Here is a 55,970-nt window from a genome sequence, read left to right as displayed (position 1 = left end):
CTCGAGGTGCGCAACCAGGTGCTCGCGAAGATCTACAACCGCCGCGCGGTCGAGGTCGACGCCGTCGTCGAGGAGCTGCTCTCGTACGCCGACCGGCTGCGCCCGATGGTCGCCGACACCAGCCTGCTGCTCAACCGGGCGCTCGACGAGGGAAGGACGGTTCTCTTCGAGGGTGCCCAGGCGACCATGCTCGACGTCGACCACGGCACCTACCCGTTCGTCACCAGCAGCAACCCGGTGGCCGGGGGCGTGTGCGTCGGCGCGGGCGTCGGCCCGACGCGGATCGACCGCGTGATCGGCGTGATCAAGGCCTACACGACGCGGGTGGGGTCCGGTCCGTTCCCGACCGAGCTGTTCGACGAGGACGGCGCGAACCTCCAGCGGATCGGTGGCGAGATCGGCGTCTCCACCGGCCGGACCCGCCGGTGCGGCTGGTACGACGCCGTCGTCGCGCGTTACTCGGCCCGGGTCAACGGGCTCACGGAGTTCTTCCTCACCAAGCTCGACGTGCTCGACACCTGGGAGCGGATCCCGGTGTGCGTCGCGTACGAGGTCGACGGCGTCCGGCACGACGAGATGCCGATGACCCAGACGGAGTTCCACCACGCCACGCCGGTCTACGAGTACTTCGAGGGCTGGGGCGAGGACATCTCCGGCTGCCGCAGCTTCGAGGAGCTGCCGAAGAACGCACAGGCCTACGTGCAGGCTCTCGAGGAGATGTCCGGCGCGCCGTTCTGGGCGGTCGGCGTCGGGCCGGGTCGCGAGCAGACCGTGGTCGTCCGCGACCGCTGATCCGGTGCCCGAGGAGGCGCGCGCGGGTCGACACCCGCCGGCCCTAGGATCGGCCCGCGGGGCCCGCGACCAGGAGGCAGCGATGGCAGCAGACGGCACGGTCGATCCCGAGCGCGCGATCGACCGGATCAACGGGGTCTTCGGGCGCCACGACGGCAGCCGCACGCTGCACGCCAAGGGCGCGTTCTACGCGGGCACGTTCACCGCGACGCCGCAGGCGGCTGCGCTCTGTCGGGCCGGCCACCTGCAGGGCGACCCGGTGCCGGTGCGGGTCCGCTGGTCCAACGGCGGGGGCAATCCCCGCAACTCCGACAAGGGCACCGACGTGCGCGGCATGGCGGTGTCGTTCCGGCTGCTCGACGGCACCGCGACCGACCTCCTCGGCCAGACCGCTCCGCGCTTCCCGGTGCGCACCCCCGAGGCGTTCCTGGAGCTGGTCGAGGCTGCCGGCAACCCGCTGAAGCTGCCGCTGTTCCTGGCGCGGCACCCCGACGCGATCCCGGCGACGCTGGCCAACGCGCGTGCGAAGGCGATCGTCCCGCCGTACTCGTACGCCGAGGCGAGCTACTACCCGATCCACGCCTACCAGTGGATCGCCGCCGACGGCACGCAGACGTGGGTGCGCTACCGGTTCACCCCGCAGGGTGGTGGCGACCAGCGACCCGCGGGCCGGTTCGAGGGTCGTGACCGGCTGCGCGAGGAGATCCTGGCCCGTCTCGCCGAGCACCCCGTGCGGCACACCCTCGAGGTGCAGACCGCCGGACCCGGCGACGACCCGCACGACCCGATGTCGGTCTGGAAGGGTCCGTGGTTCGACGCCGGGACGATCGAGGTCACGGGGCCCGACCCCGACCGCGAGCAGGGCGGCGAGGTGGTCGTGTTCGACCCGACGCGCGTGGTCGACGGCATCGAGCTCTCCGACGACCCGATCCTGCGCTACCGGCCGGCGGCGTACTCCGCCTCGGTCAGCCGTCGCGTCGGGTGAATGCGACGAACAGGCTCTCGCAGGCGTCGACCAGCTCCTCGCGCGTGGTCTCCACCGCCCCGGTCAGCCAGGCGCCCACCAGCTCGGCCAGCCCGGCGATGAAGACCAGCCCGTGGATCCGGGCGCGCTCCTCGGGCCAGGCCTGGTCGCGGTAGAGAACGGCCGCCTCGTCGGCGACCAGCTGGGCGAACATCTGGATCAGCTCGTGGCGCCGGGGTCTCAGCACGGCGTTGGCCGCGGACTCGACCACGGCGACCCGTGCCTTGCCGGGGGACTCCTCGACCAGGTCGAAGAACGCGACCACCAGCGCGTGCACCCGGCCCTCCGGGGGCCCGTGGGTGGTCTGCAGCGTCGACACGACCAGCTCCGCGATCTCCGCGCACACGCTGTCGAGGGCAGCCAGCATCGCTTCGTCGAGCGAGGCGAAGCTCTCGTAGAAGTAGCGCTCCGTGAGCCCGGCAGCCGCGCAGATTCCGGTCATCGTGGTGTGCTCCGCTCCCTGCTCGGCGAGCACCTCGATCGCGGCCGCGACCAGGCGCTCCCGCCGCTCGGCGGCACGCTCCTGCGCGGTCTTGCCGCCGTAGCTGCGTGTGGGGGCGTCCATGCCCCCACCTTGACCGATCCGGGCGCCGGTACCAAACTGACAGGACGTCCTGTCAGATTGGAGCACCGTGACCGGGACCACCTCCCTGGCCGAAAGGCCCTTGCCCCCGCGGCGTCATGGGCTCCCCTACATCGGCGGCACGTTCGCGTACCTGCGTGACCCCCTGCGCATGATGCGCGAGCAGTACGACGACTTCGGGCCCGTCTCGGAGATGGACTTCGTCGGCCGCCGGTGGACCGTGCTCCTCGGCCCGGATGCGTGCGGGGAGGCGCTGCGCAACGCCGACAAGGCGTTCGCGAACGCCCCGGGCTGGGGCGCACTGGTGGGGCCGTTCTTCGACCGCGGGCTGATGCTGCTCGACTTCGAGGAGCACCACCGGCACCGGCGGCTGCTCCAGGAGGCGTTCACCCGCGACCGCCTGAGCGGGTACGCCGCGGCGCTCGCCCCCGCGGTCGCCGAGGGCGTCGCGCGCTGGCGGCCGCAGGCCGGGTTCCGTGCGTACCCCGCCCTCAAGGAGCTCACCCTCGACCTCGCGACCCAGGTCTTCATGGGCGGTCCGCACCTGGCGTCGCCCGACGAGCTCGACCGGGTCAACGCCGCGTTCGTGGACTGCGTCCAGGCCGCGACCGCGCTCGTCCGGCTGCCGCTGCCGGGCACGCGCTGGGGCCGCGGGCATCGCGGCCGCCGCGTGCTCGAGGACTTCCTCGGCCGGCACGTCGCCGGCAAGCGCGCCGGTGCCGGCGACGACCTGTTCTCGGTGCTCTGCCGGCTGAGCGACGAGGGAGAGGCGTTCACCGACGAGGACGTCGTGAACCACGTGGTCTTCCTGCTGATGGCGGCCCACGACACCTCCACCATCACCGTGTCGACGATGATGCAGCAGCTCGGTCAGCACCCGGAGTGGCAGCAACGGCTGCGGGAGCAGGCGATGTGCCTGCCCGAGGCGCCGACGCTCGACCAGCTGGACGCCGTCGCGGACCTCGATCTGGTGATGAAGGAGTGCCTGCGGCTGCTGCCCCCGGTGCCGGTGCTCGCCCGACAGGCGGTCAAGGACACCGAGGTGCTGGGCCACCGCGTCCCGGCGGGTCGCCTGACGGCGGTGATGGTGCACCTCGGTCACCACATGCCCGAGCTCTGGGACGAGCCCGAGCGGTTCGACCCCGAGCGGTTCGCCGATGAGCGGCGCGAGGACAAGGTCCACCGGCATGCGTGGATGCCGTTCGGCTCCGGCGTGCACAAGTGCCTGGGCATGTTCTTCGCCGGCGTCGAGGCCAAGCTGATCCTGCTCGAGCTGCTGCGGCGGTTCGAGTGGTCCGTCGACCCGGCGTACCGGGCGCCTCTGGACTACGCCTCCCTGCCCTTCCCCAAGGACGGCCAGCCGGTCGACCTGCGAGCGCGCGACAGGTCCTCTGCATGAGCGGGTACGCCGACCTCAACTCCCTGACCGTCGTGGTGACGGGGGGAGCGCGCGGCATCGGGCGCGCCACCGTGGAGCGGCTGGCCGAGCTCGGGGCCCGCGTCGCCGTCGGGGACGTCGACGCCGGGCTCGCGAGCGCCGCCGAGGACGACATCGCCGACCGCACCGGCGCGGTCGTGCTCGCCGCGGCCCTGGACGTCGCCGACCCGGCCTCCTGGGAGGCCTTCCTCGTCCAGACGGCGGTGCTCGGACCGGTCGAGGTCCTGGTCAACAACGCCGGCATCATGCCGCTTGGGCCCGTGCTCGAGGAGCCCGCCGACGTCGCCCGGGCGATCGTCGACGTGAACCTGCACGGCGTGATCAACGGGACCAAGGCAGTCGGGCCCGGCATGGTCGAGCGGGGCCGGGGCCACATCGTCAACGTCGCCTCCGCGGTGGGACGGGTGGCCGTGCCGCACGGCGCCACCTACTCCGCCTCGAAGTTCGCGGTCGTCGGGTTCAGCGAGGCCACCCGCGCCGAGCTGGCGCCGAGCGGGGTCGACGTCAGCATGGTGTTGCCGACCGTCGTGCGCACCGAGCTCGCCGCCGGCGTGCCGGCAGCGCGGGGCGTCCACCCGGTCAGCGCCGAGGACGTCGCCGAGGTGATCGTCGAGACGATCCGCCGCCCTCGCCCCGAGAGCTGGGTGCCCCGCTGGAGCAAGGGGGTGTCGCGAGCCGCCGACCTCATGCCGCTACGGGCCAAGGAGGCTCTCGGCCACCTCATGAAGGCCGACACGGTCCTGGCCGACGCCGACGAGGGTGCCCGGGCGGCGTACGAGGAACGGGTGCGGCGCCACCGCGGCTGAGCGACGGCGGCTGACTGGCGGATACTCCGGCACGTTCGGACGGACATCTCGGCCGGTTTGGATGCCGAACGTGCCGGACTGTCCCGGTCGATAGGATCCCGTCGCGTGAAGACCCTCGTGATCGGCACCGGTGGCCGCGAGCACGCCCTGGCCCTGGCGCTGTCGCGCGACCCGTCGGTCACCGAGGTGCACGCCGCGCCGGGCAACCCCGGCATGTCGGCAGTCGCCACGCTGCACCCGGTCGACCCGATGAGCGGCCAGGACGTCGCCGACCTGGCCGAGCGGCTCGCGGTGGACCTGGTCGTGGTCGGCCCCGAGGCGCCGCTGGTCGCGGGCGTCGCGGACGCGGTCCGCGACCGGGGCATCTCCTGCTTCGGTCCGTCCGCGGAGGCTGCGCAGCTCGAGGGCTCGAAGGCCTTCGCCAAGGACGTGATGGCCGGCGCCGACGTGCCGACGGCCCTCGCCCACGTCTGCGTGACCGAGGAGGAGGCCGCGGCCGCGCTGGACGCCTTCGGCCCGCCGTACGTCGTGAAGGACGACGGGCTGGCCGCGGGCAAGGGCGTGGTCGTCACCGACGACCGTGCCGCCGCGCTCGCGCACGCCGTGTCCTGCGAACGGGTGCTGGTCGAGGAGTACCTCGACGGGCCCGAGGTCTCGCTGTTCGCGATCACCGACGGCAGCACGGTCTACCCGCTGCTGCCCGCCCAGGACTTCAAGCGGATCTTCGACAACGACGAGGGTCCGAACACGGGCGGGATGGGCGCGTACACGCCACTGCCCTGGGCGCCCCACGGCCTCGTCGACGAGGTCCGCGAGCGCGTGCTCCAGCCGACGGTCGACGAGCTCGCCCGCCGCGGCGTGCGCTTCTCGGGCCTCCTGTACGCCGGCCTCGCGCTGACCGAGCGCGGCGTGCGGGTCGTCGAGTTCAACGCCCGCTTCGGTGACCCCGAGACCCAGGCACTGCTGGCCCTGCTCGACTCGCCGCTCGGGGTCCTGCTCAAGGCGGCGGCCGACGGGGTGCTCGACGACGTCGCGCCGCCGCGGTGGAAGCCGGGCGCTGCCGTCACCGTCGTGATGGCCAGCGCGGGCTACCCCGAGACCTCCCGCAGCGGCGACGTGATCCGGGGCATCGAAGGCGTCGACGCGCAGCCCGACATCGACGTGATCCACGCCGGCACGGCCCTCGACGACGACGGCCGGCTCGTCACCGCGGGCGGCCGGGTGCTGGCCGTCACCGCCGTCGGCGACGACATCGCCCACGCGCGGGTGCGCGCCTACCAGGGCGTCACCGCGATCTCGTTCGACGGTGCCCAGTGGCGCCACGACATCGCCTCGCGCGCGGCCGCGGACATCGTCAACGAGGACACGCCGGCCTGACCTCGCCTCAGTCGCCGGGTCGCGGCACCCGCGCCGCCAGGGTGGCCGGCGCCTGCAGGCAGTAGGAGTCGGTGAGCAGCTCGCCGAGCTCGGCCCAGTCGGTGTGCGCGTCCAGCAGCATGCCCACGACGTTGCGGCCCCACGACGCCCGGAAGTACGGCGGCCCGAGGTGCTCGAAGGCCATCACCTCGTCGGGCTCGGCGCGGAACGTGATCCGGAAGAGCTGGTCCTCGCCGCCGAAGACGTGCGCGACCGTGGCCCCGCCGACCCGCCAGCGCAGGCCCGTCCAGGCCGGCTCCTCGACGCACTCGGGGAAGGACCCGACCAGGGCGCGCAGCCGCTCGACGTACCGCAGAGGCACGTCGGGACGCTCGGGCATGCCCCGAATCTCGCACACTCCGCCGACATCGGCAGCAGCGGCCGCGCATGGGAGAATTGGCCCACCATGACCGTCCCCAACGTCCTCGCGACCCGGTACGCCGGCGCCGACCTCGCCGCCCTCTGGTCCCCCGAGCACAAGATCGTCCTCGAGCGACAGCTCTGGATCGCCGTCCTCAAGGCCCAGCACGACCTGGGCATCGACGTGCCCGACGGGGTCGTGGAGGCCTACGAGGCCGTCGTCGAGAAGGTCGACCTCGACTCGATCGCCGCGCGCGAGCGGGTGACCCGCCACGACGTGAAGGCGCGCATCGAGGAGTTCAGCGCGCTCGCGGGCCACGAGCACATCCACAAGGGCATGACCTCGCGCGACCTGACCGAGAACGTCGAGCAGCTCCAGGTCCGGCAGTCGCTGCAGGTCGTCCGGCAGCGCGTCGTCGCGACCCTGGCCCGCCTCGGTCGCCTGGCCACCGAGCACGAGTCGCTGGTGATGGCCGGCCGCTCGCACAACGTCGCGGCGCAGGCGACCACGCTCGGCAAGCGGTTCGCCACGGTCGCCGACGAGATGCTGGTCGCCCTCGAGCGGCTCGACGACCTGCTCGCCCGCTACCCCCTGCGTGGGATCAAGGGGCCGATGGGCACCTCCCAGGACATGCTCGACCTCCTCGACGGCGACGCCGGCAAGCTCGCCGACCTCGAGCAGCAGGTCGCGGCCCACCTCGGCTTCGACCGGGTGCTGACCAGCGTCGGCCAGGTCTACCCGCGCTCGCTCGACTTCGACGTGGTCTCGGCGCTCGTGCAGGTGGTGGCCGGTCCGTCGAACCTGGCCACCACGATCCGGCTGATGGCCGGCATCGAGCTGGTCACCGAGGGCTTCAAGGAGGGCCAGGTCGGCTCCTCGGCGATGCCGCACAAGATGAACACCCGCTCCTGCGAGCGGGTCAACGGCCTCGCCGTCGTGCTGCGCGGCCAGCTCTCCATGGTCGGCGAGCTGGCCGGCGACCAGTGGAACGAGGGCGACGTGTCCTGCTCCGTCGTACGCCGGGTCGCGCTGCCGGACGCCTTCTTCGCCTGCGACGGGCTGTTCCAGACCTTCCTCACCGTGCTCGACGAGTTCGGCGCGTTCCCGGCGGTGATCCAGCGCGAGCTCGACCGCTACCTGCCGTTCCTGACCACCACCAAGGTGCTGATGACCGCGGTGCGCAACGGGGTCGGGCGCGAGGAGGCCCACGAGGCGATCAAGGAGCACGCCGTCGGCGTCGCCCTGGAGATGCGGCAGGGGCTGGACCAGAACGACCTCTACGACCGGCTCGCGACCGACACGCGCCTCGGGCTCACGCGCGACCAGATCGCGGCGTTGGTCAAGGACCCGATCGAGTTCACCGGGGCCGCGGTCGCGCAGGTCCAGGCCGTCGTACGGCGGATCGAGGAGGTCGTGGCGACCGATCCCGCGGCCGCGGCGTACTCGCCCGGAGCGATCCTCTGAGCCGCGAGTGCGCGAGGGACGAGCGCACTCGCGACGCGAAGAGGTTGAGCAAGCCCGCGGCTGAGCTTGCGAAGCCGCGACGGCGGGTCGAAACCTAGCCCGTCGGCTTCACGTCCAGCACGACCTCGAACTCCAGCAGGTTGGCCCCGCTCGCCACCGGCTTGCCGTGTTCGCCGGCGTGCGCGGCCCGGGAGTCACCGTCGCGCCACGCCTCGTACGCCGCGTCGTCCGCCCAGTGCGTCACCACGAAGTAGCGGTCCTCCCCGGCCACCGGACGCAGCAGCTGGAAACCCAGGAAGCCCGGTGCCCCGTCGACGGTGCCCGCCCGCGCCGCGAACCTGCGCTCGAGCTCGGGCCCGGCCTCGGCCGGCACGGTGATGGCGTTGATCTTCACGACGGACATGCCGCCAGCCTAGGACCCGCCTGATTTCGGGATAGTCCGGCACGTTCGGACTGCTTCTTGTGACCAGAGTGGTGCCGAACGTGCCGGACTATCCGGATGATGGAGCCATGAGCAAGGCGGTCGAGGTGCGGATCACGGGGCTGGTGCAGGGGGTCTCGTTCCGCTTCCACACCCTGCAGCAGGCGCGCGCGCTCGGGGTGGCCGGCTGGGTGCGCAACGAGCCGGACGGGTCGGTGACGGGGCACTTCGAGGGGTCTGCCGACGCGGTCGAGGAGCTGGTGGCCTGGTGCCGCCGCGGGCCGGCGTACGCGCAGGTCGAGGACGTCGCGGTGAGCCCGGCCGATTCGACCGGCGCCACGAGCTTCACCGCCGGGTGACGGCGGTCACAACGGACCATTGACAGAACAGAACACGTTCTAGTTCTCTGGCGGCGTGACCACCGACGCCGCGGATCCCGAGTTCCGTCTCCAGCGCAGCAGCCGTGACCCCGAGGCGATGGGGCGCACGCTCTCCTCCTGGCTGGCCGGGCAGCTGCCCGCCGGCGCCGAGCCCGAGGTCGTGCTGAGCGGCTCGTCCGACGCCAACGGGATGTCGAGCGAGACGATCCTCGCCGACGTGAGCTGGACCGAGGACGGCGAGCGGCGCTCGGGGGAGTTCGTGGTGCGGATCGCGCCGGACGCCCAGGACGTGCCCGTGTTCCCGTCGTACGCGCTCGGCCACCAGCACGACGCGATCCGGCTGGTCGGCGAGCTGAGCGACGTGCCGGTCCCGGAGCCGCGTTGGCTCGAGCCGACCGGCGAGGTGCTCGGGTCGCCGTTCTTCTTCATGGAGCGGATCGACGGGATCGTGCCGCCCGACGTGATGCCCTACACCTTCGGCGGGAACTGGTTCTTCGACGCCGCGCCGGAGGACCGGCGCCGGCTGCAGGACGCCACGGTGGCGGTGATCGCGGGGCTGCACGAGATCCCGGACGCCGCGCGCACGTTCGCCTTCCTCGATCCACGCAGTCTCGACGGCGAGCAGTACGCCGGCCCCACGCCGCTGCGTCGGCACTTCGAGAGGACGCGGACCTGGTACGAGTGGGCCGCCGCCGAGCTCGACCGGTCGCCGCTGGTCGAGCGGGCGCTGTCCTGGCTCGACGAGCACTGGCCGGCGGCCGACGTCCCCGACAACGTCGTGCTGTCCTGGGGCGACGCCCGGATCGGCAACGTGCTCTACCGCGACTTCGCGCCGGTCGCGGTGCTCGACTGGGAGATGGCCGGCCTCGGGCCGCGCGAGCTCGACCTCGGGTGGCTGGTGTTCGCCCACCAGGTCTTCCAGACCCTGGCGGAGACCTTCGAGCTGCCCGGTCTCCCCGACGTGCTCCGGGCCGAGGACGTGCGCCGCACCTACGCCGAGATCACCGGGGTCGAGGTGGGCGACCTGCGCTGGTTCGAGATCTACTCCGGCGTGCTGTGGGCGATCGTGTTCATGCGCACGGGCACGCGGCAGGCCCACTTCGGCGAGATCGAGCTGCCCGAGGACGTGGAGAGCCTGTTCCACCACGCGCCCCTGTTCAAGCGCCTCCTCGAGGACGTGGGCGCATGAGGGCCCGCGGCCTGATCGGCCCGCTCGACGAGTACCCCGTCCACCAGGCACCGCTGCCGGCCGCGCGCCCGGGCAGCAGCGACCGCAACTTCTACGACCGCTGCTACTTCAACGCGATGCAGGTCGACCACGAGGGCGACGCCGGTGACCTGATGCTGGTCACCGGGCTCGGCTACTACCCCAACCTCGGCGTGAAGGACGCCTACGCCGTCGTACGCCGCGGCGACGAGCAGACGGCCGTGCACCTCTCGGACGCGATCGACGACGATCGGCTGCACCAGCGCGTCGGCGGCTACCGGATCGAGGTCGTCGAGCCGCTGCAGCAGGTGCGCCTGGTGCTCGAGGAGACCGAGGGGATCGCCTTCGACCTCACCTGGGAGGGCTCCTTCGAGGTCGTGCAGGAGCAGCCGCACCTGATGCTCAACGGCGTCCGCCCGACCCTCGACGCGCAGCGGTTCGCCCAGCTCGGCTCGTGGGCCGGCACGCTCGTCGTCGACGGCGAGGAGACCGCGATCACGCCCGACCGGTGGATGGGCAGCCGCGACCGTTCGTGGGGCATCCGGCCCGTCGGCGAGGCGGAGCCGGGCGGCCGCCCGCAGGACCCGCCGATGGAGGGGTTCTGGTGGCTCTACGTGCCGCTCCGCTTCGAGGAGTACGCCGTGGTGGTGATCGCCCAGGAGGACGCCGACGGCTTCCGGACCCTCAACGACGCCACCCGGATCTGGCGCGACGGTCGCGTCGAGCAGCTCGGGTGGCCGCAGGTCGACATCGACTACGCCCCGGGCAGCCGGACCCCGACCCGGGCGCGGCTGACCTGCACCGGGTGGGGTGGCAAGCCGGTCGTGATCGACGTCGAGCCGCGCACCGCGGTCACCCTGCACGTCGGCGGCGGCTACGGCGGCGACCCGGAGTGGACCCACGGCCAGTGGAAGGGCGAGGCCTTCGCCGAGCGGGTCACCCACCGGCTCAGCGACCCCGACGTGGCCGGACGGATCCCGTTCGGCGTGACCGACCACGCCGCCCGGGCGACCTGCGACGGCGCCCTGGGCTACGGCCTCTTCGAGCACGCGAGCATGGGCCGTCACGACCCGAGCGGCTTCGTCGACTGGGGCAACGACCGGCACTGACGAGGCCCGGCTTGGATGGTTGAGGTGTGGTTGCGCAGCAACCGCCTCGAAACCCTGCGGCTCAGACCAGCGCGCGTCCGTCGTGCGTCGCGAGGTGACGGGCCACCGTGCCCAGGTCGGCCCGCCAGACCTCCTCGGGCGGCGGCGGGAGGAGGTCGTCCCACTCCATCGCCATCGACCCGACGATGCCGGGCAGGCGCTCGGGGCGGGCGACGAACCAGACGTGCAGGTGGGAGACGCCGTCGCCCACACGGAAGACGTGGACGCGTCCGACGTACGGCAGGTTGCTCATGATCCGGGTCAGCCAGACGGTCAGCCGGCCGTACTCGGCAGCGAGGTCGTCGTCGAGGTCGGTGAAGTCGAGGTGCTCGCGCGGCTCCAGGAACAGCACCAGCGGCATCCCCGAGCGGTGGAAGGGCCGCACGCTCCAGCGGTCGTTCTCCCAGATCCGTGTCTCGCCGCCGGCGCCCGCGCAGGTCGGGCACGGGTCGCCGCCGGGATCGCCCTTGCGGGGTGGCTCGGCGTGCAGCGGCGGGCGCAGCACCTTGGGCACGAGCGCTCCGTCGACCACTTCCCACGGGAAGCTCTCCCACGTCACGGCGTCCGACTGCGGCAGGCGGCCGTGCTCGCCGACGGCGGCGACCACGCGGGCGTAGAGGTCCTCGGGTGACTCCGGGCACGGTCTCACGGTGCCATACCGATCCACGGTCAATTAGTGTACATTTCGGACATATGCCCCATTCTCGGGTAGTGGGGGTCGTACGACCTTGCATCCTGTGGCGGGATGTGACGTTCCGAGAGGGAGATCGCATGGAGTTCAAGAGGAAGACCTGGTCGGCGTTGCTGACCGCGGCCGTGACCGCGTCGCTCGCGCTGGCACCGGCGCTCGTGGAGTCGACGTCCGCAAGCGCTGCGCCGGGCGCAGCGGCTCGCGCCGGCGTGACCGACGAGTGCGCGAACGCCCAGACGGCGTTGGCGCTCGCGAAGAGCTCCCGTGCCGCCGCGCACCGCAAGCTGGTCCGGGCACGGAAGGCCCTGCGCGCCGCGAAGCACACGCACCGCGCCGCAGCGATCCGGAAGGCGAAGCGTCAGCTGAAGCACGCGAAGGTGCGCTACGCGGCGCGGGTCCACAACGAGCAGGTCCAGACCGCGCGGGTCGGCTACGCCTGCTCCGCGCCCAACTCGAGCTCGCGTGCCGCCGGAACGGGCATGAAGCTCGACCTGCTCGCGATCGCGACCGGTGCGGCCGGCAAGGCGATCGACCTGTCCCAGCTGACCACCCTGCTCGAGGACCTGCTCCCGGGTGTCACCAGCCAGCTCGACGCCGGGCAGCTCAACGCGCTGCTGAGCGGCTTCAACGCCGGTACGCCGTCGCTGGACTCGCTGACCGTCCTGCTGGGCAGCGCCTTCACGCCCGACCAGCTCACCGCCCTGCTGGGCGGCGCGCCTGACCCGTCGCTGGTCACCGCGCTGCTGCAGAACATCATCGGGGAGCTCAGCGGCCTGTCCGGTGTGCCGGTCCCGGCCGGTGCTCTCGACCCCACGGCCCTGCAGAGTCTCGTGACCACGGTCACCGGGCTCCTCGGCGGGTTGCTCCCGGCCACGACGCCCACCACCCCGGTGGTGCCGCCGCCCACGGGTGGGACCGGCACCGTCTGCGTGGTGGTTCCTCTCGTCGGGACCGTCTGCATCTGATCAGTCCGACGCCGAACGGGCGGGTGTGGCCTCCGGTCACGCCCGCCCGTTCGGCACGTCAGCGCTGCGCCAGCAGAGCGTCCAGCTTGGCCTCGATCCGCTGCACGTCGGCCTTGGTCGCCGACTGCAGGTCCTCGCGCAGCGTGGCGACGATCGCGCCGCCCGGCTCGATGCTCACCTGCTCGACGTCCCGCACGCTGTTCGCGTTCTGACGGCGCAGGGCCGCCTCGGCGTCGGCCTTGCGCAGCCCCTCGTGCCGCAGCGCCTCGTCGTCCCAGCGCCCGTCCCGCGCGAGGGTGGTCGCGGTGCCCTCGACGAGCCGGGCCACCCGGTCACTGCGCCGGGCGAGCCGCACGGTCCCGGCGTTGACGCCGACGAGCACGACGGCGCCGATCACCCCACCCAGCAGGGTGTTGTCCTGCCCGATCACCGCGTTCTGGACCACGTTGCTCAGCAGCAGCATGACCACGAGGTCGAAGGCGTTGAGCTGAGCCAGGTCGCGCTTTCCGGCGAGCCGGATCAGCACCGCGAGCACCAGGTAGACGGCGACGGTCCGCACGACCTTCTCCCACACGGACAGGTCGAGGTGCATCAGGTTGTGCCACATGCCGCCATCCTGCACTGCCCGCGGCCCGGCGTACGGCTCCTGAGAGCATGGCGCCGTGGCGGCGGACGAGGTGACCAGCGGCGCGGTCGAGGGCGCGAGCCGGCAGGCCCTCCTCGTCTGGGCCGTGGGCCTGCTCGTCTACCTGCTCGCGGTGTTCCACCGCTCCTCGCTGGCGGTCGCCGGCCTCGCCGCCGCCGAGCGGTTCCACATCTCCGCGGCACAGCTGGCCACGTTCACGATGGTCCAGCTGCTGGTGTACGCCGGCATGCAGATCCCCGTGGGTCTCCTGGTCGACCGCTTCGGCTCGCGAGCCCTGCTGCTCACGGGAGCGACGATCCTGACCTGCGCGCAGACGGGCTTCGCCTTCGCCGACAGCTACGGGCTGGCGCTGCTGGCCCGGGTGTTCGTGGGCATGGGCGACGCCATGACGTTCATCTGCGTGCTGCGCCTGGTGAACACCTGGTTCGCACCGCGACGGATCCCCGTTGTCGTGCAGCTGACCGGCGTGCTGGGCCAGCTCGGCGCGATCATCGCGGCCGTCCCGATGACCTGGGCGCTCGCCCACCTGGGCTGGACGCACTCCTACCTGCTGGCGGCGTCGCCCGGGCTGGTCATGGTGCTCGCCCTGCTCGCGGTCGTGCACGACGGCCCCGGCGTACGCACGCTGCGGGGCCCGTCCCTCGCCCTCGCCGAGATCCGGCACAGCCTCGCGGCGTCCTGGGAGCACCCCGGCACCAGGCTCGGGTTCTGGATGCACTTCTCCACACAGTTCAGTGCGACGGTGCTGGGCATGCTGTGGGGCTACCCGTTCTTCGTGAAGGGCGAGGGCCTGACCGGGTCCCAGGCCGGCCTCCTGCTCACGATCATGGTCGTCGCGATCATGGCGACCGGCCCGGTCCTGGGCTGGCGGATCAGCGTGCGCCCGTGGCAGCGCTCGACGATGGTGCTCGTGATCGTCGGAGCGATCGTCGCGAGCTGGACCGTGGTGCTCGCCTGGCCGGGCAACGCCCCGCTGCCGCTGCTGGTCTGGCTCGTGGTCGTGACGGGAGTCGGCGGCCCGGCGTCGATGATCGGGTTCGACCTCGGCCGGACCTCCAACCCCCCGCACCGGCTCGCGAGCGCCACCGGGATCATCAACCAGGGCGGCTTCTACGCCAGCCTGGTGCTGGTGATCGCGATCGGCCTGATCCTGGACTGGCGCACGCCGGGCAGCTCCTCGGACTACACCCCCTCGGCGTTCCGGTGGGCGATGAGCTTCCAGTACGTCCTCTGGGGCCTCGGTCTGGTCCAGATCGTCCGCTACCGCGTGAAGGCGCGAGCACGGCTGCGCGACGAGGACCCCCGGCTCTGGGCGGAGCTGTCCGGACAGCCGTCCCCCGGCGAAAACTAGAACAGGTTCTTGCGCGGCCGCCGCGTCGCTGGGATGCTTCGGAGCATGGACCTGGAGGCGCTCGAAGAGATCCGTCGGCTGAAGTACCGCTACTTCCGCACCCTCGACCTCAAGCTGTGGGACGAGTACGCCGACACGTTCACGGTCGACGCCGTCGGCCACTACGGCACCAAGGTGTACGGCGACATGGAGCCGCTCCGCGGGCGTGACGTGATCGTCGACTTCATGCGCGAGAAGCTGTCCGGCGGGATCATCACCATGCACGTCGCGCAGCACCCCGAGATCGACGTCGACGGCGACACGGCCGAGGCGTCGTGGGGCTTCGAGGACACCGTGATCGCGCCCGACTTCCGGGTGCTGATCCGGGGCGCCGGCTACTACCACGACCGCTACCGCCGCGACACCGACGGCGTCTGGCGGATCGCGGAGACCAGCTACGACCGGATCTACGAGTCGATGCAGTCCCTCGACGACACCCCCAGCCACCAGCTGATCGCGAACCGCTGGGCCGCTCCCGCGCAGGCGGAGTAGAGCCGGCCCCGGAGGATCGTGCGCCGGCCCGGCGTTGCGGTCCTCGGCCCGGGCGGCGTGCCGGGCCCGTCGTACGCCGACATGCGAATGTCGCGGCCGGGACTCGTGGGAGGCTCCGGCGGCACCTGCGCGACATTCGCATGTCGGTCTCCGCGCGTCGCACCCCGCCCGCACCCGGACCCGCCGCACCCGCGCCCTCCGCCGATAGGGTGCGGCGCATGGGCGACCTGAACATCCCGCCGGCCCCGCCGATCGAGGGGACGGTGCCGATCCACTCCGGCAAGGTTCGCGACCTCTACCGGATCTCCGAGGGCGAGCACGCCGGCCTGCTGCTGATGGTCGCCAGCGACCGGATCTCCGCCTACGACTTCGTGCTCGACTCCACCATCCCCGACAAGGGCGCGATCCTCACCCGGATGTCGCTGTGGTGGTTCGACCAGCTCGCCGACCTCGTGCCCAACCACGTCGTCTCGACCGACGTGCCCGAGCAGGTCCGCGGCCGGGCGGTGATCTGCGAGGAGCTCAGCATGTTCCCGGTCGAGTGCGTGGCGCGCGGCTACCTGACCGGCTCGGGCCTGCTCGACTACCGCGCGACCGGCGAGGTCTGCGGGATCGCCCTGCCCGGTGGCCTCGAGGACGGCAGCCGGCTGCCCGAGCCGATCTTCACGCCGGCCACGAAGGCCGCGCTCGGCGACCACGACGAGAACGTCTCCTACGACGCGGTCGCCTCGACGGTCGGCGCCGACGTGGCGGCCCGCCTCCGCGAGCTGACCCTCGCGGTCTACGCGCGGGCAGAAGAGGTCGCCCGGGAGCGCGGCATCATCCTGGCCGACACCAAGCTCGAGTTCGGTGCGCGGGCGGACGGCGCGACGGTGCTGGCCGACGAGGTGCTCACCCCCGACTCGTCCCGGTTCTGGCCGGCGGCGGAGTGGCAGCCCGGGCGCAGCCAGCCGTCGTACGACAAGCAGATCGTGCGCGACTGGCTCACCTCGGCCGAGAGCGGCTGGGACCGCTCGTCCGGCGAGGCGCCGCCGCCGCTTCCCGCGGCGGTGGTCGACCGCACCCGTGCCCGGTACGTCGAGGCCTACGAGCTGCTGACCGGCGAGAGCTTCTGATGCGGCCGGTGGCCTTCGACGTCCCTGTCGAGGTCGCCTTCGACTACCTGGTCGAGCCGCGGAACCGGCCTGCGTGGCAGTCGTCCCTGCGTCGGGTCGAGCACGTCCGGGGCGAGCCCCGGGTGGGCCAGACCTGGGTGGACGTGACCGGTCCGGGTCTGCGGCCGGCGATGGAGACCACCCGGCTCGACCGTCCCGCGGTCTGGACCGAGCGCGGCACGTGGCGCGCGGTCGAGGCCACGCTCACGCTCCGCTTCGCCCCCTCGGCCGACGGATGCGTGGTCACCGCCGAGGCGTCCGTCGGCGGCCTGGGGGTCTGGCGGCTCCTCGGTCCGCTGGTCGCGAGGGCCGCGGATCTTGCCGTACCGCGCGACCTGCAGCGAGCCGCGCGGATCCTGTCCGCGCGCGCCACCTGACAAGTAGGTTGGGCGCAACCGAGCACAGGAGGCCCTTGCCCGTGTACAACCTCTCGATCGTCCTGGAGGACAGCGCCCGGACCTTCCCCGACCGGGACGCCCTCGTCCTCGGCGACGTGCGGCTCACGTACACGCAGGTCGACGCGATGGCCAACCAGGTGGCGAACCTCCTCGTCGAGCTCGGCATCGAGCCCGGCGACAAGGTCGCGCTCACCTGCCCCAACCTGCCCTACTTCCCGGTCGTCTACTTCGGCATCCTCAAGGCCGGCGGCGTCGTCGTCCCGATGAACGTGCTGAACAAGGGCCGCGAGGTCGCCTACTACCTCGACGACTCGGGCGCCAAGGTCTACTTCTGCTTCGAGGGCACCCCCGAGCTGCCCATGGGCCAGGAGGGGTACGCCGGGGTGCAGCACGCCGAGGGCAGCCCCGAGCTCATCCTGATCACGGCGGACCCGGCCGCGCCGTCGCCGATCGACGGGGTGCGCACCCTCGGCCAGGCGCTCGCCGGCAGGTCGCCCGTCTTCGAGGCTCGGCTGGCCAGCGAGGGCGACACCGCGGTGATCCTCTACACCAGCGGCACCACCGGCCACCCGAAGGGCGCCGAGCTCAGCCACTCCAACCTGCTGCTCAACGCGCTCACCTGCAACCGCCTCTTCGGCTCGAAGCCGGGCACCGACGTGCACCTGCTCACGCTGCCGCTCTTCCACTCCTTCGGCTCGACGGTGCAGATGAACGCCGGGTTCTCCATGGGCGCGACGCTCGTGCTGCTGCCGCGGTTCGACGCCCAGGCGGCGATCGCGCTGCTCCAGAAGGAGGACGTCACCTTCTTCGCCGGCGTGCCGACGATGTGGTGGGGACTGCTCGGCGCGCTCACGCCCGAGGTCGACGTCGAGCGGATCGCCCGCAACCTGCGCGTTGGGGTGTCCGGAGGCGCCAGCCTCCCGGTGGAGATCATCAAGGACGTCAAGGCCAGGCTCGGCGTCACGATCCTCGAGGGCTACGGGCTCTCCGAGACCTCGCCGGTGGCCACCTTCAGCGATCCCGACCGCGAGCCCCGGCCCGGCTCGATCGGCATCCCGATCTGGGGTGCCGAGCTCAAGCTGATCGACGACGACTGGAACACCGTCGAGGGCGCCGACGCGATCGGCGAGATCGCCATCCGCGGTCACCTGATCATGAAGGGCTACCTGAACCGTCCGGAGGCGACGGCCGAGGTGATGCGCGACGGCTGGTTCCGCACGGGCGACCTCGCGCGCCGCGACGCCGACGGCTTCTACTACATCGTCGACCGGTCCAAGGACATGATCATCCGCGGCGGCTACAACGTGTACCCGCGGGAGATCGAGGAGGTCCTGATGGCCCACCCCGACGTCTCGCTCGCGGCCGTCGTCGGCGTCCCGCACGAGTCCCACGGCGAGGAGGTCAAGGCGTTCGTGATCCGCAACGAGGGCGCGACCGTGACCGAGGACGAGCTGGTGGCCTGGGGCAAGGAGCAGATGGCGTCGTACAAGTACCCGCGCATCGTCCAGTTCGTCGACTCGCTGCCGATGACCGCGACCGGCAAGATCCTCAAGCGCGAGCTGATCGACTGACGCCGCCGGAGCAGGTGCGGACTGGTCCAGACAGGCGGCCCGCGCGGATCGCCACCTAGGCTGCCGCCGTGCGCCGGGGAAGCCAGGCCGCGACTCCGACCGGAGGGCGGCACAGGGCCAGCCGTCCGGACCGGGTCGGACGGGCGCTGCGTCGCGCCCTCCTCGCCACCGTCGCGCCCGCCCTCGTGCTGGGCCTGGTCGGCTGGATCCTGCTGCGCACGTGGTCCGGGCACGTCGTCGACCTCGCCGTCGACCGCGCTGCCCTGCTCTGGGTCGTCGTCGGCATCGCGGTGCTCTGGTCGCTGTGGATCGCGCTGATCTGGCGCACCTACGCCCGCAACCGCACCCAGCCGGCCCCGACTCTCGTGCGGGTCGCCGGAGCGCTCGGCGTGGCACTGATGTGTGCCGCGGTCAGTGCGCCGATGGCGGTCGGCGCCCGGTACGCCGTGGTGCAGCGAGACCTGATCGGCTCGATCTTCGCCGGTGAGGTCAGCGCGACCGCACCGAAGGTGACCAAGGCCGACCCGTGGGGAGGCCGCGACCGCGTGAACGTGCTGCTGCTCGGCGGCGACGGCGCGATCCACCGGCCGGGCGTCCGCACCGACTCGGTGATCCTGGCCAGCATCAGCACGAAGACCGGCCGCACGGTGCTGTTCAGCCTCCCGCGCAACCTGCGCGACGTGCCGTTCAAGGCCGGCTCCAAGCTGGCCGCGCTCTACCCGAACGGGTTCACCGACGGCAGCCAGCAGCCGAACGCCAACTACTTCCTCAACGCGGTCTACCGCGACGTCCCCCTCCTGCACCCGGGCGTGCTCGGCCGCAGCGACAACGAGGGCGCGGACGCGGTCAAGCTCGCCGTGGCCGGCGCGCTCGGGATCCGCGTCGACTACTACGTGCTGGTCAACCTGGCGGGGTTCCAGCAGCTGGTCGACGCGATCGGCGGGATCACCGTGAACATCAACGAGCCGGTGCCGATCGGGGGGAACACCGACGCGCACATCCCGCCCGACTCCTACCTGCAGCCCGGGCCGAACCAGAAGCTCAACGGGTTCAAGGCGCTCTGGTACACCCGGGGCCGCTACGGGTCGACGGACTACAAGCGGATGGAGCGGCAGCGCTGCGCGATCAACGCCATCGTCGCCGAGGCCAGTCCGGTCCAGCTGCTCAAGCGATACACCCGGCTCGCGCAGGCCAGCAAGGACATCGTCCGCACCGACATCCCGCAGCAGCTGCTCTCCGCGTTCGTCGACCTGGCCGACAAGGTCAAGGGTCAGCCGATCAAGTCGGTCAGCTTCGAGCGCAGCGACGAGTTCGACCCGAACGCCCCCGACTTCGACTACGTCCACACGGCGGTGCAGGCCGCCCTGTTCCCGGCGCGCGTGAGCATCCCCACCGGCGGGTCGACCGCTGCCGCGACCGTGGGCTCACCGGGCGCAACCGCCCAGACACCGTCCGGTACGGCGACCACGGATACCGCGCCGGCCAGGCTCAGCGACGCGGCCGACGACTGCGCCTACCACCCGGTCGGCGACGCCGCCGCGGGCTAGCCCCCCGCTAGTCTGGGCCGGTGACCGCGCCGTACCGGCTCTCCTCCTCCAGCCTCCTCCCGGCCTCGCCCGACCTGGCTTTCCGGGCACTCGTCGACGCACCGCTCGAGGAGCTGTTCCCGACCCGGTCCGGGCTGATCCCGGCCGTCCGCCGGTCCGAGGGCCAGCAGGGTGCGTGGGGCCGGGTCGGCCAGACCCGGACGGTCGTGCTCGCCGACGGCAGCCGCAACCTCGAGACCCTCGTGGCCGTCGAGCCGCCGGCCGACTACCGCTACCGGCTCAGCGGCTTCACCGGACCGATGAAGCTGCTGGTCCGCACGGTCGAGGGCCGGTTCGCGTTCGAGTCCCACGGTGCCGAGTCCCGGGCGACCTGGACCTGGGAGCTGCACCCGACCCACCGGCTGGCCCGCCTGGCCTTCCCGGTCCTGGCGGCCTCGTGGCGCACGATGGCGCGGAGCATGTGGCCGCGGTTCCGCTCGCGACTCGCGACCTGAGCCCGGCCCGGCTGCCGGGGCCAGTAGGATCAGGACACGTCAGCCCACATCCTCCGGAACCGCCTCGCGCGTTCCGACTCTGACCAGGAGTGCCCGTGGCCCGTGTCGTCGTCGACGTCATGCCCAAGCCCGAGATCCTCGACCCGCAGGGCAAGGCGGTGCTCGGCGCTCTGCCCCGGCTCGGCTTCGACGGCGTGACCGACGTCCGGCAGGGCAAGCGGTTCGAGCTCGAGATCGAGGGCGAGCTCACCGCCGAGCGCCTGGCCGAGGTGGAGAAGATGGCCGAGACGCTGCTGTCCAACCCGGTGATCGAGGACTTCGCCGTGCGCGTGGTGGAGACCGACGGGGCGGCCCGGTCGTGAAGATCGGGGTCGTGACGTTCCCGGGCTCGCTCGACGACGTCGACGCCCGCCGCGCCGCGCGCCTCGCCGGCCACGAGGCCGTCGCGCTCTGGCACGGCGACCACGACCTGGGCGGGGTCGACGCGGTGATCCTGCCGGGCGGCTTCTCCTACGGCGACTACCTGCGCTGTGGTGCGATCGCTCGCTTCGCCCCGGTCATGCAGGAGGTGGTCGACGCGGCCCGCGGCGGCATGCCGGTCCTCGGCATCTGCAACGGCTTCCAGATCCTCTGCGAGTCCCACCTGCTCCCGGGTGCCCTGATCCGCAACGACCACCGGAAGTTCGGCTGCCTCGACCAGCGGCTGGTGATCGAGAACAACCGCACGTCCTGGACGTCGGCGTACGCCGACGGCCAGGAGGTCACGATCGTGCTGAAGAACGGCGAGGGCTCGTTCGTGGCCGACGAGAAGACCCTCGACATGCTCGAGGCCGAGGGCCGGGTGGTCGCCCGCTACGTCGGCAACCCGAACGGCTCGCAGCGTGCGATCGCCGGGATCACCAACGAGGCCGGCAACGTGGTCGGGCTGATGCCTCACCCCGAGCACGCGGTCGAGGACCTCTGCGGCCCCGGCACGGACGGGCTCGGGTTCTTCACCTCGCTCGGCGCGGTCGGACTCCTGTCCGCCTGACCCCCTCCGCCCAGGATCATCGCTAGCGGCGTCCTCGCGAGAGCGCCCGCCAGGTCAGCGTCGCGACCACACCGGTCGGCTTGATCCCGACCCTCTTCTGGTACGCCACGACCGACCGCTGGGTCTTCCGGTTGTAGCCGCCGGTGATCCGTAGGTCGGCCGACAGGGCGGCGTTGAGCGCCCGCTGGACACGCACCACGTCGGGGTTGCGCACGCCCGCGCTGAGCACCGTCGCGCTGTTGCCGGCCGCGAGGAGGGACGTCCAGTCCGACTGCGTGAAGGCGCGCTGCACCGGGTGGTGGACCCGTGCCTGCCAGCCCTTGACCGCCGCCGTCGTCGCCGGGTTCCAGGTACCGCTGACCGGCCGGGTGAACAGCCCCTGCTGCTTGAGCAGGCACTGCAGCGGCACGACGAGGCTGGTGCGCGTCCGCGGTGCGGTCAGCCCGTACGCCGGCCGGTTGATCGACGCGGGCGTGCACTTGGGGTCACTGAGCTTGTCCGAGGTGGTCGACGTGGCCGGGGGCGGCGGAGGCGGAGGCGCCGCGACGCCGCTGAGGTCGAGGTAGTTGCGGTCGATGTTGATGGAGACGCCACCCCAGGTCTCGTTGTGGCCGCCCTGGTACTGGTGGATCCGGTGGCCCACCCAGCCGTCGGGCCGGACGAACGAGGAGTTCGGGTCGGCCACGTTGTTCCAGTCGGCGATCCAGATCTGGTCGGGCAGCGTCGCCGTGTTGCCGGGCGTCACGCGGGCGTCGTCGAGGATCTTGATGCCGGACAGCGCGCTGGAGTAGACCCCCGACACGTAGCCCAGCTTGTGCAGCTGCCGGGACCACGCGCTCAGGAACCACAGCGAGGAGCTCCGGCAGGAGGCGATGCCGGCGTTGAACGCCTCGAGGTCGTAGTAGATCGTGCTCTGCGCGACGATCCCGAGGTTCCTGGCCGCGGTCACCGCGACGTTCGCCTCGTTGCGGCCCTGGGTCCGCGCGGCGGCGTACGCGTTGGTGGGGTCGGCGCTGATCTTGTCGTTCTGGTACCGGGCCCGCGTCGTGCACGAGGCCTGCGCCCCGAGGTGGATCGGCAGCAGCCGCCAGCCCGTGGCCAGCTGGGTCTGCACCCAGGTCGGCGTGAGGTTGGTCTGCGCCTGGCAGAACCGCAGCGCGCCGGACATGTAGATGCCGACCGCGCGGAACGGCGAGGAGGTCAGCCAGGCGGTCATGGCGGCCTGGCTCGGCGCCTCGCACTGGTCGAAGCCGTAGCCGACCATGTTGCCCGGCGTCACCGGGTTCGGGGAGTCCGCCGTCGAGGTCGAGGCGGTGAGCCCGACGGTCGCCGCGACGCCGGCGAGGGTGAGGCCGGCGACGGTGCGGCGAAGCCGTGGCAAGGAAGGCATTTCGGACACTCCAGGGTGGGGAACGCCGTCACCATAACCACAGCAGTCACACGGGTAACAGAGGTTCCGATGAACTACAAACCTGTAGTTTGTCCGGCTTGTCCGGAGCGCCTCGGCGGGCGGCCCACGGGCGGCCCAGGACCGGGCCGTGGCGCCGCACGCAGTAGATTTGGCGCCGACATCCCCCTGAGCCCGGAGCAGCCGTCTCGTGCCTGATGCCCGCACCGCCCCCAAGCCCGTCACCAAGCTGGACACCGTCGAGGTCGCGGCGCAGGACCCGGACCGGCAGCAGCCCTGGGCCGACCTCGGCCTGAAGGCCGACGAGTACGCCCGCATCCGCGAGATCCTCGGCCGCCGGCCGACCTCCAGCGAGCTCGCGATGTACTCCGTGATGTGGAGCGAGCACTGCTCCTACAAGTCGAGCAAGGTGCACCTCAAGCAGTTCGGCGAGATCCCCCAGGAGACGCCGGTCGGCAAGATGCTCGCGGGGATCGGCGAGAACGCCGGCGTGATCGACGTCGGCCAGGGCTACGCGGTCACCTTCAAGGTCGAGTCGCACAACCACCCGTCGTACGTCGAGCCGTACCAGGGCGCAGCCACCGGGGTCGGGGGCATCGTGCGCGACATCCTCGCGATGGGCGCGCGACCCGTCGCGGTGATGGACCCCCTGCGGTTCGGCCCGCTGGAGGCCGCCGACACCCATCGCGTGCTGCCCGGGATCGTCGCCGGCGTCGGCGGCTACGGGAACTGCCTGGGCCTGCCGAACATCGGCGGCGAGGCGGTCTTCGACGAGACCTACCTGGGCAACCCGCTCGTCAACGCCCTCTGCGTCGGCGTGCTGCGCCACGAGGACCTGCACCTGGCCAAGGCCAGCGGTGTCGGCAACCAGGTGATCCTGTACGGCGCCCGCACCGGCGGCGACGGCATCGGCGGCGTGAGCGTGCTCGCCAGCGAGACCTTCGACGCCGACGGACCGGCCAAGCGGCCCAGCGTGCAGGTCGGCGACCCGTTCATGGAGAAGCTCCTGATCGAGTGCACCCTCGAGCTGTTCGCGGCCCGCGTGGTCGCCGGCATCCAGGACCTCGGCGGTGCCGGCCTGTCCTGCGCCACCTCCGAGCTGGCCAGCGCCGGCGACGGCGGCATGCACGTCGAGCTCGACCGGGTGCCGCTGCGCGACTCCAGCCTCGCTCCCGAGGAGATCCTCATGAGCGAGTCGCAGGAGCGGATGATGGCCGTCGTCGAGCCGGGCGACGTCGCGGCGTTCATGGAGATCTGCGCGAAGTGGGACGTCGAGGCCGTCGTGGTCGGTGAGGTCACCGACACCGGCCGGCTGCAGATCGACTGGCACGGCGAGCGCGTCGTCGACGTCCCGCCCCGCACCGTGGCGCACGAGGGCCCGACGTACGAGCGCCCGTTCGCCCGGCCCGCCTGGCAGGACGCTCTCCAGGCCGACGGGGCGGAGGCGCTGCCGCGGCCCGCGACCGGCGACGAGCTGCGCGCCACCGTGCTGCGGCTCGCGGGCAGCCCGAACCTCTGCGACAAGTCCTGGATCACCGACCAGTACGACCGCTACGTCCAGGGCAACACCGTCCTCGCCCAGCCCTCGGACTCCGGCATGATCCGGATCGACGAGGAGTCCAACCTCGGCGTCGCCGTCGCGACCGACTGCAACGGCCGCTTCGCCAAGCTCGATCCGTACGCCGGCGCGCAGCTCGCCCTCGCCGAGAGCTACCGCAACGTCGCGACCGGGGGAGCCCGCCCGCTCGCGGTCAGCGACTGCCTCAACTTCGGCTCGCCGGAGGATCCCGACGTGATGTGGCAGTTCGCGGAGGCCTGTCGCGGGCTCAAGGACGGCTGCCTCGAGCTCGGGGTGCCGGTCACCGGCGGCAACGTCAGCCTCTACAACCAGACCGGGGAGACGGCGATCCTGCCGACCCCGGTGGTCGCGGTGCTCGGTGTCGTCGAGGACGTCACTCGGCGCACGCCCACCGGCTTCGCGGCGACCGGGGAGCAGGTGTTCCAGCTCGGCGCGACCCGCGAGGAGCTCTCGGGCTCGGAGTGGGCCCACGTCGTGCACGGTCACCTCGGCGGCCGTCCGCCCGCGGTGGACCTCGGCGCCGAGAAGGCGCTCGGCTCGCTGCTCGCCGACGGCGTCGGGCTGCTCACCTCGGCCCACGACCTCTCCGAGGGCGGGCTCTCCCAGGCGCTGGTGGAGTCCTGCCTGCGCCGCGGGATCGGCGCCACCGTGCGGCTCTCGGGCGACCCGTTCGTCGAGCTGTTCAGCGAGTCGGCGGCCCGGGTCCTGGTCACCGTCGCCACCGAGGACGTCGCCCGGCTGACCGAGCTGGCCCTCGAGCACGGCGTACCGCTGACCCGCCTGGGCGAGACCGGTGGCGCGACGCTGGTCGTCGAGGGACAGTTCGACGTCCCGCTCGAGGAGCTCCGCGCGACCTGGACCGCCACGCTGCCCGCCGCCCTCAGCTGAGTCGAGTGCTCAGACGGTCGTCGGGACAGCCGCTTCAGCACTCGACCGCGCCGCCAGCTCCGCCTGCCACACGACCGGCCGGGGAACCTCCCGCACCGAACGGCTCAGCGTCGGGATGAGAGCGGTCAGGGCGACCAGCGCCCCGAGGGCGACCACGGCCCCGCGACCGCCCAGCAGGGTCAGGGAGGCGCCGGCCAGGACGGGGAACAGGGGCATCACCGACATCGAGACGAACTGCATCGTCGACTGCACCCGCCCCTGCAGGGCAGCCGGTGTCAGCGCCATCCGGTAGGCACCCATGCCGGCGTTCGCGGCCGGGTTCAGGAACAGGCCCGCGGACAGCGAGGCCGCGACGACGACGGGGTTGTTCCAGAAGACCATCGGCACGGCGAGCGGCACCCAGCTCCAGGCGTTCGTGATCGCCAGCGAGCCGGTGCGCATCCGGTCGATGACCCGGGGCGCGACGATCGCGCCGAGCAGCCCGAAGGCACCGGAGACGGTCTCCACGAGGCCGATCTGCACCGGAGCGAAGCCGGCCTGGACGAGCCGCAGGATCGCGGCGAACAGCAGCGCGTTGATCAGCAGGTTGAGTGCCGCGGAGAACACCATGAGCACGCGGAAGAGCGGTCGCGCGGCGATGAACCGGAAGCCTTCGCCCAGGCTCTCCCCGAGCCTGGGGCGCGGCTCGTCGGTGGCGGCGCTGAGATCGGTACGGATGCGGCCGAGCAGCACCCAGGACACGGCGTAGCTGAGCGCGTCCACGACGAACGGCAGCCAGCGCACCAGGCTGAACAGGGCGCCGCCCAGTGGCCCGCCGGTCAGCGACGCGACGTGCTGACGGGCCTGGTTCTGCGAGAGCGCCGCTGACAGCTGCTCGTCCGGTACGACGGACCGCACCGCCGAGGCCTCGGCCGGCATGAACAGCCCGGCGCCCGCGCCGGTGAGCAGTGCGACCACGACCAGGTGGCCGATCGAGATCCCGATCGTGAGGGCCGCCAGCACGAGCGAGGCGTACAGGACGAAGCCCGTCGCGCTGGCCAGCCGCATCAGTCGTCGCCGATCGGTGTGGTCGGCGAAGACGCCGGCCGGCAGCAGGGTCGCGACCAGCCCGAGCATGTGCAGGCCCTCGGTCGCGGCAGCCCAGAGCGTGGATCCGGTGATCGCGTAGGCCAGCAGCGGGAAGACGAACATGCTCATCCGGCTCCCGAGCTCGCTGACCGTCTGGCCGACCCAGAGCACGGTGAAGTCGTGGTTGTGGCGGAGGTCCCGGAAACCGTTCATACCCGCAACATATATTGCGCAACTAAACGTGCGCAATAGTGCGTGCGCAAAAATTGCTAGACTCCCGTCATGGCGAAGACAGCCCGCGAGCAGAAGGTCGAGGACCCCCGCATCCTCCGTGCGATCGCGCACCCGATGCGCAACCGGATCCTCGGCGAACTCTCCGCCGCCGGGCACCTGCGGGCGGCGGACGTCGCCGAGGTGCTCGGGATCCCGGCCAACCAGGCCAGCTTCCACCTGCGTCAGCTGGCCAAGTACGGCCTGGCCGAACCGGCCCCCGAGCTCGCGCGCGACGGTCGCGACCGGGTCTGGAAGCCGGTGCACGAGCACGGCATCGACCTCGAGATCAGCGCGATGGAGAAGGGTCCGGGCGGCAAGGCCGCCGTCGCGGTCTGGCAGCGGCAGGCCGCCGCCGCTGCCCGGGCCGCCGTCGACCGGGCCTACTCCAGCCGCAAGAGCCGGGACACCCACGTGATGATCAGCGACCACTGGATCCGGCTGACCAAGGCCGAGGCCAAGGAGCTGGCGGCCGAGCTGATCGCGGTGCAGGACCGCTGGCAGGAGCGCACGGCCGCCGACGACGGTGGCGCCTCACGGCGGCGCACCTACAACCTGATGACGTTCCTCCAGCCGGCCCCGGACCCGGAGTCGTGACCGTGGCGGAGACCCCCAAGGAACAGGTCAAGCGCTACCTCGCCGAGCTCAAGGCGCGCGCGCCGGGACGCTCGGTCGAGGTCCGGGTGCCGCCGTACGCCGCGGTGCAGGTGATCGGCGGCGGCACCCACACCCGCGGCACGCCGCGCGCGGTGATCGAGACCGACCCCGACACCTGGATCGCCCTCGCGACGGGAGAGCTGGCCTGGGCCGACGCGGTCTCCAGCGGCCGGGTCCTCGCCTCCGGAGAACGCGCCGACCTGTCGCCGTACCTGCCCCTGTCCGACTCAGCGGAGTCCGACTAGCGCAGCACCTGCGCGTCGTCGTGGAGCGCGAGGTACTCGGTCAGCCGGTCCTCGCGCAGCGCCGCCCACAGCGCGTCGTCGGCCTGCTGGTCGAGCAGGACGTAGTCGTTGCCGTCCTGCCGGGCGAACGGCTTCGCCGCGACGGGCACGGTCAGGAAGGTCGTGTTTCCGGTGCGCAGGTGCCGCATCGACCACAACGTGCCCAGCATCTCGGGGTAGGAGAAGCCCTGCTCCAGGGCGAGGTGTCCGGCGGTCGCGCGCAGCATGCCGCTGACCGCCAGGGGATGAGTGATCTTCCCGCCGTCCACGGCCCCGCGCATCAGGGCCTTCACCAGGCTCTGCTGCCGCTCGACCCGGTCCAGGTCCCTCCGAGGCAGGCACGGCTGCAGGGCGATGTAGTCCAGCGCCGCCTGGCCGTCGAACCGCCGCGGGCCGGCCGGCAGCCCGCAGGCCTCACGGGGCACCTGGACGACCACGCCGTCGAGGACGTCGACGATCTCGCGGAAGGCGTTCAGGTCGAGCACGGCCATCCGGTCCAGGCGCACCCCGGTGGTCTCCTCGACGGTGCGCGCGACCAGCCGCGGTCCTCCGGCGGTCGCCGCGTCGGAGAGCGTGCCCGGCCCGACGCCGGGCACGTCGAGCACCGCCTCGCCGGGGATCGAGATGACGTAGAGCGCGCGCCGGTCGGCGGTCAGGTGCAGCACCATCACCAGGTCGCTGCGGACCAGGTCGTCGCGCCAGCCGACCCGGTTGCTGCGGCCGCGAGCGGTCACTCCCGGGTCGCTGCCGACCAGCAGGATCGTGGTGCCGGGCGCCTGCGCACCGGTCTGGTTCACAGACTCGGGGAACCGCTCGAGCCCGCCGAAGGTCCACCAGAACCAGACCACGCCCAGGACCAGCAGCGTCGCGAGCGCAACCGCAGTGACCACCAGGATGCGCTTGCGGCGACGGCGGCGGCGGACCTTGCGCCGGTGTTCCTCGTTGCGCTCGTGGCGTCGTCGACGACGCTCCTCGTCCTCCACCGAGGACCCTTCGGCGAACGACGGCTCGTCGTGCCCGGTCTCGCCGTCGGTCACGCGGGCCCCCGTTTCCTCGTGGAGCAGTGGCCCTCGGCCACCGGCGCGCAACAGGGTACGACGACCGGCCCGCTCCGAACGGGCCCGACCGCTGAGCGGATCGGCGCGCCGGGCTCCTACAGTTGGCCCCATGTCGCTCGAAGACCTGCGTGCGCGCGTCCAGGCCGTCCTCCCCGGTATCCGCAACGACCTCGAGGCCCTGGTCCGGATCGAGTCGGTCAGCGCCGACCCTGCGCGGGCCGCCGAGGTGCAGCGCAGCGCGGAGGCGGTCGAGGCGCTCTTCCGGGGCGAGGGCTTCGCGACCCGGATCACGAGCGCCGACGGCGGGGCACCGGCGGTGATCGCGCACAAGCCCGGGCCCGAGGGCGCGCCGCAGATCCTGCTCTACGCCCATCACGACGTGCAGCCCGAGAACGACCACGCCGACTGGGACACCCCGCCGTTCGAGCCCACCGAGGTGGGTGACCGGCTCTACGGCCGCGGCGCCGCCGACGACAAGGCCGGCATCGCCGCCCACCTGGCTGCGATCCGGGCCCTGGCCGACGACCTGGCGATCGGGGTCACGGTGTTCGTCGAGGGCGAGGAGGAGATCGGCTCGGACTCGCTCGAGGCGTTGCTGAAGCAGGAGGCCGAGCACCTGCACGCCGACGTGATCGTGATCGCCGACAGCGGCAACTGGGACATCGGCGTGCCGGCCCTCACCACGAGCCTGCGCGGGCTCGTGCGCGTCGACATCGAGATCCGCACGCAGTCGCACGCGGTGCACTCGGGCATGTGGGGCGGCCTCGTGCCCGACTCGCTGATGACCCTGTCGAGGGTGATCGCGTCGCTTCACGACGACGACGGCAACGTCGCCGTGGCCGGCCTGCACGAGGGCCCGGCGGCTGACGTCGAGTACCCCGAGGAGCGGCTGCGCGCGGAGTCGGGCGCCCTCGACAGCATCCGGTGGATCGGCTCCGGACCGACCGTCGAACGGCTCTGGACCAAGCCGGCGATCAGCATCACGGGCCTGGACGCTCCGCAGGTGTTCGGCGCGAGCAACACGCTGGTCCCGTCCGCGCGCGCCCGCATCTCGATGCGGATCGCCCCGGGTGACACCACCGCCAACGCGGTCGCGTGCCTGCGCAAGCACCTCGAGGCGCACGTGCCGTGGGGCGCGCAGCTCGGCTTCACGGTGGTCGACACGGGCGAGGCGATCGCGATCGACGCCACCGGACCGGCGTACGACATCGCTCGGGACGCGTTCACCCAGGCCTGGGACGGCGTGGCGCCGGTCGACATGGGGGTGGGCGGCTCGATCCCGTTCATCGAGCTGTTCCTGCGCACGTTCCCGGCCGCGAGCGTGCTGGTCACCGGCGTCGAGGATCCCGACACCCGGGCCCACGGGGCCAACGAGGGCCTGCACCTCGCGGAGTTCGAGCGGGTCTGCGTCGCCGAGACGCTGCTGCTGGCGAACCTCGCCGGCCTGCGCCCCGGCGGCGCGTGACGCCCGGCACACCCTGAGCACGTGGCACGAGGGCCGCGCTCGCTCCCGTAGACTGGCGCGCGTGGCCCTTCCTGGACAGCCCGCCGGACCGCCCTCCCGGCGCCGCGGCGACGGCCGACTGACCCACGAGACCGATCCCCAGGACGCCGGACCCCAGGACGCCTGCGGCGTCTTCGGTGTCTGGGCCCCCGGCGAGGACGTCGCGAAGCTCGCGTACTTCGGCATCTACGCGCTCCAGCACCGCGGCCAGGAGTCGGCGGGCATCGCGGTCAGCAACGGCCGGCAGATCCTGGTCTACAAGGACATGGGGCTGGTCTCGCAGGTGTTCGACGAGTCCACCCTCGAGGCGCTCAAGGGCCACATCGCGATCGGCCACGCGCGCTACTCGACGACCGGCGCGAGCACCTGGCACAACGCCCAGCCCACGTTCCGGCCGACGGCGACCGGGTCGATCGCCCTGGGCCACAACGGCAACCTGACCAACACCAGCGAGCTGGCCCAGATGGTCGCCGACCTGCCCAGCGACAGCGGCGAGCTCGAGCTGCACACCCGCAACCTGGAGACCAGCACCAACGACACCTCGCTGGTCACCGCGCTGCTCGCCCACCACAGCGGGGCGACCCTCGAGGAGCGCGCCGTCGAGCTGCTGCCCCAGGTCAAGGGCGCGTTCTGCTTCGTCTGGATGGACGAGGGCACCCTGTACGCCGCCCGCGACCCCCAGGGCATCCGTCCGCTCGTGCTCGGACGCCTCGAGCGCGGCTGGGTGGTGGCGTCGGAGACCGCGGCGCTCGACATCGTCGGTGCGTCGTACATCCGGGAGATCGAGCCGGGCGAGCTGATCGCCGTCGACGAGGACGGCCTGCGCAGCCGCCACTTCGCCGAGCCCGCGCCCAAGGGCTGCCTGTTCGAGTTCGTCTACCTCGCCCGGCCGGACACCCGGATCTCCAACCAGCGCGTGCACAGCGTCCGGGTCGAGATCGGGCGCAAGCTCGCCCGCTCCTACCCCGCCGACGCCGACCTGGTCATCCCCGTGCCCGAGTCCGGCACGCCCGCCGCGATCGGGTACGCCGAGGCCAGCGGCATCCCCTACGGCACCGGCCTGGTGAAGAACAGCTACGTCGGCCGCACCTTCATCCAACCGAGCCAGACGATCCGCCAGCTCGGCATCCGGCTCAAGCTCAACCCGCTGCGCGACGTGATCGAGGGCAAGCGGCTGGTGGTCGTCGACGACTCGATCGTCCGCGGCAACACCCAGCGCGCCCTCGTCCGGATGCTCCGCGAGGCCGGCGCCCGCGAGGTGCACGTGCGGATCTCCAGCCCGCCGGTGAAGTGGCCGTGCTTCTACGGCATCGACTTCGCCACCCGCGCCGAGCTGATCGCCAACGGCCTCTCGGTCGAGGAGATCTGCGCCTCGATCGACGCGGACTCCCTGGCCTACATCTCGCTGGAGGAGCTGGTCGAGGCGACCACCGTGCCGGCCGACAACCTCTGCCGCGCCTGCTTCGACGGCGTCTACCCGGTCCCGCTGCCCGAGCCCGAGCTGCTCGGCAAGCACCTGCTCGAGCCGGCCCTGATGGTGCCCGACCGGGCGCTCGACGTCGACGGGCTGGCCGCCTCGCTGGCCGGCGGCGGTGCGGGCGACGCGCTCGACCGACCCTGACCACCTCCCCTGACGACGCGAGGACGCGCATGAGCACCTACGAGGCCGCAGGCGTCTCGATCGAGGCCGGAGACAAGGCCGTCGAGCTGATGAAGGTCTGGGTCGAGAAGGCCCGCCGGCCCGAGCAGGTCGGCGGCATCGGCGGGTTCGCCGGTCTCTTCGACGCCAGCGCCCTCAAGGCCTACGACCGCCCGCTGCTGGCCAGCTCGGCCGACGGCGTCGGCACGAAGGTCGCGATCGCCCAGGCGATGGACAAGCACGACACGATCGGGTTCGACCTGGTCGGCATGCTGGTCGACGACCTCGTGGTCTGCGGTGCGGAGCCGCTGTTCCTCACCGACTACATCGCCACCGGGCGCGTCGTACCCGAACGGATCGCGGCGATCGTCCAGGGCATCGCCGAGGCGTGCGTCCAGGCGGGCTGCGCCCTGATCGGCGGCGAGACCGCTGAGCACCCGGGCCTGCTCGGCCCCGACGAGTACGACGTGGCCGGCTCGACCACGGGCGTGGTGGAGGCCGACGCGCTGCTGGGCCCCGACCGGGTGCGCGCCGGCGACGTCGTGATCGCGATGGCGTCGAGCGGCCTGCACTCCAACGGCTACTCCCTGGTGCGCCACGTGCTGCTGTCGCAGGGCGGCTTCTCCCTGGACCAGCACGTCGACGAGCTGGGCCGCACCCTGGGCGAGGAGCTGCTCGAGCCCACCCGGGTCTACGCCAAGGCCTGCCTCGCCCTCGCCCGCGGCACCGCCACCCACGCCATGTCCCACGTGACCGGCGGTGGGCTGGCCGCGAACCTCGAGCGTGTGCTCCCGCCGGAGCTGACCGTCAGCATCGACCGGTCGACGTGGGCGCTGCCCCCGGTCTTCGGGCTCGTCCAGCAGGTCGGCTCGGTGGCCCGCCCCGACCTCGAGCGCACGCTGAACTGCGGCGTCGGCATGGTCGCCCTCACCGCGCCCGACGACGCCGATCGCGCGCTCTCGCTGCTCGCCGAGCACGACGTGCGGGCGTGGGTGGCCGGCACCGTCGCCCCCGCCTCGGACGACGACCGCGGCGTCGTACGCCTCGTCGGCGATCACGCCTGAGCCCTCGCTCCTGCTCACTTGGCGATCCGACGTGCGGGAATGACCGGTCGGCAGGTACGGTTGACCCACGAGACGATGATTTCCGACCGGCTGCCGCTGAGCGCCGGCCAAGTGTGCGAGGGGGTCGACCCGGATGGGACGCGGCCGAGCTAAGGCAAAGCAGACCAAGGTTGCTCGGGATCTGAAGTACCGGACCCACGAGACCGACCTCGCGGCGCTGGCCAACGAGCTTCACGGGAGCGAAGGTCCTTCGGCTGCAGAGCCTGAGCCCGACTCCGACGAGTACGACGAGTGGGCCGACTACTCGTCCTCGCGCGACTGACCACTCCTCGCACCTCCGCCGGCTGACCGCCGGCCCCGGCCCCGCGCCGGACGGTGTCCTGGCCCGTGCGTGCGTGCCCGGCGCTCGTAGAACGACATGCGAATGTCGCTGCCGGGGCGCGTGGGGCACGCGGGCGCCCCGGCAGCGACATTCGCAGGTCCGGGTACGCGTCAGGTCAGCGCCCGGACGAACGGCCTGAGCAGCAGGCGCTCAGCGCACCGGCAGCCAGAGGTCGCGCCGTCCGATCGTGGCCATCCGGCGCTCGGCGATCCGGTCGGCCGCCACCGAGGGCGGGACGTCCTCGCGCTCCGCGATCCGGAACACCTCACGGGTCGTGTCGTAGATCCCGGCGGCGCGCTTCCGCGCCCGCGCGAAGTCGAAGCCGACCAGCTCGTCGGCGACCTGGATGAGGCCGCCCGCGTTCACGCAGTAGTCGGGGGCGTACAGGACGCCCGCGTCGGCGAGCAGCTTCTCCACGCCGTCGTGCGCCAGCTGGTTGTTCGCGGCGCCGCAGACCACCCGCGCCCGGAGCACGGCCACCACGTCGTCGGTCAGGGCGTTGCCGAGGGCGCAGGGCGCGTACACGTCGATCTGCTCGGCGACCAGGTCCTCGGTCGTCGGGACGGCACGAACCTCCGGGTGGGCGTCGAGCACGCGGCGTACGGCGGCTGCCGACACGTCGGTGACGACGACGTCGGCACCGTCCTCGAGCAGGTGCTCGACGAGGTGGTGGCCGACCTTGCCGACGCCGGCGACGCCCACCGTGCGTCCGGCGAGCGACGGCTCGCCCCACACCACCTCGGCGGCCGCGCGCATGCCCTGGAAGACGCCGTACGCCGTGAGCACGGACGAGTCGCCCGCGCCGCCGTGCTCGACGGTGCGGCCGGTGACGAAGTCGCACTCGCGCGCGATCACGTCCATGTCCTCGCTGTAGGTGCCCACGTCGCAGGCAGTGAGGTAGCGCCCGCGCAGGGACTGCACGAACCGGCCGTAGGCGCGCAGCAGTGCCTCGGACTTCATGGTCGCGGGGTCACCGATGATCACGGCCTTGCCGCCGCCGAGGTCGAGCCCGGCGAGCGCGGCCTTGTAGGACATGCCCTTGGCGAGGTGGAGCACGTCGGTCAGCGCGGCCCCCTCGTCGGCGTACGGGTAGAACCGGGTGCCGCCGAGCGCCGGCCCGAGGGCGGTGGAGTGGATCGCGATGATCGCGCGGAGCCCGCTGGCCTCGTCGGCGCAGAAGACGACCTGCTCGTGCCCGTCGAGCTCGGCGAAGACGCCGGCGGAAGCGGGGAGAGAGGTGTCCGGAGAGAGAGCCGGAGAGGCGGCCGAAGGGGCCGCGGGAGATGCCGGCAGAGGGGATGCGACGCTGTTCACGTGGGTCCTCGCTGTGGTCGGGCACCAGGGGTGGCGGTGCCGGTGGACAGTGCGGTTCGGATCCGGCAGGGGTGGCGCCGGAAACGACTCAAACCTACTCCGGTTACGGTTCGACTGTCCGAATTGTGTGGGCTGTCTAGACCGGAACGGCGATGTCCGTTTGGTCTGCTTTACACGAGTTGCGGTGAGTGTCATGCTCGATATGTCCTCAAACAGACGAACCACCGAACGAGGGGCACCACGATGCAGCACACCACCGAGACCGAGACCCTGTTGACGCCCGCCGAGGTCGCAGCGATGTTCCGGGTGGACCCGAAGACCGTGACGCGGTGGGCCAAGGCCGGCAAGCTGAGCGCGATCCGGACCCTCGGCGGCCACCGGCGCTACCGCGAGGCCGAGGTCAAGGAGCTCCTGGGCGGGATCATCCCGGCCCAGCGCGGCGCCGCCGACTGATCTTCCCTCCCTCACACCGTTCAGGGCTCGACGCCACGTGCGTCGGGCCCTGCTGCGTTCTTCACGCCTGATTTATCCGGATATGGCGGGTTCCGGAACCCCGCTCAGAACGTCCCGTGCCGGCCGGCGCCCTCGGCGAAGCGGGTGGCGCCGGCGATCGACTCCGCCTCGAGCGCCCCGAGGCCGTGGCCGAACTCCGCGGCGAGCGCCGCGTCCTCCTCGAGCCCCCACTGCTCCAGCGCGCTGGCGCGGTCGCTGCGGGTGCACACCTGCGGGAAGGCCGCGATCTCCGCGGCCAGCGCCTGCGCCGCGCCCAGCGCCTCGCCGCTCGGCGCGACCCGGTTGACCAGGCCGATGGCCAGCGCCTCCTCGGCCGCGACCGGACGCCCGGTGAGGATCAGGTCCATCGCCCGCGAGTGACCGATCAGGCGGGGCAGCCGCACGGTGCCGCCGTCGATCAGGGGCACGCCCCACCGGCGGCAGAAGACCCCGAGGACCGCGTCCGCGGCGGCCACCCGCAGGTCGCACCAGAGCGCGAGCTCGAGACCCCCGGCGACGGCGTGACCCTCGATCGCGGCGATCACCGGCTTGCCCAGCCGCATCCGGCTCGGGCCCATCGGTGCGTCCCCGTCGGGCTCGATCCGGTTCGCCTCGCCGCGGCTGACCGCCTTGAGGTCGGCCCCGGCGCAGAAGGTGCCACCGGCTCCGGTCAGCACGGCCACCGACAGCGTGTCGTCGCCGTCGAAGCCGCGGAAGGCGTCCGCGAGCGCGCTCGCGGTGTCGCGGTCGACGGCGTTGCGTACGCCGGGCCGGTCGATGGTCACGGTCAGGACGGGGCCGGTGGTGTCGAGGCGCACGGTCATGGACCCATTCAACCGACGGCGGCAGCCCGTGGCGATCGGGCCGCGGTGGACGCCGTGCGGACGAGCCGTCAGGCGGCCCGGCCGAACAGGTCGCGCAGGCGGTGGTGCCGACCGTGGAGCGTGTGCCGGCCGGGCTGCGGGACGGACGGCGAGGCCTGGGACAGCTCGCCGAGCCGGGTGATCCGGTCGAGCGCCTCGCTCGCCGCGCGACGCCCCAGCGCCATGTGCTCGGGGGTGCGCGAGAAGTCGGTCATCCGGGTGCCCAGGTCGGGCGTGCGCAGGTGGTGCACCTCGACCCCGGGACCCAGGTCGATCATCGGGCGGGCCCGCATCGCGGCGCCGAGGCTGGCGACGAGCACCTCGATCGGCGTACGGGCGTGGGGCATGCGGGGCGGGACGCTGGCGTCGAGCACGAACACGCGGGTGGGCTGCAGGTCCACGGCGCCTCCGACCGGCACGAGGTCGGCGATGCCGCCGTCGACGTGCAGGCTGCGGACACCGTCGGCGCCCATGAGGTCCACCGGCGCGAAGATCCCGGGCACGGCGGTCGAGGCGAGCAGGACGTCGGCGAGGTCACCCTGGTCGTGGTAGACGGCGCCCTGGCCGACCAGGGGAGTCGTGGTGACCCGGACCGGTGTCGGGAGGTCCTCGAGCCGCTCGACCGGCACCCAGGCGGCGATGAGCCGGCGCAGGGCGTCGGAGGAGAACAGGTAGGTGTGCCGCTGCGCGATGTGCGCCAGCCGCGACCACACCCGGCCGGGGAAGATGTCGCGCGTGCCGAGCTGGAGCCAGTGGTCGGCGAGCTCGTGCACCCGGTCGAGCCCGGTCTCCCAGCCCATGAAGGCGGCGTTGAGGGCGCCGACCGACGTACCGACGAAGGCGGCCGGGACGATCCCGGCCTCGAGGAGGGTCTGCATCATGCCGACGTGGACCGCGCCGCGGGCGGCACCGCCGGAGAGCACGAAGACGTCCCGAGCCGGCACGTCCGGGTGAGCTGGTGATGTCGACATGGCACCTCCCTGTGCCTCAGCCCGAGCGCCGTTCTTCCTTGCCCTGAACGATCGGTCCGGCAGGCCGCCGGTTGAGGGCTTTACCGGTTTCCCGAAACTCGCTGCCGTCGCCGCCGATCAGTCGGGAGTCGGCAACACGGCCGGCCAGGACCAGGGAGGAGGACGCGATGATCCTCGCCAACGAACCCGTCATCGTCGCTCCCTGGACCGGCGCGCCGATGATCCCCCACCACGACGAGGTGTGGTCGGCCTGGCTCCACGGCTCGGTCGCCGCGATCCACAACGCCGGCCGGCTGCTGCTGGTCGTGCCGGTCTCCGCCCTGACCCCGGCCGCGATCTCGCTCGCGTTGCGCCTGTACGACGTCGGCTCGGTCACGCTCCTCGACTGACCAGCGCGACGACCCCGCGACCGGCACCTCGGAGTATCAGCCGGCCGACACCGCCCTCTGGGGAGTGACGCGAGCGACCCGTCGATGCCATGATCCGAGGGATCTCGGAGTGGTGCTCGCACGTCGGGAGGCAGGCATGGCGCGCTGGCGAAAGCGCATGGGGGCGCTGTTCGACTTCCCGCTGCTCACGCGGCTGCTGTTCCACCTCCGGCGGATGACCGGTGGGCTGCAACGCGGGTTCTTCCTGCGGCTCTCGATCGCCCTGTGCGGGTTCGTGGTGGTCGCGGCCCTCCTGCTGACCGCGTTCGAGGGCCCGCACGACAACGCCGGCCACATGGCCTCGAAGTTCGGCGACAGCTTCTACTGGGGCGTGACGACCGTGCTCGGCAACGGCGACACCGGTTACGTCACGTCGCCCGCCGGCAAGTTCATCAGCTGGCTGCTGGTGCTGTTCGGGGTGGCGATCGTCGCCGCGATCACCGGCGCGCTGGTCGGCTTCGTCATCGACATCCTCCTCAAGGAAGGACAAGGCATGGGTGCAGCGGGCTACCGCGACCACATCGTGGTCTGCGGCTGGAACTCCACCGCGCGGGAGCTGATCAGCGAGCTGGGCGGCGACGAGTACGCCACCAAGATCGTGCTGATCCACTCCGGCGACAAGAACCCGGCCGGCAACGGGGTGTACTTCGTGAGCGGTGACGTGACCAGTGCCGACGACCTCCGGCGGGCCGGCATCGAGGAGGCGATGGCGGCCGTGGTCTGTCCCGCCGACGCGAGCAACGAGGCGGACATGCGCTCGATCCTCGCGGTGATGGCGATCGAGTCGATCGCGCCGCACGTGCGCACCGTGGTCGAGGCGAACAACCCGGACCACGTCGAGCACTTCCGGCGGGCACACGCCGACGAGATCGTGGTCAGCTCACGTCTCGTCTCCCGCCTGATGGCGCGGTCGTCGCTCTACCCCGGCCTCGCCGAGATCGTCACCGACATCGTCTCCGGCGGGGAGGGTTCCGAGCTCTACCGGGTGCGCCTCCCCGACGAGTACGTCGGGCTCTCCGTCGACCAGCTGTCCGAGCGGATGCGGTCCGACCACAGCGCGACGTTGCTCGCGGTGAGCCGCGACGGCACCGCGCACATCAACCCGGACGCCGACTTCCGGCTGCAGTCCGGTGACGACGCCGTGGTGGTCGCGGAGTCGCTCGGCACCCTGGCGCCGCTGCAGATGGTGCCGGCCACCTGAGTCCTGCTCCGGGGTCTCAGACCTGGGCGGTCGCCGATCCCGAGGTCGTCTCCCCGAGCGTGAGCGAGGTGCGCCGGGCCGCACCGGCTCGGTCCTCGTGCGCCTGGAGGGCTGCGGCCACGGCCGGGCGCAGCGCCTCGGCGATCACCGCGTAGCCGGCGCCGGAGGGGTGGAACCGGTCGGGACAGAACAGCGACCGGTCGGCCGCGAAGACCTCCGCGGTGGCGTGGTCGCGATCGGCGACGTGCGCCCCCGCGGCGAGCGCCGCGCCGATCTGGCAGTCGCGCAGCAGCATGCTCGCCGAGCGCAGCACCGGCTTGAGACCGAGCGGGGTGTCGGGCAGCGCGCTGAGGTCGGGGGCGGGCGCGACGACCACCTCGGCGCCGGCGGTCCGGAGCCGGCGTACCGCCTCGGCGAGGTCGTGCGCGGCTCGGTTGGCACGCGTGTGGTGGATCAGGTCGTTGGCGCCGATCACGATCACCGCGACCCGCGGCCGCCAGGTGACCGCGGCCTCGACCTGCGCGGCGAGCGCGCTGCTGCGTGCGCCCGCGACCGCGAACACGCGGGTGGTCACGGTCAGCCCGTCGGCCCGCAGCTGATCGGCCAGCCGAGCGGCCGGCGTCTCGGTACGACGCTGGGCGCCGCGACCCGCGGCCATGGAGTCGCCGAGCAGGGCGAGCCTGACAACCATGCCTCGGATTACCCGTCGGAGGCCTGGGGCAAACGGCCGCGTTTTCCGGGGTGGGCCGGTCAGCCCGGGTAGCCCTCGATCGCCTCGACCGCGCGGCGCAGGAACGACTCCTCGCCGAAGGTGTTCAGCTTGAAGAACATCGCCTGGCTGCCGCCGGACGTCGTGGCCGAGAGGGCGAGCTGCTGCCCGACCGCGAGGATGCAGATCGTCAGGCTCACCCGGTTGCCGCCCAGGGCGCTGTAGCGCTCGAACACCCGGACCACCATGCGCGCGTCCCCCAGGCGCTGGTCGGAGCCGTCCTCGAGCTTGCCCGTGACGCTGCCCGCCGGGATCGCCCGGTCGAGGTGCGCGACCAGGTCGTCGACGTCGCCGGACAGCTGCTTCTCGTAGTGGGCCACGGGAGCACAGTAGGGGGCGCCGAGGCGCCCACGGGTACGTTCGAAGGGTGACGGAGCGTTCCCGGGCAGCACGACGCGGACTGGCCGCGACGGTCTTCGTCGCGCTCGCGGCGTTCGGGCTGACCTCGGCCTCGGCCGTCCCCCGCCGGGTGGTCGTGTACGACGCGCTCGGCGACTCCTACGCGTCCGGCTACGGCGTCCCGCCGTACTCGGCCTGCGGGCGGTCCGACGCGGCGTACGCCGTCCAGGTCGCCGGCCGGGAACGGCTCGCCCTCGACGACTTCGTCGCCTGCGCCGGCGCCACGACCGCGACGCTGGTCTCCGGCGGCCAGCTGACCGCGCTCGGCGCCCGCACGGACCTGGTCACCCTGACCATCGGGGGCAACGACACCGGCTGGTCGGGCACGATCGCCGCGTGCCTCGGCGGCACCGATGCCGCCTGCGCACGGTCGATCCAGCTGAGCCGGGCCAGGGTCACCGACGTGCTGCCGGGCCTGCTCGACTCGGTCTACGCGCAGGTGGGGGCGCGTGCGCCGCAGGCACGCGTGCTGGTGACCGGATACCCGCGCCTGTTCACGCCCCGACGTGGCCCGTTCCTGCTCGCCTCACCCGCCGAGCAGCAGGCGATGAACGACGGGGCCGACCTGCTCGACGAGGTGATCGCCGCGGCGGCGGCACGTCACGGCTTCGGGTTCGTCGGAGTGACCCGGCGCTTCGACGGACACGGCGCGAACGCCGCGGATCCGTGGATCACCGGGGCGCTCGACCCGGCTCCGTTCCACCCCAACGTGAAGGGTTATCGCGCCTACACCGCCGCGGTGACCGCCGCGATCAGGCCGTCGGAGCTGCCGTAGCGGCTCGGTCCGACGACGCGGCCGCACGAGCCTCGCCGGCCTCGATCTCGGCGAGCAGGTCGACGACGTACCGGCCGAAGTCGATCTGGATCGTGTGCCGCGGCGCCGCGTAGTACTGCGCGAGGTGCTCGGCCTCGTCCTGCTCCATGATCCGCACCTGCTCCTCGACCGGCGGGAGGGCGTAGCGGCCGGTGAGGAGGCGGGCGAGCAGCTTGGACTGCTGCTCGGCCAGGTTGACGATCGTCGGCGAGGATTGCGCCAGGCCGAGGAAGTACAGGTGGTCCACCCCGGGCTTGATCATCCGCTTGAACAGCGGGAAGCGGTGCTCGCCGTCGGGGTGGAGGTCGGGCTCCGTCCCTTCGAAGAAGGGGAAGCGCATGTCGTAGCCGGTCGCGCAGATGATCACGTCGGCCTCGACCGAGCTGCCGTCGACGAGGTGCACGGTGCGGCCGTCGAGCCGCTCGATCGCCGGCAGCATGTGGATGTCGCCGGACCCGGCCTTGGTCAGGAAGTCCGCGCTCACCGACGGGTGCGCCGAGAGCGGTTCGTGGTCCGGCTCGGGCAGGCCGTAGTTGCTCATGTTCCCGACCAGCTCCTTGATCAGCTGCCGGCCGGCGGCCAGGGCCTGCTCGCGCGGGATGTCCGGGGGCGCCATCACCTTGTCGGCGGCGACCCCGTTGCGGTACTTCGGCAGCACCCACACGCCACGGCGGGCCGAGACGTAGAGCTTCTTGGCCATCCAGGGGCTGGACAGCTCCGAGGCGATGTCCATCGCCGAGTTGCCCATGCCGACCACGATCACGGTCCTGCCGCGGATCTCGACCGGCTCGAACGGGTTCACGTAGGCGTGGCTGTGGATCAGGTCGCCGGCGAACGCCTCGGGGTCCGCCCAGTCGGGCAGCCGTGGGCTCCAGTGGTGACCGTTGGCGACCACCAGGTCGGTGTAGCGGCGGGACTCCCCGGTCGAGAGGGTCACGTCCCAGCCCGCATCGCTGGTCGAGCCTGCCGAGACCCGGCGGGCGCGCTCGACGCCGGTGCCGAACTCGATCCGGTCGCGCAGGCCGAACTTCTCGACGTACGCGCGGAAGTAGTCCTGGATCAGCGTGTGGTGCGGGAAGTCCGGGTAGTCGGCCGGCGCCGGGAAGTCCTCGAACTGCAGGCGGGCCGTCGACGTGTCGATGTGCAGCGACTCGTAGACCGCCGAGCGACCGTTGGGGTTGCGGAAGTACCAGTTGCCGCCGACGTCGTCGCTGAGCTCGAACTGGTCGTAGGAGATGCCGAACTCGGCCAGTCGCTTGGCGGTGGTGATGCCCGAGCAGCCGGCTCCGATGATGCAGACGTGGGGTGTGGTCACGAGTCCTCCAGGCAGGCGAAGGCGGTGCGGACGTAGGCGTCGGTGCGCGGCGAGGACACCAGGTGGGTGGCGAGCTTGTTCGGCACGTAGGCGAACGTCGTGCGCCGGTCCAGGTCGTTGACCACCACGGCGCCGCCGTACCCGGTCCACCAGCAGACCCGGCCCTCGGGGATCGCGGGTGCGGAGGACACCGGCAGCGCGAAGCCGGCGCCGAACCGGACCGGGACCGTGAGCACCTGGTCGATGCCCTCCGCCTGCACCTCGAGGACCCGGTCGACGGTCGCCGGTGAGAGCAGGTCGACCCCGCCGACCGAGCCGCCGTGGGAGATCAGTGCCTGCGCCAGCGCGATGCCGCGGGCCGTGCCGTGGCCACCCATCCCCGCCACGGACCCGCGGCGCCACTGCTCGGTGTTGCAGACCGCTGCGGTCAGCAACGGGTTGGGCACGGTGCGGATGAGGAAGTGGTCCGGCCCGAGCGTGGTGTGGTCGATGCTCGAGCCCGGCGGCGCGATGAGGTCCGCGCAGAGCCCGAGCTGCTCCTCCGGCACGCCGAGGAGGAAGCCGCCGCCGAACGGTGCCATCACGTCCTCGTGGACCACCTCGGCGAGGGTGCGCCCGGTCGCGCCGCGGACGAGTCCGTCGACGAGGTGGCCGTGGCAGATGATCTGGTACGCCGGCGCGGTGCCCGGCTCGTACCAGGGCTCCTGGTCGGCGAGCAGCGCCTCGCTGTGCTCGAGGTCGAGGATCTCCTCGACGCTGACCTGCTCGGTCCAGCCGGGAACGCCACTGGTGTGACCGAGCAGCTGGCGGACCACCACCTCGTCCTTGCCGTGCGCGCCGAAGTCCGGCCAGTACCGGGCGACCGGGGCGTCGAGGTCGAGATCGCCGCGCTCGACGAGCACGAGCACGGCGAGGGTGGTCATCACCTTCGACAGCGACCAGACGTGGGTGAGCGTGTCGCGCGTCCACGGTTGCCCCGGCCGCGCCTCGCCGCCCCACAGGTCGACCACGAGCTCGCCATCGTGCACCACCGCGAGCCCCGCGCCGGCGTCCTCTCCCGACGCCAGGCTCTTCTCGAGCAGGTCACGCAGGGGGAGGAATGCCTCCGAGCAGGTTCCGTCGACCACGACGTCACTGTAGAACGTGTTCTCGTTCGGTCAAGTGGCTGACCGTTGGCGGGCCGTGTCCCGGGGGTGTCAGTCCGAGCCGGTCCGGTGCTGGGTGATCCAGACCGCGACCTGGGCGCGAGAGGTGAAGCCCAGCTTCGCGAGGATGTGCTCCACATGTGCTTCGGCCGTGCGCGGGGAGATCACCAGCCTGGCTGCGATCTCCTTGTTGCTCATGCCCTGCCCGACCAGCTCCGCCACCTCGCGCTCACGGCGGGTCAGACCGGCGGCCTTCGCGGCGTCCGACTGCGCTCGAGCAGCCGCGACGGGTTCCTGCGGCCTCTCGTCGAGCGCGTAGTCCACCGCCTCCTCGAACTCCAGCCCCATGCCGGCGGCGAGCTCCCACTCGAACGCCTCGTCGCCGAGGGCCGTGCGCGCCACCGGCTCGTAGAGCTCGTGGAGCTCGGCCAGGTGGCCCAGCGCATGCAGCGAGGTGCCGATGGACAGCTGAACGGCCTGCGCGGCACCGAAGAGCCGGGCGGCGCGGACGGCCTCGCCGCTGGCCGCCGCAGTCCAGGCGAGCGCCTCGAAGTTCAGGCCGATGCTGCGGCGGTCCTGGAGCGGCAGGCGCAGCCGGATGCTCTTGCGTCCCGCCTCGATCGACCGGACCAGGTCGCCGTTGCGGCACGCCTCGACCCCGAGTGCGAACAACGCCAGCGCGGTGGTCCAGTTCTCGCCGCTCGGCTCGCACAGCCTCAGGGAGTCCTCGATCAGGCCGAGAGCACGGAGCTGATCACCGAGCATCACGGTGGCGAGGGCGAGCTGGATCCCGTCGTACGCCGCTGCGGCGCGATCGCCCAGTGCCGTGTGCTGCTGCAGGGCCTGGTCGAGCAGGGTGAAAGCACCGTCGGGCTCACCCCGGAACAGCGCTGCGAGGCCGCGGACCTGGGTCACGGCGGCGATGCCGGACGGATCGCCGAGCTCTCCGGCCAGGACACGGGCCTCGTCCAGCAGGGCCTCCGCCGTGTCGTGCTCGTGGAGCAGGGTGAGCAGGTGGCCGTTCACCTGCAGTGCGTGGACCCGGGTCAGGTCCTGGCGGTCGTGAAGTGCGAGGAGTCGGTCGATCCACTGCCGCCCCTCGTTCAGCGAGCCGGTCATCAGCCAGTAGAACCGCAGCGCGCTCGCCATCTCGAGGCCCACGGCGGCCTCCCCCGGCTGGCTCAGGCAGAAACCGAAGGCGCGCCGAAGGTTGCCGTGCTCGAGCCGAAGGGAGGTGAACAGCTCCACCTGGTCGCCGGTGAACCAGGCGGCCGTGGCCTCCCTGACCAGATCCCGGCACCAGTCGCGAAGCCTGCGGCTCAGCGCGGCCTCCTCCTCCGGGGACAACAGCTCGTGGCCGAACTCGCGCAGCGTCTCCGGCAGGTGGTAGCGCACCCGGTCGCTCAGGCGCTCGGTCGCGACGATCGACTTGTCCACCAGGCTGGCCATCAGGTCGAACACCTCGCCGGCCTCGATGCTGTCGTCGGAGCACACGAACTCCGCGGCTTGCAGGGCGATGCCCTCCCCGAAGACCGACAGCCGGGCCCAGAGCTGTTGCTCGGCCGGCGAGCACAGGTCGTAGCTCCACTGGATGAGCGCGCGCAGCGTCTGTTGGCGGGGGAGCCTGGCAGGGCTTCCCCCCGTCAGCAGGGCGTAGCGGTCGTCGAGCCGCTCGTGCAGCTGGTGGACCGAGAGTGCGCGGAGCCGACTGGCGGCGAGCTCGAGGGCCAGCGGGATGCCGTCGAGGCGTCGACAGATCTCCGAGACCGCGACCTGGTTGCTCGGGTCGAGGGCGAACCCGGGTCGGACCGCCTCGGCCCGCTCGGCGAAGAGCCGCACGGCGGCGTACTTGTGCAGGGTCTCCGGCGCCCCGGACTGCTCGGCGTTCGGCACCGGCAGGGGTGGGACCTGGAAGAACTGCTCACCCTCGACGTGCAGGAGCTGCCGGCTGGTGGCCAGGATCCGGAGCCCGGGACACGTCCGGAGGAGGGAGTCCGCCAGCGCTGTGCAGGCGTCGACGAGGTGCTCGCAGTTGTCGAGGACGAGGAGCAGCTCTCGAGACCGGAGGAACTCGACCAGGCTCTCGAGTGGTCCGTTCTGGGCGGTGCCCTGGATCCCCAATGTGTCCGCGACCGTCTGGGGAACGAGGCTCGGGTCGTGCAGACCGGCCAGCTCGACGAACCAGACGCCGTCGGGGAAGGCCCACTGGACCTCGTCGGCCGCCCGCAGCGCGACCCGGGTCTTGCCGACGCCACCCGGGCCGGTGAGCGTGACCAGTCGATAGCTGGCCAGCAGTCGCTTGACTGCCGGGAGCTCTCGTTCGCGGCCCACGAAGCTCGTCAGATCGGCGGGAAGGTTTCGTGACCGGCGGATCGTCGACACCGACATGGTCTGTCCGACGCTACTCGACCTGGAAGCGGCGGACTGCCGAACGCGAGCACGGAGTGTCGACTCCGGACCGCTGGTGCCCGGGTCAGAGCACGGCGATCGGGTTCACCGGTGACCCGGTGCCGCGGGGTACGACGAGGGGTGCGACCACGAGCAGGAAGTCGTACTGCCGGTGTCTCGCGCAGGCATCGGCCAAACCCTCGAGGTCGAGGTTGTCCAGGAGCACGATGCCGAGCGCGGTCAGGGCCAGCGCGTGGACAGGGGAGTGCACACCCTCGACGGGTGACGGGCGGACGTCGCTGTCGCCGTCCGCGCCCAGGACGGCAACACCACGCGCGTCGAGCAGCTCCATGGCACCGACGTGCAGACCTGCGCTCGCGGCGTCGGAGTCCCATGGTCCGAGGTCGGCACGACGCCGCTGGTGCCCGGACCTCAACAGCAGCGCGTCACCGGCTCCGGCGCGCGCACCGAGAGCTTCCTCGGCTGCCAGCAGGTCCTCTGCGTGCACCGCCTGCCCCGGCTCGAGCCAGTCGATCCCGCTGACGCGGGGGAGGTCGTAGAGCACTGCTCGCACGAAGATGCCGGACGAGAGGGCGGTGACGGCGGCCCACCGCGATCCCAGCGAGGACACGGCCGCCGCGCTCGCCACGCCTCCGAAGAGCTCACCGCGGTAGCCGATGTGGCAGAGCGCGTCGAGGTGGGTCACCGCCTTGCCGTGGTAGTCGAGCCCGAGGAAGTCCTTGTGGGTGCTGGGCTCGCATGGCTCCACGTCGCCGAGGTCGACCATGTGGTGCAGGGCGGGGCGCGGGTTGTCGGGCCCGGCCTCGGAGCTGACGGGGAGCGCGAGGCTGACCGTCTCACCGTGCCGGACGGCGCCCACCGCAGCCAGGACGTCCGCCGGCCCACGGCTTCCCAGACGTCCGGCCTCGTCGACCGGCTCTCCTCGCCGCCAGGACGCCAGCGAGTCGAACAGCGCCTCGAACTCGCTCGTGGAGACAGGCGGTCCGCCGGACGCGGGTGCGGCCGGGTCGCGACGTTCTGCCTCCGGCATCCGGCCTCCTGACGGGTGCGGACCGGCCGACGGGCCAGGTCAGGTGCGGTGGTGCGACGAGGTGGTGCGCTCGTTGTTCGCCGACGGGCCCGGGCTCGTCGGCTCGACCGTACCGCGCCCCGGCCGGGGACGGCTCGCGAACGAGCACGCCCCCGGCCGGAGCCGCCCCCGGCGAGGGCACGCCGCACCGGCAATTCCACGATTCCGCTTGCGACCGCGGGGGAGCACGTCGATCGTGGGAAGAGGGCCATCGTGACGGCCAACGCGTCACGGAGAGGGAGTCCGATGCACGTGCCACCCAGCACTGTCTCCGGCGGCGAGGTCGTCAGGAGCGAGGTGCTGGTCGCGGTCCGTGGTGCGAGCAAGCGTTTCGGCGCCACGCAGGCGCTCGACGGGGTCGACCTCGAGGTCCGGGCCGGATCGATCGTGGCTCTTCTCGGCCAGAACGGCGCCGGCAAGTCGACGTTGATCAAGGTGCTGGCCGGCATCCACTCCCTCGACACGGGCGCGGTCACGGTGTGCGGGCAGGAGCTCGGGTCGAGCACCGCCGGTGGTTGCCTCGCGTTCGTCCACCAGGACCTCGGTCTCGTCGACGGGCTCTCGGTCGCCGAGAACGTCGCTCTCGGGGCCGGCTACCCGCGACGGGCCTCCGGGCTGATCGACTGGGCAGGAGCTCGCCGGCGGGCGGAGCGGGCGCTGGCCGTCGTCGGCTGCCCGGCCGATCCGGGAAGCCTGGTCGCCGACCTCTCCCGGACCGAGCGGTCGATGGTCGCCATTGCACGGGCTCTGGTCGTCGAGGCACGGGTCCTCGTCTTCGACGAGCCCACCGCGAGCCTGCCGGTCGACCAGGCGCAGCGACTGTTCGCGGTGCTGCGTCGCCTGCGCGAGGACGGCATGGGGATCCTCTACGTGTCCCACCGCCTCGACGAGGTCTTCGCGCTGGCCGACCGGGTGGCGGTCATGCGTGACGGTCGGGTCGTCGCGGACGAGCCGGTCCCCGCGATCTCCCCCGCCCAGGCCGTGCGCGACATCGTGGGCCGCAGCCTCGACGGGCCGGCGCCCGCGCCACGGGCCTGCAGCGAGCGGAGTGTCCTGGAGCTGCGCGAAGTCGTGGGACAGGGTGTGGGGCCGGTCTCCCTCTCCGTCCGTGCCGGCGAGGTCGTGGGACTCGTGGGGCTCGGTGGCGCCGGGCACGTCGAGCTCGGCCGGACCGTGGTCGGGGCGATGCGCTGCCACGGCGGTCAGCTGTGGGTGGACGACGTGCCCTACGTGCCGCACACCCTCGCGTCGGCGGTACGTCGCGGCCTGGGCTTCGTGACCTGCAACCGGGCGGACGAGGGCCTGGCCATGGGGCTCACGGTGACCGAGAACCTGCTCCCCAACCCCGCGATCAAGGGCGAGCGGGCCTGGCACCTCCGTGGGCATCGACGGGAACGAGCGCTCGCCGCCGAGATGCTGACGCGTTTCGGCGTACGTCCCGACGACCCTGCGCTGCCGGTGTGGGTCCTGTCGGGTGGGAACCAGCAGAAGGTGATGCTCGCTCGCTGGCTCTCCACGGGCGCGAGGGTCCTGGTCCTCGAGGAGCCGACGGCAGGCGTCGACGTCGGGGCCAAGGAGGAGATCTACGCCCTCCTGGAGGAGGCCCTGGACCGCGGCGTGGGCGTCTTGCTGGTGTCGAGCGACTTCGAGGAAGTCGCACAGATCGGCCACCGAGCGCTGGTGTTCCGGGACGGGTCCGTCGTGCGGGAGATCCGGCGGCCCGAGCTCAGCTGCGCCTCTCTCGTCGCGCAGGCATCGGGGGCCGTCGCATGAGGGCCACGCTGCGACCACGTCGGGCCGGGGGCGGCCCGCGTGGAACGTCCCGCGGCAACGGTTCCCTCATCGGTGTGTACGGCCTGCTCGGCCTCGCCGTCCTGCTCTTCGCGCTGTTCTCGGTGCTGCTACCGGAGACGTTCCCCACCGGGACCAACCTCCGGGCGATCCTCACCAACCAGTCCATCCCGGCGATCCTCGCGCTCGGGGCGACCATCCCGATCGTGACCGGGCGCTTCGACCTCTCCATCGGCTTCGGCATCGGCCTGGCCCACGTCGTGGCGATGTGGCTGATCGCCGAGCACGGCGTGCCGTGGCCGGTGGTCGTCCTCCTGCTCCTGGGTGGAGGTGTGGTCATCGGGCTGCTGAACGGCCTGCTGGTGGAGCTCGCCCAGATCGACTCGTTCATCGCGACGCTGGGGACAGGCAGCATCCTGTACGCGCTGACCGGGTGGATCACCGGCGGTGCCCGGATCGTTCCTGGGCTGCACGGGCTTCCCCCAGGCTTCACGCACCTGGCCGACTCGAGCGTTCTGACCGTCCCGGTCACCTTCTGGTACGTCGTGGCGCTCGTGCTGGTGCTGTGGTTGTGCCTCGAGCACCTGCCGACCGGACGGTACCTCTACGTCGTCGGCGCCAACCCTCGGGCAGCGGAGTTGGTCGGCATTCCCCGGCGCAAGGTCGTGGTGCTCGCCTTCGTCGGTTCCGGTGTGATCACGGCCTTTGCCGGGGCGGTGCTCGCAGCGCAGCAGCAGATCGGCGACCCGAGCGCGGGAAGCTCCTACCTGCTGCCCGCCTTCGTCGGTGCGTTGCTCGGGTCCACGACGATCAGGCCCGGCCGGGCAAACGCCGTCGGGACGCTGGTCGCGGTCTCCGTCCTGGCCGTCGGGCTCTCCGGTCTGCAGCAGGAGGGTGCGGCGTTCTGGGTGACCCCGATGTTCAACGGACTCACCCTGCTCGCCGCGGTCGGCATGGCGGGGTACGCCGCGCGTCGCCGCGAGCGCGCGGGAGGCGTCGTCGGCACGCGGCGCCGGTCCGACTCCCTCGTCGACCCGGCCGACGGCGATCGGTCGCGGCCGACGGACGGGTCCGGGCCCACCGACACCCCCGGGCCGGTGATGCCGTTGGCCCGATGAGGACCGAGAGACCCTGCACCGAATTCCCCGTTGACCCGGCAGTGCGGACCCCGTCTCGGACGCGACCACCCATCGCAAGGAGACCTGATGAAGACGATGTCGAAGAGCTCGGTCGTCGCGGTCGCGCTCGTCGGCCTCCTCTCGTCCGGCTGCTCCCGCGGCGTCGACCCGGCGGCCACGCCCGCAAAGGGCGCCTGCGACGACGTGGTGGCGTCCGCGGCGGCAGCGGTCGAGGCGGCCACCGACAACGCCTCGCCCTGGACCGGGCCGACGTCGGGCCCTCGCGCGGCGTCCGCGAAGGACATCGTCTTCGTCGCCCAGACGATGACGAACCCCGGTGTCGCCGGGGTCGCTGCCGGGGTCGAGCAGGCCGCGAAGGCGATCGGCTGGAGGGTGCGGGTGATCGACGGGCAGGGGGACCAGTCCGGGATCGCCGCGGCGTTCGGACAGGCGTTGTCGGTCAAGCCCGACGGGATCGTGGTCGGAGGGTTCGATCCGAACGCGATCAGCTCCGAGATCAGGCAGGCCGCCGACGCCTCGATCCCGGTGGTCGGCTGGCACGCGCTGAGCGAACCGGGCCCCAGCGACAACCCCAAGCTCTTCGCCAACGTGACCACCGAGGTCGGCGAGGTCGCGAAGGTCAGTGCCCAGTGGATCATCGAGAAGTCCCGCGGTGCGGCCGGGGTCGTCGTCTTCACCGACAACTCGATCCCCTTCGCCGCCGGCAAGGCCCGGATGATCGAGGACGAGCTCAGGAGGTGCCGCAGCGTCAGGGTGCTCGCGGTGGAGAACATCCCGATCCCGGACGCCGGCACGAGGACACCCCAGGAGTTCTCGTCCCTCGTCGCCCGTCTGGGCAGCGCGTGGACCTTCTCCGTCGCGATCAACGACCTGTACTTCGACAACGCCGCGACACCGTTGCGTGCTGCCGGGCGCAAGGGCACCGGTGCGCCGTACAACGTGGGAGCGGGCGACGGGTCGGCGGCGGCGTTCCGCCGCATCGCCAGCGGTCAGTACCAGGCGGCAACCGTGCCGGAACCGCTCGGCGTCGAGGGCTGGCAGATCGTCGACGAGCTCAACCGGGCCTTCCACGGTGAGCCCGCCAGCGGCTACGTGCCCGCGGTGCACGTGACCGATGCAGGGAACGTGGGCACGTCGACCGGCTGGGACCCCGACAACGGCTATCGCGACGTCTACCGGAGGATCTGGGGCAAGTGACACTGACGATCACGGTCTGCGCGCCGCTCTCGCTCGACCCGGTGCCCGCGCTCTCGGCGCTCGTCGCCGAGTTGGACGCCGATGTCGAGATCCACTTCCCGACCGAGCTGCTACCCGCTCAGCGCTTTCCCGCCGACCATCGCGGGGTGCCCGGTTTCACCCGGAGTGCGGCCGACGAGGCCCGGTGGAAGGACCTGCTGGCGCGGACCGACGTCGCGCTGGGGTTCCCGGGCGATTCCACGGAAGGGGTCGTGGAGCTGTTCTCGTGCGCACCACACCTGCGCTGGGTCCAGGGCACGGCGGCGGGCACGGGCGAGCTCCTCACGGGGTCCGGTCTCGCCCCTGATGTGGTGTCGCGGGCCCTGGTGACCTCCACGGCCGGCCTGCACGCCGAGCCGCTGGCGGAGTTCGCACTGTTCGGACTGTTGGCGTTCGCCAAGGACATCGACCGGCTCTCCGAGCTCAGCAGACGTCGTGAGTGGCCCGAACGATGGCCGATGCGGCAGCTGGCTGCGAGCACGGTCGTGGTCGTCGGGCTGGGAGGTGTCGGACGGGAGGTCTCGCGGTTGCTCGGTGCCTTCGGGGCCACCGTCCTCGGGATCCGGGGCAGCAACTCCAGTGGCATGGTGGAGGGGGTCACCGCACACCTCTCCATGAAGGAGCTGGACGACGTCCTCCCGCGATGCGACGCGGTCGTCGTCGCCGTGCCCGGTACGACGCGGACGCATCGGCTCTTCGACGCCGACCGGCTGGCGCGGCTGCCGCGGCACGCGGTGCTGGTCAACGTCGGTCGAGGCAGTGTCATCGACAGCTCGGCGCTGGTGGCGGCCCTCCGCGAAGGGAGGCTTCGCGGCGCGGCGGTGGACGTGACCGAGCTGGAGCCGCTGCCGGCCGATTCCCCGCTGTGGGGACGTTCCGACGTGATCCTCAGCCCGCACACGGCCGCCCTCACGGTCGACGAGGACGACCGGATCGTCCGGCTGTTCGCCCGCAACCTGCGGCGCTTCCTCACCGGGGAGCCGCTGCACAACCTCGTGGAGCCCGGTCGCGGCTACTGACGCCGACGGAGGAGGAACGCCCGGGGTCAGGATCGATGACCGCGCTCGGGGGTGTCGGGGTCGCGGCGACGACGCACCGACGTCCACGCTGCGCCGACCAGACCCGTGCCGATCGGCAGCAGCACGGGCAGTCCGATGAGGACCACCAGGCCGCACGACGCGACCAGTGACAGGACTGCGGCCGCCCGCGGCCATCCGCCGGGCAGCAGACGCACGGCGGCCGCCGTGCCGACGACGTAGACCAGGGCGAAGGTTCCCCGTGGTCACGAGCAGGGTGGCGTCAGTGCGTGCGCCGAGCGCCGCTCCACCGACGGTCACCGCGAGACCGCCGAGCGCCACCACGACGAGGGCGCGTCGCGGGTTGTGGCCGCCGGCCCGCAGGTCGCCGCCCAGCCACGCCGGCATCGCGCCGTTGAGCGAGAGCGACGCACCCAGCCGCGTCGCACCGGCGAAGTAGGCGTTGATCGCCCCGACGGTCAGCAGCACGGCGATGCCGGTCGTCACCGGCCGTGCCCAGCCGCCGACGGCCCCGGCGAGCAGGTCGGCGAGCGGCGCGCGGCCGGGTCGGCTGCCGAGCACGCCGACCGTGGCGAGGGCGACCCCGAGGTAGAGCACCGTCACCACCGCGAGGGTCAGCCCCGTCGCCCGGCCGATATCGCGTGCGGGTCGGGCGTACTCCGCGGAGAGCGAGCTGAGGATCTCCCAGCCCGCGAAGGCCCAGACCAGGATGCCTGCGGCCGAGCCCACGCCGGACCAGCCGTGCGGGAGGAACGGCGTGAGGTGGGCACTCCGGATGCGGGGGAGCGAGACCACGATGGTCAGCAGCAGCAGGGTGGCGATCACGGCCGCGATCGCGAGCTGCACGCGGGCCGAGACCCGGATGCCGAACCAGTTCATCGCGGTCACCACGAGGATCACCGCGGCGGTCACGACCACCTCGGTGCGCCGGCCGCCGCCCACGGCGTCGGCGACGTACGACGCGGCGAACCCGGCCGCGACCGGGGCGCCGACCGGGATCGCCACGAAGAACGCCCAGCCGACCATGGTCGCGGCGCGCTCGCCGAACGCCAGCCGTGCGTACGTCGCCACCCCGCCGCCGTCCGGGTGGCGCGCGCCCAGCGCGGCGAACGTCGCGGCCAGCGGGATCGAGGCGACCAGCAGCGCCACCCAGGCCAGCAGGGACGCCGGACCCGCGGCGTCAGAGGCGAGGCCGGGCAGCGAGATCACGCCGGTGCCGAGGACGGCGGCGAGCGTGAGCGCGGTGCCCTGGAGGACGGAGAGGCCGGCGGGCCGGCCCGCGCGCGCGGAGTCGACCACGGACTCCACCGCCGCGGGCCCGGTCGGCACGCCGGCGGGATCGGAGGCGACGGACACGGAGGCATCCTGCCGCCCGGCACCGACATTCCCGGAGTGCCGTCGGGCGCCTCACGTCCCGGTGCGATGCTGGGCCGCGTGGAGTTCACCGAGGCAGAGCTGACCATCGCCCTGACCGCGGCGGGCAAGGCGACGCTGGCCGCCCAGTCCCGCGAGATCCGGAAGGGTCGGGTCGACGTCGAGGACTCCTGGCGCGCGCTGGGCGGCTACGGGCGCTACCAGCTGCTGCACAGGCTCGGCGACCAGCTCCTCCCGGTGCTCGCGTCCCTGCCGGACGTGGACCGGGTGCACGGCGAGCGGCCGTCGTACTCGGCCGCACAGGTGCGCGCGGCGGTGGCCGAGCACGCCGAGGACGCCGGTGGCCGGCTGCGCCGCCAAGCGCTGGTGCTGGCCCGGACGGCTCTGGTGCAGACGGCGCTCTCCGCCCTGCCGCCCTGGCACGATCCCGCGCAGCAGGCGCCCGGACAGGAGCCGGGGGACGACATTCCTGACCCGCGCTGAGGACGCCGAGAGCCGCAGGTCGAAGACCTGCGGCTCTCGCGAGTGGTGGGCAGGGGCGGGGTCGAACCGCCGACCTTCCACTTTTCAGGCGGACGCTCGTACCAACTGAGCTACCTGCCCAACAGCGCTGAAGCATACAGGGAGCGGGTCGGGCATCTCACGTCCGGCCCGCGGGTCGATCAGTCGCCGCTGCGCGACACCTCGACCACGGTCTTGTCGCCGGTCCTGTCCGCGGCGGCTCCGAAGGCCTCGGCCGCCCGCTCCAACGGGAAGCGGGCGGTCACGAGTGCGTCGAGGTCCAGGCCGGCCGCGGCCAGGGCGAGCGCGCGCGGGTAGGTGTCGTGCATCCGGCGCACCATCGCGAACGTGAGGCCCTTCCGTCGGGCGGGCGCCGCCGGGAAGGCGGAATCGGTCTCCGAGGGGATGCCGCCGAGCGCGACCCGCGCACCCGGCCGCGCGCACTCCACGGCGATGGCGATGGCCTCGTCCGTGCCGGCCATCTCGATCACCACGTCGACGCCCCGCCCGCCGGTCCGGTCGCGGACGCCCTGCGCGACCTCTCCGGGCGCCCACGCCTCGTCGGCACCGAACTGCAGCGCGGTGTCGCGGCGGTGGGCGATCGGCTCGCCGGCGAAGACGCGGGCTGCACCGGCCCGACGCGCCACGTCGGCGGCGAGCACCCCGATCGGGCCGGCGCCCACCACCAGGACGTCGTCCCCGGGTCGGACGTGCCCGACGCCGACCGCGTGGATCGCGACCCCGAGCGGCTCCAGCAGGGCGCCGGCGTCGTCGCTCACGGAGTCGGGGAGGGGGTGCAGCAGGTGGTCGGGCCAGGACAGCTCCTGGCGCAGGCCGCCGTCGAGGGCGCCGTGGCCGGCGAACCGCACCGTGGGGCAGAGGTTGCCGTGGCCGGCGCGGCACTGCTCGCAGTCGCCGCAGGGGATGGCCGGGTCGACCGCGACCCGCCGGCCGGCGTACGTCCCGGTCCGTGCGACGCCCGCGAACTCATGGCCGGGGACGACCGGCGAGGTCAGCCCCACCTCGCCGATGCCGCCCTCGAGGAACCAGTGCAGGTCCGAGCCGCAGATGCCGACCGACGTCACCGCCACCCTCGACCACCCCGGCTCGTCGCGTTCGGATGGCTCCTCCTCGACGAGGCGCAGGTCGCCGGGGGCGAACAGTCGGGCTGCGAGCACAGGGGTCCTCTCGGTGGGCACGCACGCGTGCGGTTTGGTCTCTCAGTCCGGTGTGACAGGGCCGACCGTGCTCTCCCGCGGGACGAGCCGGTAGGGGCAGACGATCTCCTTGCCGGGGAGGTCGTTGCCGCTGTCGATGCGCTCGAGGAGCCGGTCGACCGCGGCTGCCGCGATGCCGGCCTTGTCCGGGGCGATCGTGCTCACCGTCGGCGTGTTGTAGCGGCCGTCCTCGATGTCGTCGTACCCGATGACGGCCACGTCCTCGGGCACCCGCAATCCGCGCTGCAGGATCGTCCGGATCGCACCGAGTGCCACCAGGTCGCTGTAGGCGAAGACGGCGGTCGGCGGATCCTCGCGGTCGAGCAGGTGGCCCATCGCCTCGGCTCCGTCGACGCGGTTGAACCGCGGAGTCACGATCACGAGCGAGTCGTCCACCGGGAGACCTGCGTGCTCGTGCGCCTGCCGGTAGCCCGCCGTGCGCCGCTGGGCCGCTTCGCCGGTGCGGTACGGCTGGTCCCCGATCGCGGCGATCCGCCGGTGACCGAGCGAGATGAGGTGGTCCACCGCGTCGCGCGCGGCGGCGACGTCGTCGATGCCGACGTGGTCGAACTCACCGTCCGACGACCGCTCGCCCAGCACCACGAGCGGCAGGTCCGGGTCGCGCTGGGAGAGATCGGCCTGGGCGAGGCCCAGCGGGCTGAAGATCATCCCGTCGTAGGCGAAGCCGCGCGGCCGCCGGCGGATCAGCTCGGCCTCGTGGGCCGGGTCGCCGTCGGTCTGGTCGATCAGCACGTTGAAGCCGCGGTGGCGGGCCCGAGGGATGATCGCCTGCAGCAGCTCGGAGAAGTACGGCGTGTCGAGGTAGGGGATCACTACGGCGATCTGCCCCGAGCGACCGCTGGCCAGGTTGCGGGCAAGGATGTTCGGCCGGTAGTCCAGCTCCTGGATCGCCGCCTCGACCTTCGCCCGCGTCGCGGCAGCCACGTGCACGTAGCCGTTGACGACGTTCGAGACCGTGCGAGGTGAGACCCCGGCGAGCGCGGCGACGTCCTTGAGCGTGGGCTCGGGCAACTCGGGCACCTCCGTGTCAGCGGGCGAGGGGTCGTCGCGGGACGTCGTCGAAAAAATGTTAGCGCTCACTATTGCAGCGCTGCAAACAACCTGCATATGCTCCCGTTTGCAGCGCCGCAAACCCCCTCGGCGTCGCAGCGAGATCAGGGGCCACGACCGCCACCCACCTACGGTCAGGGCCCCTTCTCTCCCGTCTGCGGCGGAGGATCCTCCTCCGGCGGCAGCGGCTCATCCG

Annotated in this window: 55 protein-coding genes, 1 tRNA gene and 1 pseudogene (1 of these 57 running past the window's edge); 35 read left to right on the top strand and 22 right to left on the bottom strand. The window is 72.3% G+C overall.

Annotated elements, in window-relative coordinates; all coding sequences use genetic code 11:
- Together EFL26_RS09410 and EFL26_RS09405 are read left to right on the top strand one after the other, a co-directional pair.
- Window positions 1–792 carry the 3' portion of an adenylosuccinate synthase gene (locus EFL26_RS09410; RefSeq protein ID WP_123222644.1) on the top strand. Its footprint begins 495 nt before the window's first position, so only the last 792 of its 1,287 coding nucleotides appear in the window; the start codon falls outside the window, past its left edge; the stop codon is at window positions 790–792.
- Window positions 793–874: 82 nt separating this feature from the next.
- Entirely contained in the window at window positions 875–1,777 is a 903-nt protein-coding gene (locus EFL26_RS09405; RefSeq protein WP_123222643.1) for a catalase family peroxidase, read from the top strand.
- Here EFL26_RS09405 and EFL26_RS09400 read toward each other — a convergent pair.
- Window positions 1,758–2,381 (bottom strand): TetR/AcrR family transcriptional regulator, encoded by a 624-nt coding sequence (locus tag EFL26_RS09400; RefSeq protein WP_123222642.1) that lies wholly within the window; start codon window positions 2,379–2,381, stop codon window positions 1,758–1,760. The two genes, EFL26_RS09405 and EFL26_RS09400, sit on opposite strands and share 20 nt — an antisense overlap.
- 67 nt (window positions 2,382–2,448) lie before the next feature.
- Between EFL26_RS09400 and EFL26_RS09395 the strand changes: the two genes are divergently transcribed.
- The 3 genes from EFL26_RS09395 (at window position 2,449) to purD (ending at window position 6,020) form a co-directional block, all read left to right on the top strand.
- Entirely contained in the window at window positions 2,449–3,798 is a 1,350-nt protein-coding gene (locus tag EFL26_RS09395) for a cytochrome P450 (protein ID WP_123222641.1), read from the top strand.
- The gene (locus tag EFL26_RS09390) at window positions 3,795–4,643 is read left to right on the top strand and encodes an SDR family oxidoreductase (RefSeq protein WP_123222640.1); all 849 of its coding nucleotides are present in this window, start codon (window positions 3,795–3,797) and stop codon (window positions 4,641–4,643) included. The genes EFL26_RS09395 and EFL26_RS09390 overlap by 4 nt, the downstream gene beginning before the upstream one ends.
- 105 nt (window positions 4,644–4,748) lie before the next feature.
- Complete coding sequence (gene purD, locus EFL26_RS09385) at window positions 4,749–6,020, top strand: phosphoribosylamine--glycine ligase (RefSeq protein WP_123222639.1); 1,272 nt, start codon at window positions 4,749–4,751, stop codon at window positions 6,018–6,020.
- Window positions 6,021–6,027: 7 nt separating this feature from the next.
- On the opposite strand, the gene EFL26_RS09380 is transcribed toward purD, so the two are convergent.
- Entirely contained in the window at window positions 6,028–6,399 is a 372-nt protein-coding gene (locus EFL26_RS09380) for an MmcQ/YjbR family DNA-binding protein (RefSeq protein WP_123222638.1), read from the bottom strand.
- 66 nt (window positions 6,400–6,465) lie between these two features.
- Between EFL26_RS09380 and purB the strand changes: the two genes are divergently transcribed.
- Window positions 6,466–7,884, top strand: coding sequence for an adenylosuccinate lyase (gene purB, locus EFL26_RS09375; RefSeq protein WP_123222637.1), 1,419 nt, complete (start codon window positions 6,466–6,468; stop codon window positions 7,882–7,884).
- Window positions 7,885–7,978: 94 nt separating this feature from the next.
- Here purB and EFL26_RS09370 read toward each other — a convergent pair whose 3' ends face one another.
- Window positions 7,979–8,287: an antibiotic biosynthesis monooxygenase family protein gene (locus tag EFL26_RS09370; protein ID WP_123222636.1), complete on the bottom strand. Its 309-nt coding sequence runs from the start codon at window positions 8,285–8,287 to the stop codon at window positions 7,979–7,981.
- A gap of 107 nt (window positions 8,288–8,394) precedes the next feature.
- Between EFL26_RS09370 and EFL26_RS09365 the strand changes: the two genes are divergently transcribed.
- From EFL26_RS09365 to EFL26_RS09355, 3 genes are read left to right on the top strand one after another with little or no spacing between them, the layout of a single operon-like run.
- Window positions 8,395–8,664 (top strand): acylphosphatase, encoded by a 270-nt coding sequence (locus EFL26_RS09365; RefSeq protein ID WP_123222635.1) that lies wholly within the window; start codon window positions 8,395–8,397, stop codon window positions 8,662–8,664.
- A gap of 55 nt (window positions 8,665–8,719) precedes the next feature.
- Complete coding sequence (locus tag EFL26_RS09360; RefSeq protein WP_246000113.1) at window positions 8,720–9,874, top strand: phosphotransferase family protein; 1,155 nt, start codon at window positions 8,720–8,722, stop codon at window positions 9,872–9,874.
- The gene (locus tag EFL26_RS09355; RefSeq protein WP_123222634.1) at window positions 9,871–11,001 is read left to right on the top strand and encodes an Rv3169 family protein; all 1,131 of its coding nucleotides are present in this window, start codon (window positions 9,871–9,873) and stop codon (window positions 10,999–11,001) included. Before EFL26_RS09360 ends, EFL26_RS09355 begins: the two co-directional genes overlap by 4 nt.
- A 61-nt stretch (window positions 11,002–11,062) precedes the next feature.
- Here the strand turns inward: EFL26_RS09355 and EFL26_RS09350 are convergent, their stop codons facing one another.
- Complete coding sequence (locus EFL26_RS09350; RefSeq protein ID WP_148046669.1) at window positions 11,063–11,707, bottom strand: hypothetical protein; 645 nt, start codon at window positions 11,705–11,707, stop codon at window positions 11,063–11,065.
- 104 nt (window positions 11,708–11,811) lie between these two features.
- On the opposite strand from EFL26_RS09350, the gene EFL26_RS09345 reads away from it, so the two are divergent.
- Window positions 11,812–12,696: a hypothetical protein gene (locus EFL26_RS09345; protein WP_123222632.1), complete on the top strand. Its 885-nt coding sequence runs from the start codon at window positions 11,812–11,814 to the stop codon at window positions 12,694–12,696.
- A 58-nt stretch (window positions 12,697–12,754) separates the two neighbouring features.
- Here the strand turns inward: EFL26_RS09345 and EFL26_RS09340 are convergent, their stop codons facing one another.
- Entirely contained in the window at window positions 12,755–13,303 is a 549-nt protein-coding gene (locus EFL26_RS09340) for a DUF421 domain-containing protein (RefSeq protein ID WP_123222631.1), read from the bottom strand.
- A 55-nt stretch (window positions 13,304–13,358) separates the two neighbouring features.
- Between EFL26_RS09340 and EFL26_RS09335 the strand changes: the two genes are divergently transcribed.
- The 9 genes from EFL26_RS09335 (at window position 13,359) to purQ (ending at window position 21,418) form a co-directional block, all read left to right on the top strand.
- On the top strand, window positions 13,359–14,693 hold the full coding sequence (locus EFL26_RS09335) for an MFS transporter (RefSeq protein WP_246000112.1): 1,335 nt from the start codon (window positions 13,359–13,361) through the stop codon (window positions 14,691–14,693).
- A 45-nt stretch (window positions 14,694–14,738) separates the two neighbouring features.
- A complete protein-coding gene (locus EFL26_RS09330) occupies window positions 14,739–15,224 on the top strand; it encodes a nuclear transport factor 2 family protein (RefSeq protein WP_123222630.1) in 486 nt (161 codons plus the stop codon).
- A 218-nt stretch (window positions 15,225–15,442) separates the two neighbouring features.
- Complete coding sequence (locus tag EFL26_RS09325; RefSeq protein WP_123222629.1) at window positions 15,443–16,339, top strand: phosphoribosylaminoimidazolesuccinocarboxamide synthase; 897 nt, start codon at window positions 15,443–15,445, stop codon at window positions 16,337–16,339.
- An 8-nt stretch (window positions 16,340–16,347) separates the two neighbouring features.
- Window positions 16,348–16,755 (top strand): SRPBCC family protein, encoded by a 408-nt coding sequence (locus tag EFL26_RS09320; protein WP_221176913.1) that lies wholly within the window; start codon window positions 16,348–16,350, stop codon window positions 16,753–16,755.
- Window positions 16,756–16,796: 41 nt separating this feature from the next.
- Window positions 16,797–18,347, top strand: a complete 1,551-nt coding sequence (locus tag EFL26_RS09315) for a long-chain-fatty-acid--CoA ligase (protein WP_123222627.1) — start codon at window positions 16,797–16,799, stop codon at window positions 18,345–18,347.
- Window positions 18,348–18,415: 68 nt separating this feature from the next.
- A complete protein-coding gene (locus EFL26_RS09310) occupies window positions 18,416–19,894 on the top strand; it encodes an LCP family protein (RefSeq protein ID WP_123222626.1) in 1,479 nt (492 codons plus the stop codon).
- A gap of 20 nt (window positions 19,895–19,914) precedes the next feature.
- The gene (locus tag EFL26_RS09305) at window positions 19,915–20,388 is read left to right on the top strand and encodes an SRPBCC family protein (protein ID WP_123222625.1); all 474 of its coding nucleotides are present in this window, start codon (window positions 19,915–19,917) and stop codon (window positions 20,386–20,388) included.
- A 95-nt stretch (window positions 20,389–20,483) separates the two neighbouring features.
- On the top strand, window positions 20,484–20,750 hold the full coding sequence (purS, locus tag EFL26_RS09300) for a phosphoribosylformylglycinamidine synthase subunit PurS (RefSeq protein ID WP_123222624.1): 267 nt from the start codon (window positions 20,484–20,486) through the stop codon (window positions 20,748–20,750).
- Complete coding sequence (gene purQ, locus EFL26_RS09295) at window positions 20,747–21,418, top strand: phosphoribosylformylglycinamidine synthase subunit PurQ (protein WP_123222623.1); 672 nt, start codon at window positions 20,747–20,749, stop codon at window positions 21,416–21,418. Before purS ends, purQ begins: the two co-directional genes overlap by 4 nt.
- 22 nt (window positions 21,419–21,440) lie before the next feature.
- Here purQ and EFL26_RS09290 read toward each other — a convergent pair whose 3' ends face one another.
- Window positions 21,441–22,808: a glycoside hydrolase domain-containing protein gene (locus EFL26_RS09290; protein WP_183408113.1), complete on the bottom strand. Its 1,368-nt coding sequence runs from the start codon at window positions 22,806–22,808 to the stop codon at window positions 21,441–21,443.
- Between the two features lie 208 nt (window positions 22,809–23,016).
- On the opposite strand from EFL26_RS09290, the gene purL reads away from it, so the two are divergent.
- A complete protein-coding gene (gene purL / locus EFL26_RS09285; RefSeq protein WP_246000111.1) occupies window positions 23,017–25,293 on the top strand; it encodes a phosphoribosylformylglycinamidine synthase subunit PurL in 2,277 nt (758 codons plus the stop codon).
- Between the two features lie 9 nt (window positions 25,294–25,302).
- Here the strand turns inward: purL and EFL26_RS09280 are convergent, their stop codons facing one another.
- Window positions 25,303–26,574: an MFS transporter gene (locus tag EFL26_RS09280; RefSeq protein WP_123222621.1), complete on the bottom strand. Its 1,272-nt coding sequence runs from the start codon at window positions 26,572–26,574 to the stop codon at window positions 25,303–25,305.
- 69 nt (window positions 26,575–26,643) lie between these two features.
- Between EFL26_RS09280 and EFL26_RS09275 the strand changes: the two genes are divergently transcribed.
- Complete coding sequence (locus tag EFL26_RS09275; RefSeq protein WP_123222620.1) at window positions 26,644–27,228, top strand: winged helix-turn-helix domain-containing protein; 585 nt, start codon at window positions 26,644–26,646, stop codon at window positions 27,226–27,228.
- Window positions 27,229–27,230: 2 nt separating this feature from the next.
- Window positions 27,231–27,533 (top strand): sterol carrier family protein, encoded by a 303-nt coding sequence (locus EFL26_RS09270; RefSeq protein ID WP_246000110.1) that lies wholly within the window; start codon window positions 27,231–27,233, stop codon window positions 27,531–27,533.
- Here the strand turns inward: EFL26_RS09270 and EFL26_RS09265 are convergent.
- Window positions 27,530–28,609 (bottom strand): LCP family protein, encoded by a 1,080-nt coding sequence (locus EFL26_RS09265; protein WP_183408112.1) that lies wholly within the window; start codon window positions 28,607–28,609, stop codon window positions 27,530–27,532. The genes EFL26_RS09270 and EFL26_RS09265 overlap by 4 nt on opposite strands.
- 130 nt (window positions 28,610–28,739) lie before the next feature.
- Between EFL26_RS09265 and EFL26_RS09260 the strand changes: the two genes are divergently transcribed.
- The 4 genes from EFL26_RS09260 to EFL26_RS09245 all read left to right on the top strand — a co-directional run bounded on the left by EFL26_RS09260 (window position 28,740) and on the right by EFL26_RS09245 (window position 33,159).
- Window positions 28,740–30,095, top strand: coding sequence for a dipeptidase (locus EFL26_RS09260; protein WP_123222617.1), 1,356 nt, complete (start codon window positions 28,740–28,742; stop codon window positions 30,093–30,095).
- Between the two features lie 61 nt (window positions 30,096–30,156).
- Window positions 30,157–31,755, top strand: a complete 1,599-nt coding sequence (gene purF / locus EFL26_RS09255) for an amidophosphoribosyltransferase (RefSeq protein WP_123222616.1) — start codon at window positions 30,157–30,159, stop codon at window positions 31,753–31,755.
- Between the two features lie 29 nt (window positions 31,756–31,784).
- Window positions 31,785–32,837, top strand: coding sequence for a phosphoribosylformylglycinamidine cyclo-ligase (gene purM, locus EFL26_RS09250; protein ID WP_123222615.1), 1,053 nt, complete (start codon window positions 31,785–31,787; stop codon window positions 32,835–32,837).
- Between the two features lie 133 nt (window positions 32,838–32,970).
- Entirely contained in the window at window positions 32,971–33,159 is a 189-nt protein-coding gene (locus tag EFL26_RS09245) for a DUF3073 domain-containing protein (protein ID WP_123222614.1), read from the top strand.
- Window positions 33,160–33,369: 210 nt separating this feature from the next.
- Here EFL26_RS09245 and EFL26_RS09240 read toward each other — a convergent pair whose 3' ends face one another.
- Window positions 33,370–34,533: a Glu/Leu/Phe/Val family dehydrogenase gene (locus EFL26_RS09240; protein WP_246000109.1), complete on the bottom strand. Its 1,164-nt coding sequence runs from the start codon at window positions 34,531–34,533 to the stop codon at window positions 33,370–33,372.
- A gap of 243 nt (window positions 34,534–34,776) precedes the next feature.
- Between EFL26_RS09240 and EFL26_RS09235 the strand changes: the two genes are divergently transcribed.
- A complete protein-coding gene (locus EFL26_RS09235; RefSeq protein WP_123222612.1) occupies window positions 34,777–34,986 on the top strand; it encodes a BldC family transcriptional regulator in 210 nt (69 codons plus the stop codon).
- 104 nt (window positions 34,987–35,090) lie between these two features.
- Here EFL26_RS09235 and EFL26_RS09230 read toward each other — a convergent pair whose 3' ends face one another.
- The 3 genes from EFL26_RS09230 to EFL26_RS24170 all read right to left on the bottom strand — a co-directional run bounded on the left by EFL26_RS09230 (window position 35,091) and on the right by EFL26_RS24170 (window position 37,040).
- Entirely contained in the window at window positions 35,091–35,849 is a 759-nt protein-coding gene (locus EFL26_RS09230) for a crotonase/enoyl-CoA hydratase family protein (RefSeq protein ID WP_123222611.1), read from the bottom strand.
- A 68-nt stretch (window positions 35,850–35,917) separates the two neighbouring features.
- Window positions 35,918–36,859 (bottom strand): patatin-like phospholipase family protein, encoded by a 942-nt coding sequence (locus EFL26_RS09225; RefSeq protein WP_123222610.1) that lies wholly within the window; start codon window positions 36,857–36,859, stop codon window positions 35,918–35,920.
- Window positions 36,860–36,875: 16 nt separating this feature from the next.
- Window positions 36,876–37,040 (bottom strand): hypothetical protein, encoded by a 165-nt coding sequence (locus EFL26_RS24170; protein WP_183408111.1) that lies wholly within the window; start codon window positions 37,038–37,040, stop codon window positions 36,876–36,878.
- Here EFL26_RS24170 and EFL26_RS09220 point away from each other — a divergent pair.
- Both EFL26_RS09220 and EFL26_RS09215 read left to right on the top strand, forming a co-directional pair.
- Window positions 37,027–37,248 (top strand): hypothetical protein, encoded by a 222-nt coding sequence (locus EFL26_RS09220; protein ID WP_123222609.1) that lies wholly within the window; start codon window positions 37,027–37,029, stop codon window positions 37,246–37,248. The genes EFL26_RS24170 and EFL26_RS09220 overlap by 14 nt on opposite strands.
- 136 nt (window positions 37,249–37,384) lie before the next feature.
- Window positions 37,385–38,488 carry a potassium channel family protein gene (locus tag EFL26_RS09215; RefSeq protein ID WP_148046668.1) on the top strand — a complete coding sequence of 368 codons (1,104 nt, stop codon included), beginning with the start codon at window positions 37,385–37,387 and terminating at the stop codon, window positions 38,486–38,488.
- A gap of 16 nt (window positions 38,489–38,504) precedes the next feature.
- Here the strand turns inward: EFL26_RS09215 and EFL26_RS09210 are convergent, their stop codons facing one another.
- Both EFL26_RS09210 and EFL26_RS09205 read right to left on the bottom strand, forming a co-directional pair.
- Window positions 38,505–39,179: an SGNH/GDSL hydrolase family protein gene (locus tag EFL26_RS09210; protein ID WP_123222607.1), complete on the bottom strand. Its 675-nt coding sequence runs from the start codon at window positions 39,177–39,179 to the stop codon at window positions 38,505–38,507.
- A gap of 59 nt (window positions 39,180–39,238) precedes the next feature.
- Complete coding sequence (locus EFL26_RS09205; protein WP_123222606.1) at window positions 39,239–39,577, bottom strand: DUF6054 family protein; 339 nt, start codon at window positions 39,575–39,577, stop codon at window positions 39,239–39,241.
- A gap of 47 nt (window positions 39,578–39,624) precedes the next feature.
- Between EFL26_RS09205 and EFL26_RS09200 the strand changes: the two genes are divergently transcribed.
- Window positions 39,625–40,431 (top strand): SGNH/GDSL hydrolase family protein, encoded by an 807-nt coding sequence (locus EFL26_RS09200; RefSeq protein WP_123222605.1) that lies wholly within the window; start codon window positions 39,625–39,627, stop codon window positions 40,429–40,431.
- Here EFL26_RS09200 and EFL26_RS09195 read toward each other — a convergent pair.
- The 4 genes from EFL26_RS09195 to EFL26_RS09180 all read right to left on the bottom strand — a co-directional run bounded on the left by EFL26_RS09195 (window position 40,409) and on the right by EFL26_RS09180 (window position 46,369).
- Window positions 40,409–41,785 carry a flavin-containing monooxygenase gene (locus tag EFL26_RS09195; RefSeq protein WP_123222604.1) on the bottom strand — a complete coding sequence of 459 codons (1,377 nt, stop codon included), beginning with the start codon at window positions 41,783–41,785 and terminating at the stop codon, window positions 40,409–40,411. The genes EFL26_RS09200 and EFL26_RS09195 overlap by 23 nt on opposite strands.
- Entirely contained in the window at window positions 41,782–42,912 is a 1,131-nt protein-coding gene (locus EFL26_RS09190) for a serine hydrolase domain-containing protein (protein WP_123222603.1), read from the bottom strand. The genes EFL26_RS09195 and EFL26_RS09190 overlap by 4 nt, the downstream gene beginning before the upstream one ends.
- Before the next feature lie 69 nt (window positions 42,913–42,981).
- A complete protein-coding gene (locus EFL26_RS24670) occupies window positions 42,982–45,318 on the bottom strand; it encodes an ATP-binding protein (RefSeq protein WP_123222602.1) in 2,337 nt (778 codons plus the stop codon).
- 85 nt (window positions 45,319–45,403) lie between these two features.
- Complete coding sequence (locus EFL26_RS09180) at window positions 45,404–46,369, bottom strand: cyclase family protein (RefSeq protein ID WP_123222601.1); 966 nt, start codon at window positions 46,367–46,369, stop codon at window positions 45,404–45,406.
- A gap of 285 nt (window positions 46,370–46,654) precedes the next feature.
- On the opposite strand from EFL26_RS09180, the gene EFL26_RS09175 reads away from it, so the two are divergent.
- The 4 genes from EFL26_RS09175 to EFL26_RS24985 all read left to right on the top strand — a co-directional run bounded on the left by EFL26_RS09175 (window position 46,655) and on the right by EFL26_RS24985 (window position 51,593).
- Window positions 46,655–48,181 carry a sugar ABC transporter ATP-binding protein gene (locus EFL26_RS09175; RefSeq protein WP_123222600.1) on the top strand — a complete coding sequence of 509 codons (1,527 nt, stop codon included), beginning with the start codon at window positions 46,655–46,657 and terminating at the stop codon, window positions 48,179–48,181.
- Window positions 48,182–48,255: 74 nt separating this feature from the next.
- Entirely contained in the window at window positions 48,256–49,317 is a 1,062-nt protein-coding gene (locus EFL26_RS09170) for an ABC transporter permease (RefSeq protein WP_221176911.1), read from the top strand.
- Window positions 49,318–49,404: 87 nt separating this feature from the next.
- Window positions 49,405–50,535, top strand: coding sequence for a substrate-binding domain-containing protein (locus tag EFL26_RS09165; protein WP_183408110.1), 1,131 nt, complete (start codon window positions 49,405–49,407; stop codon window positions 50,533–50,535).
- Window positions 50,532–51,593, top strand: coding sequence for a D-2-hydroxyacid dehydrogenase (locus EFL26_RS24985; RefSeq protein ID WP_183408109.1), 1,062 nt, complete (start codon window positions 50,532–50,534; stop codon window positions 51,591–51,593). Before EFL26_RS09165 ends, EFL26_RS24985 begins: the two co-directional genes overlap by 4 nt.
- A 342-nt stretch (window positions 51,594–51,935) precedes the next feature.
- On the opposite strand, the pseudogene EFL26_RS24980 reads toward EFL26_RS24985, so the two are convergent.
- Window positions 51,936–52,820: pseudogene (locus tag EFL26_RS24980) on the bottom strand (APC family permease); the annotation flags it as partial.
- A gap of 225 nt (window positions 52,821–53,045) precedes the next feature.
- Between EFL26_RS24980 and EFL26_RS09150 the strand changes: the two are divergent.
- Entirely contained in the window at window positions 53,046–53,468 is a 423-nt protein-coding gene (locus EFL26_RS09150) for a hypothetical protein (protein WP_246000108.1), read from the top strand.
- A 43-nt stretch (window positions 53,469–53,511) separates the two neighbouring features.
- On the opposite strand, the gene EFL26_RS09145 is transcribed toward EFL26_RS09150, so the two are convergent.
- The 3 genes from EFL26_RS09145 to EFL26_RS09135 form a co-directional block, all read right to left on the bottom strand.
- Window positions 53,512–53,588 (bottom strand) — tRNA-Phe (locus tag EFL26_RS09145).
- Window positions 53,589–53,647: 59 nt separating this feature from the next.
- Entirely contained in the window at window positions 53,648–54,664 is a 1,017-nt protein-coding gene (locus EFL26_RS09140; protein WP_246000107.1) for a zinc-dependent alcohol dehydrogenase, read from the bottom strand.
- Between the two features lie 42 nt (window positions 54,665–54,706).
- Window positions 54,707–55,735 carry a LacI family DNA-binding transcriptional regulator gene (locus EFL26_RS09135; RefSeq protein ID WP_246000106.1) on the bottom strand — a complete coding sequence of 343 codons (1,029 nt, stop codon included), beginning with the start codon at window positions 55,733–55,735 and terminating at the stop codon, window positions 54,707–54,709.
- Window positions 55,736–55,970: the final 235 nt, after the last annotated feature.

The sequence above is a fragment of the Nocardioides pocheonensis genome (assembly GCF_003725535.1).
Lineage (GTDB): Bacteria > Actinomycetota > Actinomycetes > Propionibacteriales > Nocardioidaceae > Marmoricola > Marmoricola pocheonensis.
This window is presented reverse-complemented; position numbering and strand designations above follow the sequence as displayed.

What these genes read in the sequence shown, in the direction of transcription:
- EFL26_RS09290 (WP_183408113.1), bottom strand. Translation starts at nt 22,808, where the DNA reads ATGCCTTCCTTGCCACGGCTTCGCCGCACCGTCGCCGGCCTCACCCTC.
- purB (WP_123222637.1), top strand. Translation starts at nt 6,466, where the DNA reads ATGACCGTCCCCAACGTCCTCGCGACCCGGTACGCCGGCGCCGACCTC.
- EFL26_RS09280 (WP_123222621.1), bottom strand. Translation starts at nt 26,574, where the DNA reads ATGAACGGTTTCCGGGACCTCCGCCACAACCACGACTTCACCGTGCTC.
- EFL26_RS09345 (WP_123222632.1), top strand. Translation starts at nt 11,812, where the DNA reads ATGGAGTTCAAGAGGAAGACCTGGTCGGCGTTGCTGACCGCGGCCGTG.
- EFL26_RS09365 (WP_123222635.1), top strand. Translation starts at nt 8,395, where the DNA reads ATGAGCAAGGCGGTCGAGGTGCGGATCACGGGGCTGGTGCAGGGGGTC.
- EFL26_RS09245 (WP_123222614.1), top strand. Translation starts at nt 32,971, where the DNA reads ATGGGACGCGGCCGAGCTAAGGCAAAGCAGACCAAGGTTGCTCGGGAT.
- EFL26_RS09165 (WP_183408110.1), top strand. Translation starts at nt 49,405, where the DNA reads ATGAAGACGATGTCGAAGAGCTCGGTCGTCGCGGTCGCGCTCGTCGGC.
- purM (WP_123222615.1), top strand. Translation starts at nt 31,785, where the DNA reads ATGAGCACCTACGAGGCCGCAGGCGTCTCGATCGAGGCCGGAGACAAG.
- EFL26_RS09330 (WP_123222630.1), top strand. Translation starts at nt 14,739, where the DNA reads ATGGACCTGGAGGCGCTCGAAGAGATCCGTCGGCTGAAGTACCGCTAC.
- EFL26_RS09210 (WP_123222607.1), bottom strand. Translation starts at nt 39,179, where the DNA reads ATGGTTGTCAGGCTCGCCCTGCTCGGCGACTCCATGGCCGCGGGTCGC.
- EFL26_RS09220 (WP_123222609.1), top strand. Translation starts at nt 37,027, where the DNA reads ATGATCCTCGCCAACGAACCCGTCATCGTCGCTCCCTGGACCGGCGCG.
- EFL26_RS09230 (WP_123222611.1), bottom strand. Translation starts at nt 35,849, where the DNA reads ATGACCGTGCGCCTCGACACCACCGGCCCCGTCCTGACCGTGACCATC.
- EFL26_RS09400 (WP_123222642.1), bottom strand. Translation starts at nt 2,381, where the DNA reads ATGGACGCCCCCACACGCAGCTACGGCGGCAAGACCGCGCAGGAGCGT.
- EFL26_RS09180 (WP_123222601.1), bottom strand. Translation starts at nt 46,369, where the DNA reads ATGCCGGAGGCAGAACGTCGCGACCCGGCCGCACCCGCGTCCGGCGGA.
- EFL26_RS09355 (WP_123222634.1), top strand. Translation starts at nt 9,871, where the DNA reads ATGAGGGCCCGCGGCCTGATCGGCCCGCTCGACGAGTACCCCGTCCAC.
- EFL26_RS09405 (WP_123222643.1), top strand. Translation starts at nt 875, where the DNA reads ATGGCAGCAGACGGCACGGTCGATCCCGAGCGCGCGATCGACCGGATC.
- EFL26_RS09325 (WP_123222629.1), top strand. Translation starts at nt 15,443, where the DNA reads ATGGGCGACCTGAACATCCCGCCGGCCCCGCCGATCGAGGGGACGGTG.
- EFL26_RS09340 (WP_123222631.1), bottom strand. Translation starts at nt 13,303, where the DNA reads ATGTGGCACAACCTGATGCACCTCGACCTGTCCGTGTGGGAGAAGGTC.
- EFL26_RS24670 (WP_123222602.1), bottom strand. Translation starts at nt 45,318, where the DNA reads ATGTCGGTGTCGACGATCCGCCGGTCACGAAACCTTCCCGCCGATCTG.
- EFL26_RS09370 (WP_123222636.1), bottom strand. Translation starts at nt 8,287, where the DNA reads ATGTCCGTCGTGAAGATCAACGCCATCACCGTGCCGGCCGAGGCCGGG.
- EFL26_RS09275 (WP_123222620.1), top strand. Translation starts at nt 26,644, where the DNA reads ATGGCGAAGACAGCCCGCGAGCAGAAGGTCGAGGACCCCCGCATCCTC.
- EFL26_RS09260 (WP_123222617.1), top strand. Translation starts at nt 28,740, where the DNA reads ATGTCGCTCGAAGACCTGCGTGCGCGCGTCCAGGCCGTCCTCCCCGGT.
- EFL26_RS09235 (WP_123222612.1), top strand. Translation starts at nt 34,777, where the DNA reads ATGCAGCACACCACCGAGACCGAGACCCTGTTGACGCCCGCCGAGGTC.
- EFL26_RS09380 (WP_123222638.1), bottom strand. Translation starts at nt 6,399, where the DNA reads ATGCCCGAGCGTCCCGACGTGCCTCTGCGGTACGTCGAGCGGCTGCGC.
- EFL26_RS09215 (WP_148046668.1), top strand. Translation starts at nt 37,385, where the DNA reads ATGGCGCGCTGGCGAAAGCGCATGGGGGCGCTGTTCGACTTCCCGCTG.
- EFL26_RS09225 (WP_123222610.1), bottom strand. Translation starts at nt 36,859, where the DNA reads ATGTCGACATCACCAGCTCACCCGGACGTGCCGGCTCGGGACGTCTTC.
- EFL26_RS09175 (WP_123222600.1), top strand. Translation starts at nt 46,655, where the DNA reads ATGCACGTGCCACCCAGCACTGTCTCCGGCGGCGAGGTCGTCAGGAGC.
- EFL26_RS09390 (WP_123222640.1), top strand. Translation starts at nt 3,795, where the DNA reads ATGAGCGGGTACGCCGACCTCAACTCCCTGACCGTCGTGGTGACGGGG.